We start from the raw sequence: 57,671 nt of genomic DNA, 5'->3' as shown, positions 1-57,671 counted from the left end.
GGGTGGTTGCAAAGCCTTTTGCATCGACGACCAGTACGGGTAGGTCACCCAAATGGCCATCTTCCGGTGTGCCATGATGCGGCGCATTATTTGGATTTAAATGACTTCCAGCCGCGAGTGCCGCACCCATTTTGCCATCTTTCATTGCCGCTTCACACGAGCCATTTTCATGGATGTGGAAACCATGTTCACCTGGAGAAAGCTTGCCGAGAGCTGGCGTGATTAACAGGCCTTTTGGGGTTTCCTGAAAAGCCACTGTACCAATTGAAGAGCCAACACCTTTGGCATCGACCTGATAGACTTGTACCAGTTGTTTTTGTTCTTGCGTGGTGGATTGGGTCTGGATTTTAGATGCATTGTGATCTAAATCAGCAGAGGAACAGGCAGCAATACTTAAGCCTAGACAGCTCAGTAAAGAGAGTTTTTGAATCGTAGAAGTCATTGCGAAGATATCCTTATAAATTATCTTTATTTGACGATTCAAACAAAGTCAGGGATATCCCGCAAGTAACATTAATCAATTAATGACAAAAAGTTAAACAAAACAAACCTATTTGTTCTCAGGCGGCACATCCAGTGTGGCAACTGGTTCTTCGACATTTTCATGCAACCATTCACGCCAGATCGCTAGCAGAATCGCCAGAATCACAGGGCCAATGAATAAACCGACTAAACCAAAGCTGGCAATCCCGCCCAGTACACCAAACATGATCAGGATAAATGGAATCTGGGTGGCACCTGAAATGACCAATGGACGAATTACATTATCCGAACTGCTGACAATCAATACGCCCCACAGAACCACCCCAATTGCTTCCATGGTCTGGCCTTGTGCAAATAGCCACAGACCGACACCCAGATAGGAAACTGGCGTACCAAAAGGTATCAGGGCAAGGATAAAAGTCACCATAGTGAGCAGCATTGGGTTCGGCACACCCGCCACAAAGTAGCTCAGACCAGCCAATAAGGCTTGCGCCACTGCTGTTAAACCGACGCCATAGACTACCGCGCGGGTTGTTTCTGAAATAGTGTCGAGATAATGATGCACACGTGGCCCAATCACCATTTCCAAGGCACGGCTAACCTGAGACAGGATCATTTGTCCATCACGGTAGAAGAAGAACAGGGTCATGATTGCAAAAGTGAGTTTAACCAGATTTCGGCTAATTTCACTGAGAACAAAACGTCCATAACTCAAGTGGCTTTGAATCCATTCCGCAATATTCTTGGTAATGCTATTGGGATCATTACTCAGTTCATTAATGGTGCGGCTGATGTCTTTACCAATAATCGGCAGGTTCTTAATAAAGTCAGGAATCTGGATATGACCTGAGAACAGTTGACGCTGTAAATTAAAATATAAATTGCGCCCTTCCAACTGCAACATAAAGATGGCAAAGATGAACGGAATCCCGATCACTAAAATCACCAGTGTGATCATCAGTGTGGCATTTAAGGTTGGACGGTTTTCACCAAAGAAACGACGCTGTACCCATAAATACACAGGCCAGGTCATATAAGCAATAATGGCAGCCCAAAGCACAGGGACAATAAAGTATTTGAGAATACTGAATCCCAAAAAGAGCAGGACAAAGAACAGTCCAAATAGCAAAACGCGTTGTAATATGGGAGCGTATTGTTGCACAAGCGTCCGTCTCTAATCGTAAAAGTTGAATAAAATCATATTAACTGAAAAATGGGCACAGTAAAATTTCATTCGGTAATTTCACGTTTAAATCTTTTAGGGCAATAAAAGCCTAGAGTTTAAAATGTCATCCCTATACTTTTTTAGCTATTGAATAAGCTGAAAAGAACCAGACATATTTAGAAAAATTATTACGTCATATATGCATAAAATACATGAATTCACCTTAGCAACATTTGCTATCGAGTTTAATACAGGAGTCGGCAAAGAGTTACAAAGCATATTGTTAAATTAAATCCATCACGCATCCATAAATGAATTTTAAGGAGTAGTACGATGGCTTATTCAAATAATCAGAATCAATCACCTGAAAAAGCAGATCCGCATAATCAAGCAGAAGTGAATCCTAATGAGGCTTCCCAGCCCAATGACAAGGTCGCGAAGCTATTGAGTAACGATAAAGTCAGTTATCAAGAGGTTGAAGGGCTGACAGATACGGATCAATTACAACAGACCTTAGATCAGAGTGTTGCTTCTCAAAACCCTGAAGGTAGTCACGGTAATGAAAATATTCGTAAAGCGGTTGAAAACCTAGATCGCGATGAAATGAAGCATAACTTGAAAGATGAAAGTGCTGAAAAAGATGAGCCTAGCCCTAATCCAGCCCCTTTCATCACACCCAAATAAAAATCAATTTACTCTGAATAGATGAAGATTGAGAACCAAGTTTTTTACTTGTTCCATCCAGTCAGGATGGAACAAGTCATTTTAGAACCATTCGCTTGGATCATCGACTAACTGGTTTAACACGGGTTGCCACTGGCTTTGGATACTGACAAAGTTTTTCTGGGTTTTATCAAAAATACTCAGGCCTTGCATGGCTAAGCTGCCATAGGCAGTACGTTCTGAAATCCATGCCACAGGTTCCTGTTCAATCTTGTTAAAGAAGTCTTGAATGTCTTTAGAGCTGGAACTGTTCGGTTTAACCCGATTGGCAATCAGCAGGATTTGTACCTTACCTTTACGAATACGCTTAATGTCTTGTAAATGTTTAAGGAAACGACGAGTACTATCAATATCAAAGAACGAAGGTTGCAGCGGTGTCACGATTGCATGTGCTTCACTGACCAGTTGTTCTGCATGCTCACCTGACAGGGCGCCGGGCGCATCAATAATTAAATAATCCAGATTTTTTGGTGCTTCACCAATTGATTTTTCATGTCGCCAATCCAGACTTTGAATGCCTGTCACGGTATCTGGACGCTGCTTTAACCATTGCAAAGATGATTTCTGATTATCGGCATCGGCCAACGCGACCTTATAGCCTTTTTGTGATAATGCAGCAGCGAGCGTGATCGCTGTCATGGTCTTACCACAGCCACCTTTTTGATTTGCGATTAATATTGTCTTCATGAAATTAGATTTATTTAACTAGGCTCTCGTATTCAACTATACCTTAGCATCTTTTTGCGTCGAGTGTGTTACACATGACAAAAGTTTAATGTTGCAGTTAAATAGCTGCATTCAGAAAAAGGAATGTGTTATGTCGGTTTGGCTTGCAATGTTGATTGGTGGTTGTATAGGGGTTGTGATCACCACCATTATTCTGTCGAGTACCCGCAACGGTCGTGTGCAGGCAGAGTATGAAAAATATATTGCCGAGCTGGAGCTAGAACATAAACAGGCTTTGCTGGATGCGCAGAAGCGAAGTGTCAATACCAGTCGTGCGGTCTTAAAAGGAAAAATGGCGGAACAATTTGCGCCGATCTTGCCCGAGTTCCAGTATTTGCCAAGTGATGCCAAATTCCTCGGTGATCCAGTCGATTATGTGGTGTTTGATGGTTATACCGATTTCCGGGATGGTGATGGCACTGCCGAAGATATCGAAGTTATTCTGCTGGATATTAAAAGTGGCGGTGCACGCTTAAGCAAGGGACAGCAGGCCATTGCTCAAGCGGTACGTGAAGGGCGGATTCGTTTTGAAACCCTTAGAATCGATTTTGAAGACTAAAGCGGAATTTCTAATTTCTGTACTCGCGCCAATAACATCTTCTGTGCAATTGCAGGGATGCCTTCCGCATCAAAATATTGTTTTTCTATAAATTTAAATTTGGCTTGTAATAGATGTCGTTCAATATCGCGATTGAGGTGGCAACCATCTGCAATACGTTTCTGGATAGGGGTGAGTAAAGTCTGCAAGGACTGTATTTTCGCAGAGTCTAGATGTTTGACATGCTCAACCAGATGGAAGGTTCCCGTCGGTTTAAGCACACGATAGATTTCTGCAAGTGCCTGATCGAGCTGCGCAATACTACACAAAGTCCAGGTTGAGACCACATGATCCAGAGATGCATCTGCAAAGGGGAGTTTCTCTGCGCTAGATTGCACATGTTTGATAAAGAACGGCGCATGTTGAACCCGTTCAACCGCAAGCAGATAAATATCTGGATTGGGCTCCAAGGCATAGAGCGTATCGACATTGCCATAGAAAGGAATATTCAGACCTGTACCAAAACCAATTTCGAGTATGTCTCCTTCAATCGGTAACAATAATTCACGACGTCGATCCATCAGACTCGCAGTTTGCATGACCTGATTAAGTAAGTGAGGAAATATATGACGCTGGTAAAATTGGTAAATCATGGAAATCCATTCGTTGATTCAAAATAAAAATAGGGTGACTGCACCACAAAAATATGACTAAAGTGAGTTTGATTGTTACTAAAAAAAGCACTTTTTTTCACCATCTAAGCATACTATGAAGAGAAGTGCTTTTCTAAGTTTTTCGTTATTTGAGGATGATTGAGCCATGAAAAAACGTCTGTTGATGAGTTTATGCATGGTTGTTGCAATTGGGCAGACACATGCATCGACCAGTGGGGAAGAATACAATATTGCCAATGGTTTAGCGCCCGTTGTGAAATATCAATCGATTTCGGTACTGAAGCCTTTTGATGGGAACTTCCGTATTCTCGGCTCAAAAGTCTATCATGACGATGAGCAAGCCAAATTTTCTCCGATTGATTATGCAGTCAGTTTAGGACTTTTTGCTGACCCTCAGATTGCGCGGACGATTGATGTTCAACAGTATGACCGCTACCTGAACTGGAAAATGAAAACATTACCTGTTCCACCCGATCAGGCCATCAAAATGGTATCGAATATGCACATTATTCCTGCCAATCCAGAAATTGCCAAACAGATTAAACAAGTGAAGCGTGGTGATCTGGTGCAGTTAAAAGGTGAATTGGTCGAAATTCGTGACAAAGATCTGGTGTGGAAATCATCGCTTACCCCAGGTGGTGTTGGCGATGGTGCGTGTGAACTGTTCCGTGTCAGTTCAATTCAGTGGATTGAGAAACAGAATATTTAACTTGATGCGGTATTTAAAAAAAGAGGGTGCGAAATCCCTCTTTTTTTATGCATGTAAATTATTCTTCCTGTGCTTTGGTTTCAGCAGTCTGTGTGCTTCTCCAGTGATGTAACTGGCTTTGTGCATGTAGATATTCATTGAGCTGATTGACTTGCTGCTTGCTATCCGCTGTTGAAGTATTGGCCTGTTCTAAAACTTTAGCCTGCTGTTCCCAATAATCATAAAGCAAGCCTTGAATGTAACGGCCTTGCTCGGTTTTTAGTTCCAGATCTTTCAACATAGACAGGGCAGATTTGACATTGTCCTTCTGGCGTTGTTGTTCAAATTCTGGCGTTAATGTATTGGCTTCTTTCATCTTCGCCAATTCCATTTCCATGCTATCGCTCATGTCGGTAAAACGACGGTCATAGTCATCCAGTATTGCAATATCGTGACCATCATCTGCGGTCGCAGGGAACTGTTTGATTGGTGTCTGGTTTAATTGACCAATCGCATCATTGGCTGAATTGCTTTGCTGCTCTTGTTGAGCAGTCGGTTGTTTATCTTTATTACATGCGCTCAAGAGCAGGGCTGAACTGAGCATACATGTCAGGGCAAATGTGGTTTTAATACTAGGCATGGATCAACTCGATAAATATTTAGTTTGCAGCTTTCTGGAAATGATAAGCAAAAGTGGTATAGGGGAAATCAATCTGATCTTGCGCAGTTAAGCCTGTAAAATCAAATACAATTTGTTCGAACTTTGCTTTTAACTGTTGTTGTTCTGCGACAGGCATGGCGGCAATAAAGCTGGTCGACAACAGACGCTTACTCACCACTTGCTCAACCGTGCCATGATGTTTTTGCTGAAAGGTCTGCAGTTCAACAAAGTTAAACATTTGCTGATGCTCAAACACCTGTTTCCATAACTCACTGTGATAACGTGGCGTATCACCTTCTAAAGGTGCAATTTCATCTGCCAGAGCTTTGACCCAATCAACCGTTGTGTCGCGTTGATTCCAGATCAGCCCTAGATGGCCCGATGGGGCCAGTACCCGATGCATTTCAGTTAATGTTTCAATATTCGCAAACCAGTGGAATGACTGGGCACACAAAATGGCATCAATTGAAGCATCTGCCAGCGGCAATTGATCACTGGAAGCCTGAATACATTTCACCTGTGGATGGTTGTGCTGAAGCTGTTGTAACATTTCAGCGACAGGCTCAACTGCAATCACTTTTGCCTTGCTCTGTAACAGGTAGGGTAAGAATTTGCCAGTCCCCGAACCAAGGTCGATAACAGTGGAATTTTCACCTATTTGGAGGCGATCTTGCAGCCAAATGGCAATATCTTGCGGGTAACTGGGACGAACTTGCTGGTACAGTTCGGCACCTAAACTAAAGCCTTTTTGAGCGGCTGGGTGTAAGGATTGTGTCATCTTTTGCGCTTTTTAATCTGTCTTATCTCTATAAAATAAGATACTCCGCAATTATGGTTTGGCAAAGCCACCATTTGGTGACTTTTTGCTACAGACCTTGGATCAATTTTTCAGTGTGAGCATGGATAAGCAAATCGTATTTGAAGACGAACATATTCGCGTTATTTTTCTAAAAGGTTCAAGTAACACTTTAGTGGTTTCGTTCGGCGATTTAATTAGTCGCGCCAAAGGAATGTCCATTAATGCTGAAAAATCATTAATAAAATATCAATACAATGTCCTTGGCATTATGCCAAAACAAAAATCATGGTTTCCTAAAAGCAGCATGCTTCAGATGCAGCAACAGATTTTGCCAATTTTGCAGCAATTCAAAGAAATTGTGGGCTATGGCGGGTCAATGGGTGGCTATGCTGCGATTAAATATTCCAACCTGTTGAATATGCAAAAAGTGGTGGCTTTTGTCCCACAATATTCAATTGATCCAGATGTCGTTCAAGATCGCCGTTATGCAGAGTTTTTTGATGCAAGTATTCATCAAGACATGCAGATTCAGGCCGATGAAGTGGATGCATCACGTGAATACATTATTGTTTATGATCCTTACTTTGCCGAAGATAAAGAGCATTTCTTAAAGATTCAGCCTTTATTACCGAATATGCATGTCATTCATTTGCCATTTACTGGCCATGAGGCACTTTCGGTTCTGGCAAGTTCGCAATTGCTCAATGATTTTGTCGAAAAACCTTTTGAAATTACTTATTTCTACAAGCGTGTTCGGGAAGTTAAAAAGCAAAGTAAATTCTATTATCGTCATGTGCTGGATGCCTTGTTGGCAAGACATCATCATGCCTTATTAAAGATTTTAGAAAATAATGAGTTTGAACTGGATGAACGCTATTTTGATGCGATCATGAAGCAAAAGCTGGTTCAGCAATTATTTAATCTTAAGCAGGGCACAGAACAGAACCTGCATAAGCTCGGGATTCAGCCGCATTTCGTGCAACAGGCAGGTAGCTCAAAGCCAACCGTCATGACGGCTCAGGAGACCTGTCTGGTCTTTAATCTGGTGAGCTTAAAGCTAGAGAGTTATCGTCCAGATACGCTTGCAGCCAATCTGAACTATCTTGTTCCGTTAAAAGTCACAGCCAATGCATTGGTGGAACTTGAACTGAATAATGAAAATTATTTATTGACCATGAATGACCGTGGTATTCACAAGCTGGTAAAAGTCGGTGAAGCCTTGGCTTTAGACCAGTCACCACTGGTGTTTAAACGCTATGCAGAGTTTTGTAGCATCAGCTATAAGCAACTGACATTAAGCTGTGATGAACAGGGATTCAGTCATTTTGTTGAAAATAATGTGGATGAGCAGACCAAGCTACAGCTATGTAACTAGATCTTTTCCATAAAAAAGCCCTTTGCATTGCAAAGGGCTTTTTTTTAGAACGGACTTAAAGGATTAGTTTGCACCAATTTTTGCGTTGGTATTTACATTGGCATTCACGCCTAGAACTTTAACACCGACATTTGCACCTGTTTGAAGGCCTTTCTTATCTGCATTCAAGCCAGTTTGGGCATTCACACCAGAGGTTTTACCATTCACTTGCGCTTGTGCATTGGTTTGCGCACCTAAATTTAACGATTTAGGTTGGTTAGATGCTTTTTTGTCTTCAATACGTTTTTTGACATTTGCAGTGGTATCGGCTGCAAACTCTTTACCATCAACGGCTTTGTCTACCGCATAATCTTTTGTATTTTTAACTGCTTCACCAGTTTTGTTCACGACATGTGAACCGATATGGGTCGCTGTTCCAACAGTTTTTTGAGTTGCTGTTACGCCTGTATTTACAGCGGCATGTCCTACATTATGTGCAGTATGACCTACGCCTTGTGCCACGTGACCTACACCTTGAGCAGTATTTTTTACTGCGCCAGTCACACCCTTAAGCAAGCCACCAGATTGAACATTGACTTGAGCTGAGCCATTCGCGTTCACCTCAGCGCTCTGTGCAAAAACAGAAGCAGAAGCGAGGATACTTGTTGTCACGATAGCTGTTTTGATCATTTTTTTCATTGCGATTTCCTTAGCGATGTACCGTAAAGTGGTACTTCATTAACGCCATTGCATCATAGCGAGCTAAAAAGTAGAAATGTGTGATTTTCATCAAAAATTACAACCAGATTACAGGTCAAACACACTTTAGATAGAAATTGTGAAGATTGATTACGGGAATAAAAACATGAAAAATATAGTTTTTATATGAATTTAAATAATTGTAAATATTGGTGTTTATTTAATTTTTAAAATAAGAATTTAGCACGTTATGAACAGTTATTTTAAATTTATTCTATAGTTTAGAATAATAAATATACAAATTAAGGATATCTAAATAATATAAAAAAGATTAAAAAATGAGAAGAAGCACGACTCATTCATGTCTGAATATGCTTCGTCGGCATAATAATTTTTATCTTTAAGGAGCTTTATTTTTTATCCTTCATCTGTTGATGGAGGGCATCTGTTGTTTTTATTTGAAGACTAAAAAGGGAGTGGCAGTCAGTTTCTAAAGAATAATTGTATTAAATAGAAGAAGTAAAATCCAAATCTTGGCGAGTATGAGGCGCTGGAGAACAGAATGAAAAAGATGGCAGCATTTTTACTGGTTTTAATTGGACTAGGTATGGTGGCGATGTATCTACAGCCAACCAAGTCAATGGTGAATACAACGGTTTATCAAGAGCGTCCGAGTCATTCGGAAACAACCCAAATACAAGAAGTGGAGGTAAAAACCAAGCAAGCAACCAATTCAACGCTAGACAACCTATCGGATACTTCTCAACAAGAACCAGAATTTTATGACACGAAAAGTGATCCTTCGCTACAGCCGATTGATCCAGCGACTGATCCTGCAAACGAAATTAAACAGCTTTAAATCATCAGGGTTTCTTTTTAAGAAACCAGACAATAAAACCATTCTTAATTTGAGAATGATGGAGATGAAAAGTGAACAATAAAATTTTAATATTTATCGGTTTATCTGTTTTTTGTATAACGACAACCTCTGCTGCAACACTCAACTCGGCTCAGCTTAAACAGCGATTCAGCGCTGCTGCTGTCAACAAAATTACCCAAGGAAAAATTGATATTAATGCATTGGTGAGCAATGAATCGAATGACTTAATTATTGAATATGATCTAAATACTGAAAATACGCTGTCAGATCCAGCACAGCGAGATTTTATTGCAGATAGTAAAAATAGATTTAAAAATAGATGGATTAGATCAGCAGGTTTTCAGACGTTGCGAGAATTTAATGGTTTGCCTTTGGGTTTATACCGGATTCAAAATCGTGAAACTCTAGCCCAAATTTTAAATGACCCTATGGTAAAAGGGGTGTATCCCAACCGTAGAAATACGACCACCACGATTGAAAGTTTAGCTTTAATTAACCAGCCGCAAGCGGCAAACAATGGTTTTACAGGTGCGGGAACCAGCGTGGCAGTGATTGATACAGGTGTGAATTATAAACATGCTGACTTTGGCTGTACTACGATTAATACACCTGCTTCAAGCTGTCGGGTTGTTTATAGTTTTGATAGCGCCCCCAATGATAACCAGCTCGACAATAATGGGCATGGCAGTAATGTTTCAGGTATTGTGGCAAAAGTAGCACCTCAAACCAAGATCATTGGTATTGATGCGTTTCGAACAGTAGTGACCAATGGGCAGCAACAGAATATTGCCTATGACAGTGATATTCTGGCTGGATTGAATTGGACGGTCAATAATGCAAGAACTTATAACATTAAAGCGGTTAACCTGAGTTTAAGTGTTCCTGGACGTAAATATACGTCTGAATGCCGCAATAGTAGTTATAGTACCGCTTTTTCCAGAGCGCGGAATGCGGGTGTCGTTCCTGTGGTTGCTGCGGGGAATGATGCCTATGCTGATGGTATTGCTTCGCCTGCATGCGTGACTGGTGCAGTACGGGTCGGTGCAGTTTATGATTCGAATCTAGGAGCTGTCAAGGCAACCGTATGCAATGATGCAACCACTCAGGCTGACCAAATTGCTTGCTTTAGTAATGGTGGCTCTCTGGTCACACTTGTTGCGCCGGGCGCGATGATTACAGCAGGTGGTTATCGGATGGGAGGAACATCACAAGCCACCCCTCATGTCGCGGGCGCAATTGCTGTATTGCGGGCAAATAATGTAAGACCATCAGAAACCATTAACCAGAGCATTAACCGTTTAAAGGCAACAGGTAAAACAGTCAGGGATGCACGAACAGGCTTAATTTTTCCACGTATCGATTTACTCGCGGCAACCAGTGGACTCAGTCTGAATTAAACTTATTTTATAAGTTAAAGATTGATCCAAAGCATCGTTTAAAAGCCATCACTCGTTACAGCTCGTAGTCATCGATGTAACGAGTTTTTTATGGAATTAATGACATTGTGCCAGATTATTCGCACTGAAATTACTTTGCAGTTTCTTGAAATTTGCTTGTACAGCAGGATCATCAATGTCAAAAGCTGTTGAGGTATTGGCTGAAACAAGCGTGGTATGTTGGGTCGATGAACTCGCTGAAATTAATCCTGAATGGTTAAAGGTCCAGTGCTCGACCGCTTGCCCACCATCGAAATATCCAGTGAATTCAATAACGCAATTTTTGTCCTGTTTCATCAGTTTCGCAATATTGCCTTCTGTTGTTGGAGAAGCACCAATATTTTTAACCTGTTCGAGACTTTGCGCTGAACTCGGATTCGGAGTCTGAAAAGTGGAGCAAGCTGTGAAACTCATTCCACTAAATATCGAAATAAAAATAATTTTAAATGGGCGACGCATCATGGGAAAAATTCCAGTCCTATGAAATTATCATTTTAGTGTGTGGCTAAGGTGGGTGAAGTTCAAGGCACGTTTTGAGATAACACTGTAAATTTTAAGCTTATTTTTTTAAATAAATCCAATAGAAATGCTACTTAGCAAATTGTGTCAGAAATGACCAGATAAAAGACCTGTCTTGATAATGAACATGCGGAGGGTTAATGCCATAGTGTTGTCGATATAAAAAGAGGGAAAAGAGCGCATGAATATGAAATCGAAGGCTATACCGTTTCATCGGGTCATCGTCATTGGTGGTGGTTTTGCGGGATTAGGAGCCGCGATCAAACTGAAAGAAGCAGGCATTCATGATTTTATCTTGCTTGAGAAAGCGGATGAGCTGGGTGGCGTATGGCGTGAAAATACCTATCCCGGTTGTGCCTGTGATGTGCCTTCGGCGTTGTATTCCTATTCTTTTGAACCGAATCCTTCGTGGAGTCGAGTGTTCGCTGGACAGGTTGAAATCAAACAATATTTGCAAAATACCGCACAGAAATATCAGGTACTGCCGCATGTCTATTTTCAGCATGAGGCATTGGCTGCAAGCTGGTCAGATCAACAACAATGCTGGATTGTGCGTACCAATCAAGGCGAGTTTCATGCGCAGTTTGCGATTATGGCGTGTGGCCCGATGCATGAGCCTGTCATTCCTGATGTGAATGGATTAAAAGATTTTAAAGGGGAAATTTTCCATTCTTCGCGTTGGCGGCATGATCTGGATTTAACTGGAAAACGCGTGGCTGTGATAGGCACGGGCGCATCTGCCATTCAGTTTATTCCCCAGATTCAACCTTTGGTAAAGCAACTGACCGTCTTTCAACGAACACCACACTGGGTTTTGCCGAAGTCGGATATGCCTTTGCCTCGTCCGATCCAGATAGTTTTTAAATATCTACCTGTGGCTCAATCGCTTATGCGCGGTTCGGTATACGGCATTTTTGAGACGCTGAATGGCGGTTTACAAAGTAATGCAGCGATGCAGCAAGTACAACGTATTGCTGAATTTCACATTAAACAGGGAATTAAAGATGCTGAATTACGCCGTAAAGTCACGCCGAATTATGTGATTGGCTGTAAGCGTATTCTCCAGTCCAATGAATGGTATCCTGCTTTGGCACAACAGAATGTTGAGGTGGTGGCTGCTGGCCTAAGTGAAGTTAAAGGCAATCGATTATTTGCCAGTGATGGTCGCAGCGTAGAGGCAGATGTCATTATTCTCGGGACAGGTTTTGAAGTGGCTGAACCACCAATTGCCCAAAGAGTCTTTAACCGTCATGGTCAAAGCATGTCAGAGGTTTGGCAGGGCAGTCCAGAAGGCTATATGGGAACGATGGTGGCTGACTGTCCAAATGGATTTTTGATGTTTGGGCCAAATATTGCGGTGAGTTCTTCGGCATTTATTATTATCGAAGCGCAACTCGCCTATATTATTGATGCGCTCAAACAGGCGATTCAGCAAAATATTCAAACCATTGAACCTGATCCTGTGCGGATGGCCCAGTTCAATCAACGTGTGCAAGACGCTTTAAAAACCACGGTCTGGAATAAAGGCGGTTGTCAGAGTTATTTCATTGATCGTAATGGACGCAACAGTACGGTATGGCCGTGGACAACGTTTAAGATGCGCCAACAACTCAGTCATTTTAATTTAAATGAATACCTGATTGATCGTCAGGTCGAACCACAGACCGAGCCTGTTTAAGCTAAAGTGAGATAGAAAAAACCTCTAGTATTTAGCTAGAGGTTTTTTTGATTAATTCGATGAAGGTTGACTGAGTCCAGCACGCTCAATTGGAACATTTCCTTCATTGGTTCCGACGACTGCATCTTTGGTGTCTTGCCATTTTTTAGCCGTAAATTGTTTGGCTTTCTCTGCTTGTGTTTGAACAACTTCAGATTGTTCCTCTGTATATTTCTTGGTGTCTTGCCATCTTTCACTGATCTTTTGAGATGTGTTTTCAGATGCACCCTGAATTGAGTTGCCTAAGTTCTGCATGCCTTTACCTGTTTTATAAAGTAATACACGACCGATACTTGGGTTGTCGCCATAAGGCATCGCTTTTTCAGGTTCTGCATTCGAAGCAGTTGTTGTGGTGTTTGCTGTATCTGCTGCCCAGAGAGAAGACGAGGCCGCGAGAGCAGTGGTTAAACATAATAGTTGTACTTTATTCATCATCTTTTCTGTCCTTTCAGCGATAGCTTCGCAATCGAGATTTTATATCTTATCGTTCGGTAGAAGAAAAGAGTGGGGATGATATGAAATTGATACAGTTATGTATAAAGGATGAATTTCTAGCGAGAAAGAATAAAGGGATCTATAAAAGATCCCTTTATTGAAGATGAGCTGAGAGCTTAACCCTGCAACACACTTACATCCGCAATTGCCGTGAATAAATCACGCAACTGAGCCAATAAACGTAAGCGGTTAGCTTTTAACTCTGCATCATCTGCCATAACCATTACACCTTCAAAGAAGGCATCGATTGGTGCACGAAGCGCAGCGAGCTTAGACAAGGCTTCTGTATAGTTACGTGCAGCAAGCAATGGCTGAACCACAGGCGTCAATGCTTGAAGTTCTGCATAAAGTGCTTTTTCAGCAGCTTCTACCAGATTCGCTTCAACTACAGCACCTTCAGGTGTCGCTTCTTTAGCAAGAATATTGGCAACACGTTTATTTGCCGCAGCTAATGCAGCCGCTTCTGGCAAGGTACGGAAATGATTGACCGCATTCACACGCTTGTCAAAATCAAGTGGAGATTTTGGCGCAAGCGCTTGAACCGCCTGAATCACATCAACTGCAACGCCTTGATCTTCATACTTGGCACGGTAACGACCTTCAAGGAAAGCAACTGCATCGGTACGTGTCTTGTCATGATCTTTGATGATGTCGCCATAACCTTGCAATGCAAAGTTCACTAACTCTTCAATGGTAATGTCTAATTCATTTTCAATGATTAAACGCAAGATACCAATGGCAGAACGACGTAATGCAAATGGGTCTTTCGAACCTGTTGGTGCTTGACCGATACCGAAAATACCAACCAATGTATCTAAACGGTCCGCAAGGGCAATGGTTGTACCGGTTTTGGTTTGCGGCAATACATCACCTGCAAACTTAGGTAAATACTGCTCACCTAAAGCTTCAGCAACTTCATGATTCTCACCTTCAAGGCGAGCATAGTAAGTGCCTGCGATCCCTTGAAGTTCTGGGAATTCACCCACAAGCTCAGAAGTTAAGTCGCATTTAGCCAATAATGCTGCTTTCTCTGCATCGGCAGCATTTGCACCTGTAATTGGCGACAATGCCACAGCCAGTTTCGCAATACGTTCAGATTTATTCCAAAGCGTACCCAATTGCGCTTGGAACACCATGTTGGCTAATTTTTCTTTACGAGACGCAAGCGGTTGCTTTTGGTCTTGTAAGAAGAAGAATTCGGCATCAGACAAACGAGGGCGAACAACTTTCTCATTCCCTTCAATAATTTGAGTCGGATCTTTAGACTCAATATTTGAAACGGTAATGAAGTAAGGCTGTAATTTACCTTCGGCATTGATTAAACAGAAATACTTCTGGTTATCCTGCATGGTGGTAATCAAGGCTTCTTGCGGAACAGCCAAATAACGTTCTTCGAAAGTTGCACGTAAAGCCACAGGCCATTCTACAAGGCTAGTCACTTCATCAAGCAAGTCTGCTGGCACAATTGCAGTCGCATTGACTTCATCTGCCAATGTTTTCACTTGGGCTTGAATCGTGGTTTGACGCTTTTCAAAATCTGCAACGACATACGCTTTTTCTAACGTTACCAAGTAGTCATTTGCATGCGCCAAAGTCACAGCTTCAGGTGCATGGAAACGGTGACCATATGTCACATTACCTGTTTTATGATCTTGAATGGTTGCATCAATGACTTGAGCATCTTTTAGTAACACGACCCATTTTACTGGACGCACGAATTCAGTACGGCTTGCCGCTGAACGCATACGTTTTGCGATTGGCAAGTTATCCAATGCAGTCTGTAAAATTTGCGGTAGTAAAACATCAAGGCTTTGACCTTTGACATCTTTCAGGAAGCATACTTTTTCAACTTTACCTGCTTGGAAAGTTGAAAGCTGATCAACTGTAATGCCTTGACCGCGCATAAAGCCTTCAAGTGCTTTTGTCGGTTTGCCTTCAGCATCATAAGCAGCTTGTACAGCAGGGCCGTCAAAACGTTTTTGTGTATCTGCTTGAGCCGCATCGATATCAACAATTTTCAATGCTAAACGACGTGGTGCAGCATAGGCTTCGATAGAGGTGAAATTTAAGCCTGCATCTTTTAAGCCTTTTTCAGTTTCTGCTTTGAGTGCATCACGTAAGGTTTTTAAGCTTTTCGGTGGAAGTTCTTCACAGCCAAGTTCGAATAAAACTGTATGCTTCGTCATTATTTATTCTCCTTCGCTTTTTCAGCTTGGGCTGCTTCTGCCTCAACTTGTGCTTTGAGCTGAGCCAATACTTCATCACGCAAATGTGGTTCTGCCATTGGGAAACCAAGCTTGGCACGGGCAGCCACATAACTTTGTGCAATTGAACGCGCCAAAGTACGAACACGTAAAATATAACGTTGACGTTCAGTCACAGAAATTGCACCACGTGCATCGAGCAAGTTAAAGCAATGTGATGCTTTGATCACCTGTTCATATGCTGGAAGTGGCAATTCCGCTTCGATTAAACGAGACGCTTCGGCTTCATAGAAGTCGAATAATTCAAACATTTTATCGACTGGTGCATATTCGAAGTTATAGGTTGATTGCTCAACTTCGTTTTGATGGAATACATCACCATAGGTAACTGTACCGAATTGACCTTTGGTCCAAACCAGATCATAAACTGAGTCTACACCTTGCAGGTACATTGCCAGACGTTCTAAGCCGTAAGTGATCTCACCTGTGACTGGGTAACATTCAATACCACCCACTTGCTGGAAGTAAGTGAACTGAGTCACTTCCATACCATTTAACCAGACTTCCCAACCTAAGCCCCAAGCGCCAAGTGTTGGAGATTCCCAGTTATCTTCCACGAAACGAATGTCGTGAGTTAGGGTATCAATGCCGATTGCTTTTAATGAATCGAGATAAAGCTGCTGGATATTATCCGGGTTTGGCTTAAGCACCACTTGGAACTGATAGTAGTGTTGTAAACGGTTTGGGTTCTCACCATAACGACCGTCTTTGGGACGACGTGAAGGTTGAACATAAGCCGCGTTCCAGGTTTCTGGCCCTAAAGCACGTAAGAAGGTTGCAGTGTGGAATGTCCCTGCGCCCATTTCCATATCATATGGTTGTAATACGACGCAGCCTTGCTCCGCCCAATAGTTTTGTAGGGCAAGAATCAAGCCCTGAAATGTGTCAATATGCGATATAGCACGACTCATGGTGCATCCACTGGAATCAAACAAAAATTGTGGTTAAGTATAAGGATTTTGGTGGTGAGTGGCAAAGGCTTCTAACAGTTCGCCCGCAAGTTCTGATCAGAAATAAAAAATAGATCGATTCTTCTTAATTATATTTATAGATCGATTAAATGACGTTGAAATGAGTCGGCTGGATTTACAGTGAAAATCCACACGTCACCTCATGACGTATTACATCTTTTGGATACTTAATTTCACAACTTTGAAATGCTAATTTTTAAACGATATTTTCTGTTTCTTCAGGTCGTTTGAAATGTCTGATCGCATTCGTGAAAAACTCCAGATTCTTGCGGACGCTGCCAAATATGACGTGTCCTGTTCCTCCAGCGGCAGTGACCGTAAAAATAAAGATAAGGGGCTAGGGAATGCCAGTCATTCGGGGATTTGTCATAGCTATACCGAAGACGGACGCTGTGTATCTTTGCTGAAAATCCTGTTCAGTAATGTCTGTATTTTTGATTGCGCTTATTGCGTATCACGCCGTTCTAATGATGTGAAACGTGCGGCCTTTACGGTGCAGGAAGTGGTTGACCTGACCATTAATTTTTATCGTCGTAATTATATTGAAGGGCTATTTCTCAGTTCAGGTATTTTCAAGTCCGCAGATTACACCATGGAGCGCATGCTACAGGTCGTTAAAAAACTGCGTCTTGAAGAAAACTTTAATGGTTATATTCACCTCAAAACCATTCCAGGGGCTTCACCAGAACTGATTCATGAAGCTGGATTGTATGCTGACCGAATGAGCATCAATCTGGAAATGCCGACAGAAGTCGGATTGAAAACTTTTGCCCCTGAAAAGTCGCATCAGGAAGTACAAAAAGATTTGGGTTTAGTTCGAGATCGCCTGATTCAGTTGAAAGATGAACGTCAGGTGATCAAACACGTCCCCAAATATGTACCAGCGGGGCAAACCACACAAATGGTGGTGGGTGCACATCAGGAAACCGATCAGGATGTGTTGTTAATGGCGGATCGGCACTATAAAGAATTTAAACTCAAACGGGTGTATTTCTCAGGCTATATTCCGATCAATACCGAGAATCATTATTTGCCCGCAGTGGGTTCTGCACCGCCGTTATTACGTGAAAATCGGCTTTATCAAAGTGACTGGTTGATGCGTTTCTATGGCTTTCAGGTCAATGAAATTGTGGATGAACGCTTTCCGCATCTGGATTTGGATATTGATCCGAAGCTGAGCTGGGCTTTACGTCATCCTGAGCAATTCCCCGTAGATTTAAATCATGCCGATTATCAGATGGTGTTGCGTGTGCCTGGCATCGGGGTGAAATCAGCCAAGAAAATTGTACAGGCCCGTCGTTTTGGCAAGATCCATATTGATTTATTGAAACAGCTTGGTGTGGCCTATTCGCGGGCGAAATTTTTTATTCGTTGTGAAGATAGTCCGCGTTTTCAGAAAGAACTGTCTCCAAATTACATTCGCCAGCAAATCTTGAAGCAAGGTTCATCAAAGTACGTGCAACAATTATCACCGCAACTTAGTTTGGGATTTTAGCCGTGTTGAATGCACCAGTGGCGTATTGCTTTGATAGCTCAATGGCAGGGTTGCTGAGTTGTGTTTTTCGAGCCTTTCAGTTCAAAGAATTTGAGGTACAACTGTGTCTGGAAAATCAAACACAGCATGGCTTATTTGCCAGTCTTATTGAGGTGCCGACGCATGAGCAGCATGCGCAACGAGTCTGGTCAGGCCTGCAACAAAAGCTGTCGCAATCGGCATTAAGGCAATTTTATTTTACGTCTTTATCTGAATCGCTTGAGGCATATCAGCATTTATTTAATTACTGTATTTATGTGTTCCAGCAGCAGCTTTCTGTGGAAAAGGACTATTTACATCCAAGTGTGTTAGCGATTTCGCAATGGACTAAAAAAGTCGGACGTGAAAAACATCGGATGGAGGCGTTTATTCGCTTTAAGAAAACGACAGACGGGCTATTTCTCAGTCTGGTACGGCCTGATTTTAATGTGTTGCCTTTGATCCAACCGCATTTTAAACGCCGTTATCAGGACCAGCGCTGGCTGATTTACGATGAGAAACGTCAATATGGACTGTATTATGACTTGCATGAAATTCATGAAGTCTCAATGGATGTGAAGGAGGTGGACCGTAATATCGAAACGGGTTTTAGTCAAAGCTTCCAGTTGGGGCTGGATGAGCAGGAGGCGTTATACGATCAATTATGGAAGGATTATTTCAATAGTATCAATATTAAAGAACGACAAAATATCAAATTACATGTGCAATATTTGCCGAAACGTTATTGGCGTTATCTCAATGAAAAATATGTTTAAGTGCATTACTGTATTTTGAACATGGATTTGTTCGAGGCACACTTGCACTGATAACCTAATCTGAGTAGATAATAATCTTGTCCTTACTTTTTGATAATGACTTTAAAAATGATTAAAACAAAGAGCCGAAAAATGACCAAATTAAATTTAAAAGTATTCTTGCTTGCGATGAGTTTTTTGAGCATGTACGCCTTTGCTGAGACAGAAAGCAAATCAACGGATGCTTATAGCGTATGTGTTGACGAAACCATTCAGGAACTCGGGCTAGGGAATATCAATAATGCAGTGGTGGACATCTGTAGTCATAACATCAAAACACTGTATGCAAAGCAGATTGTCCAAGTACTCGATCAAATTAAAAAACAGAGTCAAGAATATCAACAGCCTGAGCGCTATAGCGATATTATGAAATCACAACAATTGTGGAAAAGCTTTGTTGAGCAAGAGTGCCGTAATGCTGGTGCGTATATCGGCTCACCGATGTATGAGTATTGTCCAATGCAAAAATATGGCGAACGACTCGAGCAGCTTCAGGAGTATCTGAACTGATAAATTTTATTTTCAACAACTTTACTCATAATCTAAAACTATAATTTAAATACATCTTAAGCTCGAGTAGGCGTATACTTCTGCCTCGAATAAAACAACACTATTCCAGCAAGGTGCATTGTGAGCTCTACCCAATCAGACTGGCTAAATTTTCTCAAACCTAACTATAAAGTCCTGCCTTTGAGGGAGAGGATGCTTTCAGGTGTCGGTGCTTTATGTGGCTTGGCGATTTCTTCACTCATTAGCTGGTATGTCTTGGGTGGTATGAATGCGTGGTACATTGCACCCATGGGCGCTTCTTCGGTACTGCTATTTGCCGTGCCCAATAGCCCCTTAGCGCAACCGTGGAATGTGGTGGTTGGTAATACATTAGCGGGTTTAATCGGCGTTGCTTGCACTCAATTTTTGCCTGACCTAACGAGCGCTTTTAGTGTAGCTGTCGGATTCGCAATTTTTATGATGATGACCACAGACTCGCTCCATCCGCCAAGTGGCGCAGTGGCGATTACGGCCGTGTTAGGCGGAGAAGCGGTACATCGGCTGGGCTTCCATTTCGTGTTATACCCCGTGCTTCTGAACTCGATTTTATTATTAGTTTTCGCGGTGGTATTTAACCGTTTGATTGGACGTCATTATCCTTTAACTGCACATGTGAATGAGCGATCTAAAGATCCAACACCGACACAGAAAGTTTCGATCCAGCCGAAAGATATTGAATATGCTTTAGAGCATCACACCGAGCTATTGGACATTAGCCAATATGATCTGGAAAAAATCATTTTAGAAGCACAAGAGCATGCCAATGAGCGTTTGGTTAATTCATTTGTCTGTCAGGATATTATGAGTCGGGATGTCATTAAACTGCATGAAAATGATGATATTCATCAGGCACTGGATAAATTCAAAGCGGTTAATCTGATGAGTTTACCTGTGGTCAATGCAGAAGAAAATCTGGTGGGAACACTGGCTTTATACGAAGTGGTGGAATGGTTTAAGGGCGCGACTGATCCACGTAATTCATGGCAGCATTTTGTGCGGCAGATTATGAGTCGGAGAGTGGTGACAGTTGATCCGTTACAGCCAATTCAGGATTTAGTGCCGTACTTTGTAGAGAAGTCTTTTAACTATATTCCTGTAGTGGAAAATCAGCGTTTGGTGGGAATTATCAGTCGTGCAGATATGATCGCTGCCTTACAACAGCAGCTTAACCGGAAATTGGTTTAAATAAAAAAAGCTACGGTTGGATTAGGGGTAATTTCAACCGTAGCGACCAAAAAGGTAAAAGTGGAATTAACGTTTTATGCCTTGGTCTTCATAAACTGTTTTCACAGGCTGGTTGTAGCCTTGAACATGGTCAACACGAGCTTGTTGCTGTTTTGGAATGACCAACCACAAAATGAGGTACACCAAAATACCTGGAAAGGCGGCACTCATAATCGAGATCACAACAAAGATCAGGCGTAATAAATTTGCATTCCAACCAAATCGTTCCGCAATACCGCCCATTACACCAGCGATCATGCTTTGTTGGTTTGAGCGATATAAACCAGAGTTGGTCATCGAGTTTGTCTCCTTAAATTCATGAAACGGCAGCAAAAAGTAAAATATTCATTGAATGGCTGCTGTTACTTAAGAAATAGGGGCAATTGATTTTTTTTAAAGTTTAAACAGATGAGAGATTAGTTAAGTTGTGTAAATGGTTGCTGGAAAAAACAACAGTATCGCCTAAAATGCACCGACTTAAAGCACACTGCTTTTTAATTTGCTATTTCCATCTTGTTGCGGCCGTTTTGATTACCTTTCTAGGCAACGAACGAGCACTCAATTGAACCCTATATTTTATTGTGCAAAATTTTAGGGAATGTAGTGAAAAGTACGCGATAGCGATGTTGATGTTAGAGATTTATAGATATGCAGTTCAGGTTATTCTTACAGCATGTTAGTGTAGGAGTCTTATTGAGTTTAGGTTTGATTGCTTGTGATGGCCGTCATCCAGAACCTGTAAGACAACAACCCCAGACGCAATCGGATCGTGAGGCGAGCTATGTGCTCGCAGATGAACAAGAGCACGCTTCTTCTGATACGGAAGCGATGTCACTCAATCAGGTTGCTGGACAAGCAACTTTGCCACACCCAGTGGTACGTCAACAGAACCATAGTCAGCCTTCAGAAGCCGATCTGATTTATGTCGGTCGTTATCATGCCCGCATTCCCTGTACAGATCCTTTCGCTGGCTGTGTAAATAATGAAAAAGAAGCTGAATATATTCTGAATTTATTAAGTGATGGTTCTGTGTACTGGACCAATACCAGTTTTGGGCGTCTCGGTTCCGATCCAACACGTAGCGTTGCCAAGATTGAGCAAACCTGTAAGCAGGTGCACTGGCACGTCCATAAAGAACTGAATGAAATCATGGTGCGTTGTGATGCGGCAGATTTAAGTCTTTATTATCAGATTAATCAAAATCAGGATCTGGTTTTTAATCTGGAAAAGATGTGGAATGAAGGGAACGGCAATAACCGTAAGTTCTTTAAAGAATATCCTTTTCCACAACAGGCTTATGTTTTCAAAAGAGTGGAATAAACGACCATCTTTTGCAAAACAAAAAAGAGCGCATAAAGCGCTCTTTTTTTACAGCCTTGATTAGTAATCGAAGCTGAAGTGTTCTGGTGCAAGTGAAGTCAAGGTACGAGACGTTGTTACCATTGACTCGGCATGGCCTTGAGCGCGTGGTAATAAACGGTCGAAGTAGAAATCAGCAACCTTGATTTTTGCTTTATAGAATTCAGGGGTTTCGATACCGTTTCCTGCTTCTAATTTCTCAGAGGCAATAACGGCTTGTTGTGCCCAGAAGTAAGCCATCATCACATAACCAGAGAACATCAAGAAATCAACCGATGCTGAAGAAACGATGTCACGGTCTTTACGTGCAGCAAGCATGATACGAACTGTTAATGTGTTCCATTGTGCGCAAAGCTTGGTTAAATCCCATGCGAAACGACGTAGGTATTTATTACGTGCGTGTGCTGCACAGAACTTCAAGATTTCAGCCGTGTAATCACGAACCACTTTACCTTTCGAGCTTAATAGCACTTTACGACCAATCAAGTCGAGTGCCTGAATGCCTGTTGTCCCTTCATATAACGTTGAGATACGGGCATCACGTGCGATTTGTTCCATACCCCATTCACGGATATAGCCATGACCGCCGTAAACCTGCATACCGTGGTTGGCTGCTTCTAAACCAAGCTCAGTCAAGAAACCTTTTAAGATCGGTGTATAGAAACCAAGCTTGTCATCATAAGCTTCATAAGCTGCCTGATCACCACTGACCAATGCATCTGTCATTTTGTCCGCAAGTTTTGCCGCATGGTAGATCATTGAACGACCACCTTCAGCAATCGCTTTTTGTGTCAATAACATACGACGAACATCAGCATGGTGAATAATCGCATCACCTACACGTTCAGGTTCTTTCTTGCCAGAAAGGGCACGCATTGACATGCGGTCTTTGGCATAAGGTAAAGCACCTTGGAAAGACAGTTCAGCGTGTGCAATACCTTGAACTGCGGTACCAATACGAGCCGTGTTCATAAAGGTAAACATCGCATGTAAACCTTTGTTGATCTCACCGATTAGGTAGCCTGTTGCATTGTCAAAGTTAAGCACGGCAGTTGCAGAAGCCTTGATACCCATTTTGTGTTCGATAGAACCACAAGACACCGCATTACGCTCGCCCACGCCACCATCCGCAGTTGGGATGAATTTAGGCACGATGAATAGAGAGATACCACGTGTACCAGCAGGCGCATCTGGAAGGCGAGCCAATACGATATGAATAATATTTTCTGTTAAATCATGTTCACCCGCAGAGATGAAGATTTTAGTACCAGAAATTTTATAGGTACCGTCTTCATTTGGTTCTGCTTTGGTTTTTACCTGACCTAAATCTGTACCACATTGAGGCTCAGTTAAGCACATTGTGCCTGACCAAGTGCCTTCAACCAGTTTAGGCATATAAGTATTTTTTTGCTCGTCTGTACCAAACTGCATGATGGTGTTCATACAACCTGTACTTAAACCTGGATACATGGTGAATGACCAGTTGGCAGTCCCCATCATTTCAGATTTGATCAGGTTTAAAGACATTGGCAAGCCTTGGCCACCAAATTCTTCTGGATAAGAAAGACCTTGCCAGCCACCCATCACAAACTGGTCATACGCTTCTTTAAAGCCTTTTGGTGTCGTCACTTCACCATTGTTGAACGTACATCCTTCTTCATCACCTGACTGGTTAAGCGGAGAAAGTACGTTTTCGCAATAATCTGCCGCACCTTCAAGAATCATATCAACCGTATCAGCATCCGCATTTTGACCACTTGTCAAAGTTTGGTAATGTGCTGGATAATCTAACATTTCGTTCATTAAGAAACGAATATCACGGAGCGGGGCTTTATAAGCTGGCATAATCTTAATCCTGTATTTGAATCATTTTGGATTATCTGTTTCGATACTTTGATTATTCACAATGGTGATAAAAATACATTGATAATCACTGGGGAAAAGAATGTCAGAAAAGCGAATCGTCTAGATTCGATGGAGATGGAAAAATCACTTTTCTGTTGGTGTCTAAACTAATATTAAACGTGAAAAATACTTAATTCTATACTTGAAAATATAATGATATAAAGGTGTTTGGTAAAGCTATGCGTCTAAAATATTTAACTTTATGTTTAATGGGTCTCAGTCTTTCTGCATGTTCTCAACATGTCATTAAAACCAATCCAGCTTCGGCGAACCTTGAGCAGAAGGCGGTAAATAGCCTCAATGCCATCTATGAATATCCAAGCTATGATTATCGTGGGAAATTCAATATTCATGTGGATCAGGAGCAGAGTAAAAATAATGCAAAAGCTGAACCTGCATCTTTAGAGCCAGCGCTTAAGCAAAAAGTTGACCAATACTTACGAGAGCAGAAGGTCAATTTAAACAATAAACAGAAGCAGGCCTTGTATACGGCACTAGCGCAAGAACAGAAAATCTCTGGTCGTTCCAAGGCCGACAAATTTACTCAGGTCATGACCAATATTCTGAATGAAATGCAGTTTGAATATGATGGTTCAGTGCATTATCGCCAGAAAATGGGATCATTTAACCTGACCGCGCGTTATGAAAAGCCGACGCTGCTGGTACAGGCCAAAGTGCCGATGGTGCTGGATCTGAATAATTATAAATTTTACATCAACTACTTTGCCTTGATGCCTTATCTGGTCAATAAAGAAAACCAGAACAATCTGGCCTATCTGGATTTTTCAAAATATCAGGATGCTTTCAAGCAAGTGGATTACAAGAAATTTGCTGAATATGTCAAAGCATCGAGCGCGGTTTACTATCGTCTTGCGGATCAAAATAATATTCAGGCCTTATCTGTTTCCTCTGCGGATCAGGCGGCTGGAGTCGTAGAAAAAATTCGTTTAAAAACCTCGGTTGAAGAACTGATTTTACAAGCGAACTTATATAGCAAGGTCAATGAAAAATATTTGATGCAAAGCGTTTTAAATCTGAAAGCGCAGAATTTAGAAAAACTGGTTGCAGATGAAGTTGCCAATGCCGAGGAGTCAAAATCTAAAGCATCATTACTGGAAGCAAAAGATTCGGCAGATGATGCAAACTTAGTTAGCCAACAGTTATATCGTCTAGTGAATCAGCACTTTGGGGTTGAGGATGTCGAAGAAGATTATGCTGATGAAAGTGCAGATACGGCGGAAGCAGCGGCGGCACGTGCAGTTGCAGCAGCGGCTGACGATTCCAAAGTATCTGAATATCCTGAAGGATCTGATGATCTGGAAGCATCTGAAGATGAACAGGCGGGTTTATCTGAGCAAGAATGTACAGCCCTGCAAACAGCGCCTAAAACCACCTATGGCGATGTACAGTATTGTCAAAGTGTATATGGCATTGATGTCTTCTCGGATCAGCCAGTTGAACCTGGTTTCTTGACTTATATCCAGAAGTTACAAGCTGTTGAAAAAGAATTCGCTGTTTATGATCAAAACCAGTTTGTTGATGATCAGGCATTTAAAACACTTTGGCTTAAACATCAGGCGGATATTGAGAAAGCTTTACCGCCTGTTGATAAACGTAACCCATTTATTATGGATGTCGGATTGGATGCCAAAGGGCGTGCTGTGAAGATTGACTATGATTTAAATTATGGTCTGCCTGAGTTGAAATCACGCTTTAATGTCAAGGCAGATATGCTGATTTCCAATTATGGTAAAGGCACGCCGATTGATCAGGCTCAGTTGAAACAGGCGAAAACATGGGCAGAAGCCAGCAAAGGCTCAATGCTAGAGCAGGCAGTGAACAGCTTCTCTGAAAAGTTAGGGCAGACCGGTATTCAGGAGCGTTCAGCGGAGCCGTATACGCTATCTTTAGATGATCAGCTCAATGTGATTGCGGAACAGCGTTATGATGCAACACGTGCTTATGAGCCAACTTATAAAGCAGTGTTCATTGCTAAATTAACAGAAAGCGCGCCACACATCGTGCAGCGTTACTCAAGCCAAGAGTTGCAGGAAATTGCCAGTGTATATGCTTATTGGTATGCCGATGAGGATGTTTATAATCCCGAAGGAAAAGCACTGCAAAAGATTGAAGCTTTGCAAAAGAAACATCATCTGGAATATGAAGACCAGTTTGATGATCGTTTAGGACGTTCGGTTCATCATATCGTCAGTGATGCAATGCAGGGTGATCAACAGCGTCAGGCATGGAAAAAGCTACAGGCGCAGTATAAGCAGCCGCAGCAGTTATTTGCCAAGCAATATCAAATCCAGTTCGAACAAGAGAATGGCGCGTCAGGTGAAGAAAAACGCTGGCTCGAACAAACGGCAAATATCTTGGGGCAGGTATATGTCGATGCGCGTAAAAATAAGTTGTCTGAGCAATCGATCAAAGCCTTAAAGATTGAACATAATGAATTTATTGATTATGGCATCTTTAAAGAGGTCTATCAGAAGATGTTAAATCTTAAGTAATCCACCACAGAAAAAGAGCCTGTAATATACAGGCTCTTTTTCTGTCTAATGTTTAATCGATTATAAAAAATCTTTCAGTTCAGGTTTAACCCCATTCCAGATGGAGAATGCTTCAATTGCTTGACCCACTAACATGCCAAAACCATCCGTAGCAGGCACTTGGCGTTGTTGGGCTTGATCCAGAAAACTAGAAGGTTTGCCATAGGCCATTTCATAAGCATGATGGAAAATTAAGCTTTCAGGTAACTGTAAAGCATCTCCCGTTAAACTTGCTGAAGTTGCATTAATCACAAAATCAAACTCACCTGAAAGTTGCTCTAGGCGAATCGCTTTAAGCTCAGTTTGTGGCACAGCATCTTTTAAATCTTCAACCAGTTGTTCCGCGCGGGCGAGGGTACGATTCGCAATCACAATCTGTTTTGCTCCTGCCTGTACTAATGGATAGATTACGCCACGCGTTGCACCACCAGCTCCTAAAATCAGAATACGGCTATCTTTAAGTTCCCAGCCTAGTGCTTGAATCGCTGCAACCAGACCCTGACCATCAGTATTGTCGCCATAGAGCTTGCCATCTTCCATCCACAGCGTATTCACAGCTTTGGCAATCTTGGCACGTTCAGTCAGTTGATCACATAACGCAAAGGCTTGTTCTTTAAAGGGTACGGTGACATTCATCCCCACACCATTCTGGGCAAAAAATGCTTTGGCTGTATTTTCAAAACCATCCAGTGGTGCAAGAATTTTTTTATAGTTTAAGTCGACCCCAGTTTTTGCTGCGAATGCATGGTGTAACTCTGGCGAGCGTGATTGTTCAATCGGATTTCCAATTACAGCAAATTGTTTGGTCATGAGGGAATCATTCTTATAAGGTCGTTAAAGTTTATAAAGTTGAGGGGGATGCTGCAATATTGATTTACACCTGAACATTCAAACAGGGCATGATTTCAGGACAAGAACATGCTTTGATATTTTTAGAGTTGCAAATGTTGGATCTGGTTTTAAAGATGAGTATTTATTTAATTCGGCATGCGCAGAGTGAAGCCAACATCAATGGGCGAACTAGATCGCATGCTGCAATTGCACTGAGTGAGCAGGGTAAGCAGCAGGCAGAACAACTTTGCGAAGCATTGCCCTCTATTGATCACGTCATTATTTCTAAATACCAAAGAACGTATCAAACTGCACAGCCGATTTTACACAAATATCAGATCACAGCAGAAGTCGATCACAGCTTGCATGAGTTTAGTTATCTCTCGGAAAGGAAATGTGCTAACACCAATCTGGATGATCGCAAGCAATGGGTTAATGCGTATTGGGAGCGAATGGATTATGACTATCGGGATGCCGATGATGCGGAATCTTTTGCTGACTTATATGTGCGAGTGCAATGTGTTCATGAAAAATTAAGACAATTGGCACAGGAATATGTACATCAAAACTTAGCTATATTTACGCATGGGCAGTTCTTACAATTATTGCTCACGCTAAAACATACACCGCAGCCATTGAGTCGGGAACTGATGCAAAATTTTAGATCAGACTTAATCCAGCGCCCCATCCCCAATACCGCAATATTTTTATTTTAAGATTCCCAAAAAGATTTCATCCCTGAACTATATGTCAGGGATGAATCATTTCTTTTATTTATTTAAACCCAGCCAGTCTCGTGGTTTTAAATAATAATCAGTGAGACGTTTCTCAGCCGAATCTGCATCCCATTCAGGGCGATATGACCAGCCCGCCAGATTAGGCAAGCTCACTAAAATCGATTCAATACGCCCGCCAGTCTGTAGGCCGAACAAGGTACCACGGTCATATACCAAGTTATATTCAACATAGCGGCCACGACGATATAACTGGAACTCACGTTGAGCTTCGGTATAAGGCTGCTCACGATGCTTTTCAAAAATTGGTAAAATTGCTTCTAAATAACCATTTCCGACCGCCTGCATATATTTAAAGCAGGTTTCGAAATCCCACTGGTTCAAATCATCAAAGAATAAACCGCCTACACCACGCTGTTCATCACGATGTTTTAAATAGAAATAATCATCACACCATTGTTTATGTTCGGCATAAACATGCTCACCAAAAGGCTGGCACAAGTCATGAGCTTTTTGATGCCAATTCAGCACATCCTCATCATCTGGATAGAATGGGGTTAAGTCGAAACCACCGCCAAACCACCACACTGGATCTTGGCCTTCAGGCTCAGCCACAAATAGGCGGACATTGGCATGAGAGGTCGGGATATTCGGATTTTTCGGGTGAATCACCAACGATACGCCTAGTGCTTGTGCCTTTGCACCCGCAATTTGTGGATGACGTTCAGTCGCTGAAGCGGGGAGTTTACTGATATTAATGTGGGAGAACATGACCCCACCTTTTTCAATCACTTCACCATTTTGCAAAACACGAGAGCGACCGCCACCGCCTTCGGTTCGTTGCCAATCATCAATGATAAACTCAGCGGTTCCACCGCCTGCACGTTCCTGTTGCTCTAGTCCTGCACAAATGCGTGCCTGTAGATCGAGTAAAAACTCGCGAACACGTTGAATATCAGCTGAAGTTGGATGCTGCATGATGATCCTCTTGATAAGATCTAGGAATTACTGATATCAAAACATAAATCCATAAAAAAAGTAAGGGATTTATGGTTGATCTCTTAAATTTAAGGACAGAAAGTATTTGATTGAAGTTGTTGGAGTCAAAAATATTCATTCCATCGTAAGATAGTGGAAATATCCTATGAAAATAGGATCATTCTGTATTGGTCGTTTTATTTTAAGCGGATCATATTTAAAGTCATATTGAGCAATAATCCATCTACCATGATCAATACCTTTCAATCGAGAATAATGCATAAAATGATCTACAAATGTATCAGAATATGATAAGTCTTTGATTAAAAAATCTATTGGAACTAATCCAAAATCTAGATGGTTTATTTCTTGATTATTAAGTTCATAATACCCTACACCACATAGATTTTGTAATACATCTATATCCATATCAGTTTTGTCATTAGAAAGACCAATCCAAATTGATACAAAACCTTTATGCTCAAAGCCTTGATCATAAAAGTCATCATCATCCGAATAATCAATTTTATTCATAGACTCGCCAAAGATATCTTAATTAAATTGGTCTTTTAACTAGATCAGAAGTCATCTTTTTTATAAAGATGATCCATACGTTCACGTTTGGTCTTTAAATATTGTTCATTGAATGGGTTGCGACCGACAGTCAGCGGTACACGCTCCACCACATTAATACCCAGATCAGTCAATGCTTTTAATTTAAGTGGATTATTTGTGACCAGTTTCACTTCTTTAACTTGAAGATGATCGAGCATGATGCTGCACATATCGTAGCGACGCGCATCAGCAGGTAAGTTCAATAACAGGTTCGCATCAACGGTATCATGACCTTGATCTTGCAAGGCATAAGCACGGATTTTATTGGTTAAACCAATACCACGCCCTTCTTGACGCAAATATAAAATTACGCCTTGGCCTGCATCATTAATCAGGCGTTGGGTGGCTTGTAACTGTGGGCCGCAATCACATTTAAGTGAAGCGAAAGCATCACCAGTCAAGCATTCTGAATGGATACGCACAAGTACAGGCTTATTGGGAGCAGTTTCTAACCCTTTAGAAAGCGCCACATGTTCCTCACCCGTTTCCGGATCTTGAAACACGGAAATATTGAAGTCACCAAAGGCAGTCGGCAGCTTTGATGTTGCAATAAATTCAATCGGCACAGAGAACTCACTATGATCATAAAAACAATCTGAGTATAGCTTAATGTGTGAAGATTGCGCGAACTGGAATTTCTGATTTTTTATATAAGTTTTTCTTTTTCATACAAAGCACACAATAATGGTTGATAAACAGTGACATAATTCAGGATAATCTACGGGTCATTCTTTAAAAATTGCATAAGAATGTTCAGCACTACATCATTCGCACGTGTGGCTGATTGAAGGCAGATCATATTTAATTGTATGATTGCCCCCATTTAACCCAGCTTCGGACTTGCCAGGCTTAAAAAGGCTTTGCCACATTATGTTGTATACCGAAATTCCAACTCAACGCCCTGTTACGCCATTGTTAGATGGAATTGATCATCCACAACAATTACGTCAGCTCGAGCAAAGCCAACTCGTTCAAGTGGCGGATGAGTTACGTCAATATATTTTGTATGCAGCTGGGCAGAGTGGCGGACACTTTGGTGCAAATTTAGGAGTGGTCGAACTGACTGTGGCCTTGCACTATAGCTTTAATACGCCAGATGATCGTTTGGTTTGGGATGTGGGCCATCAGGCTTATCCGCATAAAGTGCTGACAGGTCGTCGTGATCGCATCGCTACCATTCGTAGTAAAAATGGTTTGGCTGCGTTCCCTGCACGTGATGAATCTGAATTTGATACCTTTGGTGTAGGTCATTCCTCAACTGCCATTTCAGCAGGTTTGGGTATGGCACTGGCTCGCCGTTATCAAAAAGATCCATGTGATGTTGTTGCAATCGTGGGTGATGGTGCAATGACGGCAGGTATGGCATTTGAAGCCATGAATGATGCGGTTGCGCATGATGCGGACTTAATCGTAGTCTTAAATGATAACGATATGTCGATCTCTTGTAGTACGGGTGGTTTTGCCAAACATCTGGCAGCCATTTGGGAAACAGGGCAATTGATCAATGTGAATGAACAGGGTGAAGCCTATGTTCAACCTCATCCAAAGTGGACCTATAATTCACGTTTGCATCAATCTGCGACAGATGCTGCTGATAATTTATTTAAAGCAATTGGTTTTGATTATTTCGGGCCATTTGACGGACATGATGTGGAACAACTGGTACAGGTTTTCCATGCACTTAAAAAACGTAAAGGTCCACGTCTAGTTCATATTTATACCAAAAAAGGTAAAGGTTTCGCACCAGCGGAAGCAGATCCGATTACCTATCATGCGATTACTAAAATTGCGCCAACCGCAGCAGCACCCGTAAAAAAATCACCTCCTAAATACTCAGATGTATTTGGGCAATGGCTATGTGATGAAGCAGCTCAAGATGAACGTCTGCTCGCCATTACACCTGCGATGTGTGAAGGCTCGGGTATGGTGAAATTTGCACAGCAATACCCTGAGCGTTTCTTTGATGTCGCAATTGCTGAACAACATGCGGTGACTTTAGCCGCTGGTATGGCATGTGAAGGGTTAAAACCGGTTGTCGCGATTTATTCAACTTTCTTGCAACGTGGTTACGACCAGTTGATTCACGATGTTGCCTTGCAGAATCTGGATGTCACTTTTGGTATCGATCGTGCAGGTTTAGTGGGTGAAGACGGCCCAACGCATGCAGGTGCATACGATTATGCTTATATGCGTACGGTGCCTAACATGGTCATTATGGCGCCGAAAGACGAAAATGAATGTCGTCAGATGCTACATACAGCCTACCTCTACGAAGGACCAACCGCGGTACGTTATCCGCGTGGCGCGGGTACGGGTGTTGAAATTCAACAGCAAATGACAGCTTTGGAAATTGGCAAGTCTGAAATCGTTGCTGAATTTAATGTTGATGCTGGACAGCACATCAGCATTCTGGCTTTTGGTAGCCGCGTTGCGCCATCGGTTGAAGCTGCAGAACAGTTTGCAAATCAGCATGCTATTGGTGTACGTGTTGTGAATATGCGTTTTGTAAAGCCATTGGACGAACAAATGATTCGTGACTTGGCAGAAAGCACACAACTGTTTGTCACTGTTGAAGAGCATGCCGTAATGGCAGGAGCAGGTAGTGCTGTCAATGAATTCATGGCTCAAGCAAAAATTGTAAAACCAATCCTGAATCTTGGTTTGCCAGATACATTCTTACATCAAGCAACACATCAGCAAATGTTGCAAGATTGTGGTTTGGATGCTCAGGGAATTTTAGCTTCAATTGAGCAAGCTTGGTTCTAACTTATAAGTTGATGTAAACGCGAAAATAATTTTTCGCAACATTTTTCCCCTAAAAGCGCTTATATTTGCTAGAATATACGCGCTTTTATGCATTATTCTTTGTCAAAATCTTCAAATTTGTAGTGGGTGTTCAATGGAACCTATGGTGGTTATGGCTGCGCGTGCGGCTCAAACAGTTGGTCAAGAGCTTTTAAAGGCACATCAAAATCGTCATAAACTCGATTTACAAGTTGAAGAAAAAGGCATTGATGGTCCAGTAACACGTGTTGATCGTTACTTGGAACAACTTACAATTGATACACTTCGCAAAAGCTATAAAAACCACAGCTTCCTTGGTGAAGAGTTTGGTATGCAAGAAGGTAAAGGTCACGATGCAGATTGGTGCTGGGTGATTGATCCTTTAGACGGTACACAAAACTTTATCAACGGTTTTCCACATTTCTGTATTTCTATCGCAGTTCAACATAAAGGTGTGACTCAACACGGTGTGATCTATGATCCAGTACGTGATGAGTTGTTCTCTGCAAGCCGCGGTCGTGGTGCAGTGATGAACCAACGCCGTATCCGTGTAAATGTAAAAGAAAACCTTGAAAATACGTTCCTTGCAGTAGGCCATCCGTACCGTGCAAAGCGTAATGGTGAAATTGTTTCTTATGCAGAACAACATTTTGCATCATTATTGGCAGTGACTAAATCTGGCGCGCAAATTCGTCGTGGCGGCTCAGCTGCATTAGATTTGGCTTATGTTGCTGCAGGTCGTTTTGATGGTTTCTTTGAGCTTGGTTTAAAACCTTGGGATATCGCTGCGGGCGAATTAATCGTGAAAGAAGCGGGCGGTGTTGTTGTTGATGCACGCGGTGGTAATGAATCATTTGACAATGGTCAGGTGCTTGCATGTTCACTTAAGATGTTAAAGCCATTGATGCAAAACGTTGTTCCAGCTTGGGGCGAAGCTGCAAAATAATTTGTAAATATAGAAAAAACCCTCAATATGTTGAGGGTTTTTTTATGCGTTTAGAAAATAGGGAAACGAAATTCTGATCTATTTGATTGCTTTGAGGTCGATGAGGAAATAATAATTTATTTAAATAATGAGATAGAAAAAGAGAAATTTAAAACTTATTCACGCTTTAATCTTTATGTGGATTTAAAATGTCATGTTGAATGAACAGCGCAGGTGCCTTATGTGGGTAGGGTTAGGATGTAAGCTCCGTTAAATTGGCATACTCCTCTCAGTTTTTGTAAAAATAAATATTATTTTTCTGTTTGTAATTGCGCGAGCTTCATAAAAAAAGCACTTTTTATTATTTTTAACTTGCTGATATTTCGCTGTATATCTTTTAATCTTCTGTTTAATTTTAGAGCGGTTCAAAGCTGAAAGCCCTGATAATAAATGTGATGTAATAGAAAAACCAATTAAAAAAGGTGACTTTTAAAATTATTCTGCTATAATCCGCCCACGCACTTAAATTCCAGTTCATTACCTGAACATTCAGTTCTATTCATATTAGCGCACGCTGTCCATAGAGAGGACCACATCTTGCGCCCAAATCGCTTAGCGATTCTTCAGGTTGAGGCAGTAATCAAGCGTGCGTTTAGTCCACATCGTCGTTATTCGGATCGCCGCTGAATTTCATATATTTTCAGCTTGAGTCGCTTTGCCGCTTGTTGCCGATGTCTATTTTTTGTATTTATTAAAATGGAGCACCCACAAGGGTGAAACTCTCTATGAGCAAAACTTTTGCCGAATTTTCTTTGCACGAAACCTTACAACAAGCCCTAGAAGGTTTAGGTTTTACGACACCAACTCCTGTGCAAGAACAAGCGATTCCAGCTGCATTAGAAGGTAAAGATTTATTAGTTTCAAGCCAGACTGGTTCTGGTAAAACAGCAGCATTTTTACTTCCTACATTAAACGCTTTAGCGGGTGAAGATACTTTTGTGCCATTTAAAGAGCGCATGAAAGCAGTCACTCAGCCAACGATTTTAGTTATTTCTCCTACGCGTGAATTGGCTCAACAGGTAAGTCAAGACGCGATTGCATTTGTACGTCACATGAAAGGTGTTCGTATTGCTGCAATTATGGGTGGTATGCCTTTCGGTAAGCAAATTCAACAGCTTAAAGGTGCACAAGTTGTCGTTGCGACTCCTGGTCGTTTACTTGACCTTGTAAACCGTCGTCAAATTAAACTTGATAAAGTTGAATCATTAATTGTTGATGAAGCTGACCGTATGCTTGATCTTGGCTTCTCTGAAGACTTGGAAGCAATTGGTGAATTAGCTGCAAACCGTAATCAAACATTGATGTTCTCTGCAACATTTGCTGATCGTATTATCCGTCTTGCTGAACGCATGATGAATGATCCGCAACGTATTGCAATTGAAACTGGTCACAGTACTAACACTGATGTAACTCAAACATTACATTGGACTGATGGCTTTGAACACAAGAAAAAATTATTAACTCACTGGTTATCTGATGAGTCTGTAGATCAAGCTGTTGTATTCGCAAGCACGCAAGAAGATACAGATATGCTTGCTGAAGAATTAGCTGAAGCGGGTCACTCTGTTGTTGCATTGCATGGTGCGATGCCACAAACCGTTCGTAACCGTCGTTTACGTAGCATCCGTGAAGGTCGTGCAAAAATCCTGGTTGCAACTGATGTTGCAGCGCGTGGTTTGGACGTACCAACGATTTCACACGTAATTAACTTCGGTTTACCGATGAAAAATGAAGACTATGTACACCGTATTGGTCGTACAGGTCGTGCGGGTCGTACAGGTCAAGCTGTGACTTTGGCAACTTACCGTGAGCGTGGCAAAATCCGTGCTTTAGAAGATTATTTAGATGCACGTTTAAATGTATCTGAAATCGAAGGTTTAGAGCCATCTCCACCTCCTGCACGTTCAGGTCGTGATGGCGGTGGTCGTGGTCGCGGTGGTCGTGATGGCGGCGGTCGTGGTCGTGGTGGTTTTGGCGGTGGTCGTCGTTTTGAGGGTGAAGGTAACTTCAAACGTCGTGAAGGCGGTGATGATCGCCCACGTCGTAGCTTCGATGACAAGCCACGTGGTGAGCGTCCATCTTTTGGTGGCGAAGATCGTCCACGTCGTGAATTCAACTCTGACCGTCCACGTCGCGAGTTCAATTCAGATCGTCCACGCCGTGAAGGTGGTTTTGAAGACCGTCCACGTCGCGAATTTAATTCAGATCGTCCACGTCGTGAAGGCGGTTTTGATGATCGTCCAAAACGTAGTTTTGGTGGTGAAGACCGTCCACGTCGCGAGTTCAATTCTGATCGCCCACGTCGTGAAGGTGGTTTCAACGATAAACCGCGCTTTGACTCGAATGATGACAACCGTGGTAACCGTGTAGACTATAAACCACGTCGTGAAGGTAGCTTCGGTGACCGTCCAAAACGTGATTTCGGTGATCGTCCACAACGTGAAGGCGGTTTCGGCGATCGTCCAAAGCGTAGCTTCGGTGATGACCGTCCAAAACGCAGCTTCGGTGGTGATGACCGTCCAAAGCGTAAGTTTGGTAACGATGAGCGTCCAGTACGCGGTTCACGTGAAGAAACTTTCGGTGGCGACCGTCGTCGCAAAAACGATTTTTAATCGTTAAAAACCGATAGAATGAAGAAGCCAGTTGAAAAACTGGCTTTTTTATTTCGGTTTAGTCATGTAAAATTATAAAAATGTGTACTAATTCAAATTTTATATAAGAAATGAATAAGGTTAAGCAAAATAAAAGCCTTTTGAGTCAAGCTTGGTCTTTCATGTGTAGTGAAGGACTGCCGTGCCTATTCGTCATTTTAATGCTCTGTAACGGTTTATTTTTTGCTTATGCGTTGTTTGATACGATTAACGCTGAGTCATTTAATGTTAATTCTCATCATACAACCAGCCAGATTATTCCCAAGAATAACTACATAAATTAAATACTCTTGATACATCCCTTATCAAAATGGAAACAAGCGTTTAATGTTTCAGTGTATAGTATGCGTGCATAAAAAGTGCAGGAATGAATGCCATTATGAATAACAAATCTCCTCTCGATGCAGAAGCCTTAATTGAAGTTAAAAACTTAAGCTTTAATCGAGGAGAACGCGTCATTTATGACGATATCAGTCTCAAAATTCGACGTGGTCAAATTACTGCAATTATGGGACCATCCGGCACAGGTAAAACCACCTTGTTGCGTTTGATTGGTGGGCAGTTGAGCCCAGATCATGGCGAGGTGTTGCTGGATGGCAAAAATATTGCGGCAATGTCGCGTCATGAATTATTCGCTGCACGTGCACGTATGGGAATGTTATTCCAGAGTGGTGCATTATTCACAGACATGTCGGTTTATGAAAATGTGGCATTCCCAATCCGTGCACATACTAAATTGCCAGAACATATTATTGCAGAGTTGGTGGCTTTAAAACTTGAATCAGTCGGATTACGTGGTGCTGAGCAGTTAATGCCAACCGAGCTTTCAGGCGGTATGAACCGTCGTGTTGCTTTGGCACGTGCAATTGCGCTGGATCCTGAGCTGATCATGTATGATGAGCCGTTTGCTGGACAGGATCCGATTGTAATGGGTGTATTAACCCGTCTCATCCGTTCGCTACGAGATGCTTTAGATCTAACGACTATTATTGTGTCGCATGACGTGGCAGAAACCTTGTCGATTGCAGATTATATTTATGTGGTCGCAGAAGGTAAAATTCAGGGTGAAGGTTCTCCAGAAGAATTAAAAAATCATGCTTCACCTTTTGTCCGTCAGTTTTTAACAGGTTCAGCTGAGGGGCCTGTGGAATATCAATTTACTCATCAAGCATATTTAGATAACGAGGTTCGTCCATGAATGCGATTGCCTGGCTAGGTAGACTCGTTATTGAGCGAATAAAAGGAATCGGTGCTGCCGCGCTGATGCTCCTGCAAGTTTTATTTTCCATGCCATCGAAAGGTGGTTTTCAGCGCTTTGTTTATCAGATGTATCGTGTCGGGGTGATGTCCCTGCTGATTATTGCTGTTTCAGGCCTATTCATTGGTGCCGTACTGGGTTTGCAGATGTATAGCATTCTGGTGACTTTTGGCAGTGAAGCAATGCTAGGTACTGCAATTTCACTGACGTTGCTACGAGAACTTGCTTCTGTTGTCGCTGCATTATTATTTGCAGGACGTGCCGGTTCAGCCTTGACTGCTGAAATTGGTTCCATGAAACAAAGTGAACAACTTGCCAGTATGGAAATGATTGGTGTTGATCCACTGCGTCAGATTGTTGCTCCTCGTCTATGGGCGGGTATTGTGAGTTTACCGATGCTTACGGTGATCTTTGCAACGATTGGTATTATTGGCGGCAAGCTGGTAGGTGTTGATTTTTTAGGTGCGGATGAAGGTTCATTCTGGAGTGGTATGCAAAGTAGCGTACAGTTCTGGCATGACATTTTTAATGGCACCATTATCAAAAGCATTGTCTTTGCTTTGATTTGTACATGGGTGGCGGTGTATCAGGGTTATGCTTGTGAACCAACCCCAGAAGGTATCGCGACTTCAATGACCAGAACGGTCGTATATTCTTCACTTTGTGTATTAGGTTTTGATTTCGTGTTGACTGCGGTCATGTTCGGAGGGATTTAATGAAATCACGTACTAGTGAGCTGGCCGTAGGTATTTTTGTCATTATCTTCGGTGTCGCTCTATTTTTTCTTGCGATGAAAGTGAGTGGGTTGGTAGGTACTAATCTACGTGATAGCTATAGCATGACAGCACAGTTTGACAACGTAAATGGTTTAAAGCCACGTGCCAAAGTGACCATGAGTGGTGTGACCATCGGTCGTGTTGAATCGATTACGCTTGATCCTGTTTCTCGTCTGGCGACAGTCAAATTTGATCTGGATGGTAAGCTCACCAGCTTTAACCCGGAACAACTTAAAGAGGTGCAGAAGAATGCACTGGAAGAGCTGCACTATAGTTCTGACTATGAGCAAGCGAATGCTGCGAAACAAAAAGAAATGGAACAGCAACTTACCAGTAACATGACCTCCATCACCACGCTCGATGAAGATGCTTATATAATGGTAGCAACCAATGGTCTATTGGGTGAGAAATATTTGAAAGTTGTCCCAGGTGGCGGTGTGAATTACCTTAAACGTGGTGACGTGGTTTCAAATACCCAAGGCACAATGGATTTAGAAGATTTGATCAGTAAGTTTATTACTGGTGCTGCTGGTAAAGCCACATCAAGCTCAACAGCGACAGAGAGTCAAGCTTCACAGCCAGCTGCTGAAGTAGAACCTTCTTTTGTTGAGTAATTCAGGTTAGGAGATTGAAGTGAATACATTATTGAAACAAACGCTAACCGCAAGCGTATTATCGACAATGCTTGCAAGTGCGGCATTTGCAGCACCAACAGAAACCCCACCTGATTTTGTTAAACGTGTGGCTGATGGCTTAATTACGCGTCTAAAAGCGGATCATGCCAAGTTGCAAAATAATCCGACACTGGTGAAAAGCATTATTCGTCAAAACCTTGACCCGTATGTGGATTCTCAAGCGTTTACGCGTATTGTGTTGGGTACTTATGCGAATAACCAATATACCAATGCTGCACAACGTGCACAGTTCGAAAAGAACTTCCGTGAAGTGATTATTGAGAACTATGGTGGTGCTTTCGCAAAATATACCAATGAAAGCTATACCATGCGTCCGTTTAAATCGACCAACAGCAAAACACCTGTTGTGACTTTAGACTTCTTGCACAATGGCGAGAAAATCCCTGTGTCGTTCCAGTTAACGGACAAGGGCGACCAGTGGAAAGTACGTAACATTAATGTATCTGGTATCGACTTGGGCTTACAGTTCCGTAACCAGTTCGCTGCAACTGTTCAACGTAACGGTGGCGATATTAATAAAGCGATTGCAACGTTTAAACCAGATGCAGATGCTGCAGTTAGCAAAAAATAAGTAGGTGACGGGTGATTCAGTATATTGATCAGCAACTTGTCGTTTCAAAAACGATTAATTTTGCAAATGCAGAGCAGATCTACCAAACAGGCTTAAAGCATATTCAACAGCATAAGAATTTTCCTTTAGTTGTTGATTTGGGCCAGCTTGAACAGGGCAATACTTTATCTTTGGCGGTACTGGTGCAATGGTTGCGTCAAACGCCAGAAAATAAAGGCCTGCATTTTAAGAATGTGTCTGAAAAAATGCTGAAAATCATCCAAGCCTGTCATTTACAAGATGATCTGAAATTGATTTGATATTACTTATTCATCGAGAAAAGAGAGTTACCTAACTCTCTTTTTTTGTTTTGGGGTAGAAATGGGATATGTATCTGATATGGAAAGAATACGTTCAACAATAGTCAATACGGTAATCAATAATGATCTATTTTGCGATGACTGTAATCTTTATTATTTTGAAAAGGCGGATGGGACAAAAAGACATCAAGCCGTAAGCACATTGCGTGATGATGTAAATTTACATGTTATTTTTTCAATACCTACGAATACACATAATATTTATATTACGGTTTCTGATGGTGATGCTAATTTAATCAGGCAGCTATTTGCAACACTTGAAGATCTTGAAGGGCATGAGCAAATAGGTATTGGTTGTGTTCAGCTGTTTGATGACACTCGCCTTATAGAAAATGATGTAAGAGGAATAATCTTATTGCCAATTATTACATCGAATATTTTAAATTTTTTACCCAATCAATTCGAAATTAATGAGGTAAATTATAATTTTATTCTTGTTGTTTTCTTAAGCACAAAAGAATATCAACAATGGAAAACAAAAGGGCATGATGCCTTAATCGATTATTTTATTGAGAATGAAAAAGACCTTATTGCATTTAATTTATCATAAGGGGAAAGAATATTTTGACCTTGGCCAAAATATCCTAGTGATAAAAATATTAAATCCATTTCTTCCAACGGAAGTAAAGTGTCGGGCCAATCAGGAAAGTTAATACCAGCGTAATCACGATCCAGAAGCTGGTAGTGCCATGAGAAAAAGGCAAAACCTCTGTGTTCATACCATAAATACTGGCAACCAGCATTGGAGGAGCAAGCATACTTGGGAGAATAGAGAAGCGTTTGAAGGTCTCATTCATCTCGGTATTGGCAAAACCAGTGGTAATATCCAGTAAGAATTTTAGTTTTTGAAACAGGAAGGTGTTGTGCTCAAGTAGAGAGCGTACATCTTCACTCATTTCTCGAATATCAGGATCGTAAATATGACTGCCTAGAGCACGCGGTCGGGAAAGAAAAGACAGGACTCGGCGTAAGTCGGTCAGACAGAGCTGAGCTTTTCCTAACATATCTTCCTGATGCGCGAGCCGTGTGATCATATCATCCAGATCAAGGATCTGTTCACGATGGTGGTCGTTTAAAACCTCGGCTGAATATTCTTCTAAATACTTATGCGTGTCTTCCAGAATATCTGAAAGTTCATCCAGTTTAGATTCAAGTAGACCTAATAAAATCCATACCGGATCTTTATAGTCGATGCTGTAATCATTGCGTCTTGCACGAGCGCGAAAGGCCCGAAAGGCAACCAGTTTCTCGCCACGTAGCGTGATTAGTTGCGTTTTATCAAGTAGAAAAGCAACCGTGTGGACGGTCGCTGCGAGTGTATTCTCGAGGTCTTCTTGTTCACGATCAGATTGAAAATTTTTATTCTTTGTTAAAAAATAGGTACTGATATGCAAAATTCCGTCATCATCACGGTAGAATCGTGCCGATGAGGAAATATCTTCAAGTGACTTTAAGGTAGGTAGGTTTCGCTCATACGCATCCAGAATCCATTGTTGTTCTTCTTGGGATGGGGCGATGAGATCGATCCAGACCAGTTCAGGATGAAGGTCGAAACTGCCATTGATTGTTGCATCTTCTAGACTACCGCGCTCAGTGGCATAAAAGGCTTCAAGCATGTCTTTTTTCCTTGCGCAGTCGATGTAAAGTTTCCGGTCTTTTACCGAAAAGCAGCGTGTATTTTAGACAAGGATGAAGCGAAAAACACTTGCCTAAACGTTATTTTTTCAAAAATCTTGTTACATAGCCTACTTTATCAGCATGACAGTTCTATAAAACGGTTTTAATTGTATGAATTCTATATGTGTTTTCTGTGGTTCCTCTCTCGGGAATGATCCTGTTTTCAAGCAAATGGCTCAGTTGACAGGGCAGATGATTGCAGCGCAAGGCAAAACGCTGGTCTATGGTGGTGGACGTTCGGGTCTGATGGGTGTGGTGGCCGATAGTGCGCTACAGGCTGGCGGTCGGGTAATTGGTGTGATTCCCCATGCCTTGGTGGATCGAGAGCTTGCCCATACGGGTTTAACCGAATTGTATCGGGTTAACAATATGCATGAGCGCAAGACCAAAATGGCTGAGCTATCTGATGCATTTGTGGCTTTGCCGGGCGGTGCGGGAACACTAGAAGAAATCTTTGAGCAATGGACTTGGAGTCAGTTGGGAATCCATCAAAAGCCTTGTGCTTTTTTAAATGTAAATGGTTTCTATACCGATCTGCTGAAAATGCTTCAAGCCTCAGTTGACAGTGGCTTTACCCAAGCACGTTTTGTGGACAAGTTAATTGTGGCAGAACAGATTGAAGAAGTTCTAGAGGCATTTGCTGCTTATCAGCCTGCGACCCCAAAGTGGCTATCCACCACTGAAATTCAGGCTTGAGGATAAAATTGTGAAAACTATTACTGTTGCTGCCGCCATTATTTTGAATAAGCAAAATCAATTACTGTTGGTCCGTAAGCAAAATACGCATGCCTTTATGCAGGTCGGTGGTAAGCTTGAGCTAGATGAGGCACCTGAAGTGACGATTCAGCGTGAAATTCTGGAAGAAATTGGCTGCGAATGTGAGTTAAAAGAATTTGTCGGTGAATTTAGAACAGCGGCAGCCAATGAACCGGATCATGCTTTAATTAGCTATGTATATGCGGTTGAGTTAAAGCAGGCACCACAAATTGCAGCCGAGATTGCTGAGATGAAGTGGATTGATCTGGATGACCAAGCGACGGTATTGGCGCCTTTAACTAAAGAAGTTGTAATTCCGTGGTGTCAGCAGCATGGTTTGAATTAATTTCTTGATCCTGTGCGGCTGCCAGACACAGACTATAAACCTGTTGGCAGCCGAGTTGTTCAAGCACTTGTGATAAAGCCGTAATTGAACTGCCTGTTGTGACCACATCATCAACAATCAGAACTTTGCGATAACGAATCTGGTTGGGTGCCTTAGCAACAAATTGCTGTTCAATATTTTCTAGCCGTTCCAGACGGGATAAGCCTTTTTGAGAATGTTGGGCCAAACGTTGTACTGGCTGCCAGACAGGGATATTTAAATGCTGACTTAGAGATTGTGCCAATAAAAGTGTCTGGTTAAAACCACGCTCGACCAGACGATCTGTGGAAATAGGCATAGGCACAATCGCATGAACTTTAGGAAGTCTGACTTGTAATAACAGGCCATTCAATAAACGTTGATGGTGTAGTTTCTGTTCATATTTAAACTGTTGAATGATGCGGTCAATCGGATACTGATAATGACAGGCCACCAGAATTTGCTGTTGATTCCGTTCAATGCTTTGTTTGAACCACGGTAATTGTTGCCAGCAACTCTGACAAACACCAAAGTGCCGTTTCATACCAATATCACACAGGTTACACGGGGTAAAATAATCAAATAGCTGATGTGCGGACTTCCCCAATAATTTAAACATAGGCATATCTTGGGGCTTCAGGTAACCAGCGTTTGAGCAGGCCTTCTGCATGTTGTGGATAGTCTTTCAGGATTTGCTCTGCCACATAATGCGCTTGGGTGAGCAGATGGTCATCTCGTTCTAGGCGAGCCACACGAAAGCCCATATCGCCCGTTTGTTTGGTCCCTAACAGTTCACCGGGACCGCGAATTTCCAGATCTTTTTCTGCAATCACAAAACCATCATTACTTTCTCGTAAAATCGAAAGTCGTTCTTGCCCATTTTGTGATAGCGGCGTTTTATAGAGTAGGGCGCAGAAGCTGGCTGTAGCACCACGACCTACACGACCTCGTAGCTGGTGTAATTGAGATAGCCCTAAACGCTCAGCATTCTCAATCACCATAATCGAAGCATTGGGCACATCGACACCTACTTCAATCACCGTGGTGGCAATCAACAGTTGTGATTGATTGTCTTTAAAGGCTTGCATGACCGCTTGCTTTTCATCGGCTTTCATCTTGCCGTGTACCAGCCCAATATTGATATCTGGGAAGCGTTCTTTAATCTCTTGGTAGGTTGCTTCCGCGGCTTGGGCATCCAGCGTTTCGGATTGCTCGACTAAAGTACACACCCAATAAGCCTGTTTACCTTCACGACAATTGGTTGCTATGCGCTGTAATACCTGTTCCCGACGTTCGAGTGGAATGGTGACGGTCTGAATCGGAGTACGACCTGGCGGCAGCTCATCAATAATCGAGGTATCTAGATCTCCATAGGCACTCATGGCTAAGGTGCGGGGAATTGGTGTTGCTGTCATCACCAATTGATGGGGGGTGAACTGATCAGCGCCTTTATTGCGCAGGGCAAGGCGTTGATCAACCCCGAAACGGTGCTGCTCATCAATAATGACCAAACCTAATTTAGAGAAGCCCACTGTATCTTGAAACAGGGCATGCGTGCCTACGATCAGTTGGGCATGACCTTCTTTAATTTGTTGCTCTGCCTGTGTTCTAGCCTTGCCTTTTTGTTTGCCTGATAGCCAAGCCACCTGAATGCCTAAAGGCTCAAACCAGCGTTTAAAGTTTAAATAATGCTGTTCGGCCAAAATCTCGGTCGGCGCCATAAGTGCCACTTGCCAATCTGCTTCCAGCGCATGACAGGCTGCGACTGCGGCGACTAAGGTTTTGCCAGCGCCTACATCACCTTGTACCAGACGTAACATCGGTTGATCTTGCTTAAGATCCTGCAAGATTTCCTTAGAAACGCGTTTTTGCGCATTGGTCATCTGAAAAGGAAGGCCTTCTAATAATTTCTTGGCCAATACTTTGCTGCTACTAAAACGTGGCGCTGAAATCTGACGGATATAAGCTCGACGTGTAAGTAAACTGATTTGATGCGCCACCAGTTCTTCAAAAATCAGACGCTGTTGTGCAGGATGTGAACCTTGATTGAGCTGCAACATGTTGGCATCGGTTGGCGGCTCATGGATGTAATGCAACGCCTCTTTCAGTTCGTAGCCATTGCTATATTTGCTCGGCAATAATTCGGGCAGATCATCACTGTGATGAGTGAGTGCCTGACGCACGTACTCACGTAATTTGGGTTGGGTCAGGCCTTCGGTACTTGGATAAATCGCAGTAAGCTGGGTTTTAGGCAGGGCAGTATGTTGCTGGATCACTTGAATTTCAGGATGATACAGTTCCATACCGCGTGCACCAACGCGCACCTCACCAAAAATGCGCAGGCGTTGCCCCATTTTGATGCGATCCGTTAAGCCTTTATAGATATGATAGAAGCGTAAGGTGACCTTTCCGAAATCATCTTGGACCAGTGCAGCAAGGGATTTCTTTTTTCCGGGTGGGAAGTCCACAGAGCGAACCTCACCTTCAAGCAAATAACTTCGTCCAACGACCAGCTGATTCATTGGAATAATAGTGCTACGATCTTCATAGTCACGGGGAAGATGGAACAACAAATCATCCGTACTAAAAATATGAAGCTTTTCTAAGAGGGTCGCTGCGGCAGCACCAACGCCTTGTAATTGCTGAACTGATGTCATCTCTGGTCAAAGGTGTGTATGCATATTTTATTTATTGGTTATGGTAAAACATCTCGGCGTGTCGCTAAACACTTATTTGAGCAAGGTCACCACATTAGCACAATAAGTCGCAGTGCAAAAACAGATTGTTACGCGACCCATTACATTCAGGACATCCAGCAACTTGATTTGACCAAGCTTCCTCCTATACAGATGGTGTACGTACTGCTTGCACCTGCTCAAAGCGGTATCGAAGCCTATCAGCAGACCTATATCGACAGTGTTGAGCCTATTGCTCAGGCCTTAAAAGAGCACCCGGTACAGCGCATCGTGATTGTATCTTCAACCCGCGTCTATGGTGAAAATGCGGGGGAGCGCATTGATGATGAGAGTGAGATTCAACCTGCTGATCCGCAAGGACATCTGCTTCGACGCATGGAGCTGATGTGGCAGCAACATTATCCGCAACACAGCATTATTGTTCGTCCTACAGGAATATACGGCACTTCCATTGCCCGACTCCGAAAACTGGCGGAGCAAAGCTCGACTTATCCTACGGTTCATTTCAGTAATCGTATTCATATTGATGACTTGGCGAAGTTTTTAGCCTTATTGGTTAATTTGGCTCAAGTCGAAGCCAGCTATATTGTCACCAATAATTTACCTATTCCGATGCATGAAATTTTGTTGTGGTTTCAACAGCAATTAAATTTAGCACCTTTAAAATTACTTTCAGAACAACAGACTGGCAAGCAAATCTATGCCACACGATTGCCAAAAACCGGATTTAAATTTGACCATTTGATTTGCTTTAATGACTACGCTGCGGCTTTATCTGTCCATAGTAATGAAAAATAATTCGACTACACTGTAAAGAAAGCTTAAAGAGTTGGTATGGATTTTGAATCATAACTATCAACAGATTCCGGAAAGGAACTGCCTGAGTTGAGCACGAGGTTTGCTGTAGGGTGTAAAAGGGTGATCAATGAGAAAAATAATGTGCATGGGCCTGCTTGGATTAATAACAACAGCGAGTTGGGCGACTGAACAAAGCTGGTGTGTATTTGATCCATTGGGTACACAAGGAGACATAAGCCGCCGTTTACAGGATGTTCGTGCATACGCATTACAAAATCAGGTGCAGCTCAAGCTTAAAGTCTTTAAAAATGAAAAAAATGCGATACAGTCCTTTGAGCAAAAACAATGTTCTGGTTTGGTGGCTTCAAATTTTAATACGCATCGCTATAACCACTTTATGGCGACAACGGGAGGGATTGGACTGATTCCGAATAATCGTGTGGTGCGTGCCTTTTTACAACTGTTAACTCATCCCAATGTGGAAAAGCGGATGGTCGGTTCAGATTATGAAATGTTGGGGATGATTCCGATAGGAACCGCTTATATGATCATGAATACCCAGCAGATCAGTAAAGTGTCACAACTGAGGAATAAAACCATTGGTATTCTGGCCGATAATCCACCACAGTTGGCCTTGGTGCAAAGTGTAGGTTCGAAACCGATTTATGTCGATTTCTCTAATGCGGTTGATTCATTTAAACGTAAAAAGATTGATATTCTGGCGGCTCCTGCCTATGGCATATTGCCGTATAACTTAAAAAAAGAATTTGGTGAGTCGACACAGGTGGTGAATTTTCCTGTGGCCTACTTTGCCATGAATATTGTGATTCGACCTCAGGCTTATCCTGTTGATTTCGGTCATCAGATACGGACGTGGTTTGTCAATAATAGCAATGTCCTGGCTGCACAAGCGATCCAGTGGGAAAATCATTTACCGGCTTATTACTGGGCGGATATCTCGGGTTATGAAAAGCAGGGATATGATGCTTTGGTGGCCAAGATTAGTAAACGTTATGTCGATGCAGGCTATTACGATGCAGACTTTGTCGAGTTGATTAATCGGCTGCGTTGTCAGGATGATCCTAAATATCTGGGCTGTCGTCGTTAATAGCGAAAGAAAAAGGCAACCGAAGTTGCCTTTTTTATGCTTATGCTTTCTTACGTTTTAGGCGACGTTTGGCTTGTTGTGATGCCATTGCTTCCAATGCCTCAGCCAGTTCTTCATCACTAAAAGTGGTGATGTGCTGTAGCATTTGTAAAGTGGTTTCATCCAGCACTAGTTGTGCACCAGCCGCCATTTCACTGAAATTATCATCATACTCAATGAAGCCTTGCTCATTGTTACGAATGTAATTTTGCTGAGTCAGGACTTTAATAAAGCTTTGGAATAGTGCTTTATCGAAGAACTCTGGCGAGTTGAATTCATACAGCACAGACAGACGTTGACCCAGTAAATGGCTTAGTTCTTCCACTTGTTTGGTTGAGATATTGCCTGAACCACGTTGTGTAATCAGTGCCAGCGTCATGTAGTAACGTTCTAGGCTCTGTTTGACTGGCATTGCCAATGTAACCAGTTTCTGATGTTCTTCGCTGTTTGGCGTTGGGCTAAACAGATTGCCTTCGTTATCTTGGAAAATCAGACCAATCTTCACCAATGCGTCGATATAGCTGTCAATTTGCGGCTGTAATTCATTGGCCTGCCATTTCATAAACAGTTCAGCTTTCAAGAATGGATATAAGGTGCGAATCACGTTGCTTAAATCATTCTTGTGAATTTTTCCGTTGTGCTCAACCAGCGATGCGACCAGCGACGGTAATACAAAGGCATGCAGGATGTTATTACGGAAGTAAGTCAGCAACACAGCCTGATTGTCTTCAATCGCAATAATATCGCCTAATACATGTTGTACGCGTTTAATCAATTTCAGCTTGAGACCATAGGCAACAATTTCTTTACCTGATAATGAAGTCACTTGAGTGCGTTCATCATAAGGTTGCTGGGTTGCCAAATCACGATAGATGTCGAGTTGTTTTGCACAGATCTCTTCATCTAAAGTGTGTTTTGGTGTTGCAAGCAAGATTAAAGAAAGCAATGAAACAGGATTGATCACCACAGCACGGTTGATATTTTCCAGAATCAGATGCGCTGAGTCTGCAACGACCGTTGAAATCTCGGTAGAGCTTGGTACGTCAGTCGGGTTTTGCTCGATATTATTCTGCTTCAGGATGTCATTCAGGAACACAGGTTCGCCGAAGTTCACATGCACTTTACCGAAGATGCGTTCAATTTTGCGTAAGGTTCTTACAATACCAAAAATTGACTCGGCTTCTTTCGGCTTACCTTGCATTTCACCGACATAGGTTGAGCCTTCCATCAGACGCTCATAACCGATATAGGTGGGAACAAATACGATTGGTTTGGCAGGGCCACGTAAATGCCCTTGAATGGTCATCGCCAACATACCTGTTTTCGGCGGTAATAAACGCCCTGTACGTGAACGGCCACCTTCAATGAAGTATTCGATTGGGGTGTTACGCGATAAGATGCTGTATAAATATTCTTTAAATACAGATGTATAAAGTGCATTGCCACGGAAAGAGCGACGAATAAAGAATGCACCGCCACCACGTAATAACTGGCCTACAAATGGTAAGTTGAGGTTATCACCTGCTGCGATATACGGAATCATCAAGCCGCGTTTATAAATCACGTATGACAATAATAAATAGTCGATATGGCTACGGTGGCAAGGGGTGTAAACGATTTCGTAGTCTTTTGCCAGTTCACGAACCGTACTGAAGTTATGGACTTCAACGCCGTCATAGAGCTGTGTCCATAAACGGGTTAAGGCCATGTCGGCAAAACGGACTGCAGATGCCGAGTAATCAGAGACGATTTCATTGACATAGCCAATTGCACGACGTTCTGCTTCGAGCATACTGATTTTATGCTGAATGCTTTCACGACGAATCGCATCTTGCACTTCAGGTGACTTGATTACCGATTGCATCACATTACGGCGATCTGATAAATCGGGGCCGAGAACCACTTCACGCTGTTGATCGAGGTAAGTGTCTAGTGAGCTGGCAATATAGGTTGCTGGTGAAACATTTGGATGATTGGTCTTGGCGTAGTCAACCAGTTCACGTAGCGATTGTGGTTCATGAAACTCTAAATAAGATTGTCGGCCATGCAGACCAATATTCATCAACTGTTTGACTGTACCCGGGGTTGCCCATGTATCAGAGAATAAAAGTTTGAACCAGGAATCTTCTTTATCTGGCGAACGTCCCCAAAGTACTGTAACAGGCACCAGTTGAACATCAACATCAGGATGTTGTTCAAGTGCTTCAACAAGTTGTAAGAGGCGAGGAGGGAAGGTTTGCGTATTAAAGAAATTATTTTCGTTGTGATGTAAAAACAGGACTGAGTTTTTTTCTTGGTAAGATCCAAAACTCAACGGATCCAGTGCCGGTTTTAAATTGAGGCGACGGGTTTCACCATCGACCACCAATGCGTTACTACGCGAATAATTCTGTAAAACATAGCAAACTAACTTATTTGATTCTGTTGTATTTTGCTCTGCTGTGGTGGATTCTGTAGGAACTTCACCAAGAACATGTGGGGTTACCACCAGGTCAAGTAACTTACTCGAAAGTTGGCGATACATTTGACCAAATCCAGTCTTGGACATTACAAACTCCTAAATCATAATCCTGGCATCGATTCATGATGAACACGACATTCTGCGGTATTCTTACATAAAACGGTATGTTATTTTCTGACAAAATATAGCGTATTTGGTAGATTTTATCGTTAAAAATCGTATTTTTAGCAGTTATAAATACGATTAACGTGACGGATGAATCATTTTATCCTGACCATTGTCATTTGAATTTGTGGCACAATCAAAATTATCAACCCTGAAAGGATTGGTTGATCTCTCCCCATTGATGTTGGAAGAATATTACATGAATGCGTTAACTCAAGAATTGGTTGAACTTTTGACTCTGGAAAAGCTGGAACAGCATATTTTCCGAGGCAATAGCCGCAATTTGGTAGGCAAACGGGTATTCGGCGGACAGGTGCTTGGACAGGCTTTGAGAGCAGCGTCATATACAACGGATCGTCCAGCACACTCTTTACATGCCTATTTCCTGTACGGGGGCGATGTCAATGCACCGATTATTTACGAAGTCGATCCGCTTCGTGATGGCAAGAGTTTCGTTAGCCGGCAGGTTCGTGCCATTCAACATGGACGCACCATCTTTTCTGCGATGGTATCTTTTGCCAATCCAGAAGAAGGGCTGAACTATCAGCATAAAGAGCCGGAATATCCTGCACCTGAAACATTAAAGTCAGAAAATGAACTGAAAGAAAGCCTGATTAATTTCGTACCTGAAAATGTGCGTGCCAGCTTTATGCGGGAACGTCATGTCGAGATTCGTCCAACGCAGTTGATCAATCCGTTTCAGCCTCAGCCTGAAGCTCCATTTTATGCGCACTATATTCGTACCCATGGTACGATTGCAAAAGATCTGGATGAAGTCTCATTACATCAGGCGATTGTCGCGTTCTATTCGGACTTTACCTTGATGACTACAGCATTGCGTCCACACGGTTTATCTTGGATTTCTCCGAATCTGCAATGTGCCAGTATTGATCACACCATTTATTTCCATCGTCCGTTACGTGCTGATGAATGGATGCTCTACGATATGGAGGCAACGGTGAGTGCCAGCTCTCGCGGTCTGAACTTTGGGCGGATGTGGCAAAATGGTCAGTTGGTCTGTAGTACAGTTCAGGAGGGTTTGATTCGGCTCAGAGAAATCGAAACCCAATAAAAATAAGCTCATACTAAAGCCATCATTATGATGGCTTTTTTAGCATAAGGCTGACAAAAAATTGCTCGATTCTTCAACATGAGCATGCCATAGTAAGGTGAAGTTAAAGAGCTTTATCAATCACAATGAATTTAAATACACAGATTTTGATTGCAGCCGTGCTCGGTGTAGCATTTGGTTTTCTGCTGATTGCTTATCCGCAAACGGCATTTGTTGACTACAGTCTATATGGTCTTGGTGTCTTAAGTAGTATCTTTATTGGCTTGCTGAAAATGCTACTGATTCCATTGATCTTTAGTTCAATTGTGGTGGGTGTTTCCAATTTACAGGCAGGCGGTCAATTTGGTCGGGTCTGGAAAATTACAGCGTTGAGTTGTTTTACCACCACGACTTTGGCTTTGATTTTAGGGATCAGTTGTGCGCATTTGTTTGATGTGGGCAAAGGTGTCGATATCCAGCTGTTTCAGGCTGCCATGGATAATCACCAGACACCCGATACCTTAACGCCGTCCAGCTTTTTCACTACTTTTATTCAAAATACCTTAATTAATCCCTTCAAAGCTTTTAGCGAAGGCAATGTGCTTGCCGTGGTGGTGTTTGCTTTATTCCTTGGCGTGGCCTTGGTCAAGGGTGGGGAGCGTTTTGCTTTAGTCCGTAATATCAGCCAGCAATTTTTTGACATCATGATGATGCTGGTAGGCTGGGTAATGAAGCTTGCGCCGATTGGTATTTTTGCGTTATTGGCGAAGTTGATTGCGACTGAAGATTTGTCCGTGCTCAGTCGTCTGGTCGAGTTTGCTGCGGTGGTGACAGGGACAACTATTTTTCATGGAGTGGTGGTGTTACCTGCCTTGCTCTGGATCTTCGGACGTATGAATCCGATCACCTTTTTCAGAGGTGCGAGAACTGCATTGGTCACCGCATTTGCGACCAGCTCAAGTTCTGCGACCATGCCATTGAGTATGAAATGTGCTCAGGAAAATCTAGGAGTGCGACCACAAACCGCAGGTTTCGTGATTCCACTGGGTACGCAGTTAAATATGGATGGTACGGCACTCTATGAGGCAGCCGCAGCTTTATTTATTGCGAATCTGATGGGACTGGATCTAAGTTTGACTCAGCAAGTTATCGTTTGTTTAACCGCGATGATTGCTTCATTAGGCGCACCAGGTATTCCAAGTGCAGGCATGGTCACCATGATCATGGTATTACAATCTGTGGGGTTACCCGCCGAAGCGATTGCGATTTTACTGCCGATCGACCGTGTCTTAGATACCGTGCGTACGGTGGTCAATGTACAGGGCGACATGATGATCAGTGTGGTGGTAGATCGTTATGCCAAACAGGCAGAGGCTGAAGCAAGTTAATCTGAATTGGAATAAAAAAAGCAGGAGATCACTCCTGCTTTTTTTGTCTTTAAAGTTTAAGCGGCTTGTTGTAAAGCGCGTTTTGCGGCTGGTGAATTGTTTAAGTAATTCACGGCATCTTGAGTATTACCTTCCTTAACAGGATCGTACCACGGCATTAAATAATCCAATTGCTGTGCCACTAACCATGCTGGACCCGGCAAAATTTTAGAATCTTTTAATGCAATCTTCGACCATTCAATCCATATCCATGGCTTGAACACACTTGGCTTCTTATCAGCGAAACGTGGATCCTGACTCATGATATGCGCTGCGCCGTCGACCCAGAGTCCTAAAACGCCCGCAATGACTGCAACACTGAGGTAATAACGTGCGATATAACTACCACCTAAATGACGGTAAAGATCAAAGGCAACGGTACGATGTTCAATTTCTTCCGATCCGTGCCATTTAATCAAATCAAGCATTTCAGGATCGGCGCCCAGTTCTTCCCAGCGTTTGTTGTAAAGCGCATATTTACCTAATACACAAGTCATGTGCTCAACGGTGGCAATCACTCCGAGACGGAATAAATCCCATTGATGATCAAGTGCTTTTGGAATTTCTTTACCGAAAGGCTTATCTGCCAAAGCTTTGGTGAATAAGAAATCCATGATGTCGAGATTGCGCTGAATATCGATATTGCGTTGGCTGAGATATTCTTTGTTGGCAGAGGTGTGCGCAACAGCATGCATGGCTTCTTGACGAATAAATGCCTGCACATCCTGTTTTAGTTTTTCATCGGTAATTTCAGGGAGGACTTTGTTATATAAACGGCAAAACCAAAACTCACCAGCAGGTAAAATATTGTTAATTTCATTAATAAAATAGCTGGCAAAAGGCTGGTTTGGAATCCAATCCACTGGTGTATTTTCCCAATCAAATTTAACTTTGCGCGGGAGGATTTTATAGTCAATCGAAGAACCAAGTTTGTTCTTCACAAATGATAGTAATTTCATTGTTGTTTAGTCCTAATCGATAGTGCAATGAACCAACACTAAGCAGTATATGTAAACTACCTAGTGTTTGTGTTTAGCAATTCGGGACAATTAAAAATTATTTAATGCATCAAGTTGCATAAAATGCATTTTTTATTCTTCTACGTCAGTTTCTGAGGCTTCAGGGATCTGATCGAGGTCAAATTCAGTCGGTTGATCGAGAGTAAAATTCAAGCGACCTGCCATCACACTGGCCAGTTCTTCTAAGCCGATTCGGTTCAATGACGAGAACAACTGAATTGAGAAATCAAGCTTCATCTTTTTCAACTGCTGTTTAACTTCTAACAGCACTTTGTTGGCAGGGCCACGGTTCAGTTTATCCGCTTTGGTCAACAGGATATGCACGAATAAATGACGTGAATGTGCCCATTCCAGCATCATCAAGTCAAAATGTTGCAATGGATGACGAATATCCATCAATAACACTAAACCTTGTAAGCTCTTACGGTGAATTAGGTAATTTTCCAATTCTTTTTGCCACACGATTTTCATGGCTTCTGGAACGGCCGCATAACCATAACCTGGTAAATCAACCAGACGCTGATCAGGGTTACCTAAACTAAAAAAGTTGATCATTTGAGTACGACCAGGTTTTTTAGAAGCACGTGCGAGTTGCTTTTGATTGGTTAAGGTGTTGATGGCACTGGATTTACCAGCATTAGAACGACCAGCAAATGCAATTTCATAGCCTGTATCTTCTACGCATAAAGACAGTTTTGGCGCACTCATCAAAAATTCAGCTTGGCGTAACCAGGTGAGAGACTGTACTGCATATTCAGTCACTGCAGGGTCAGCTTTTTTCTCATAACTGATTTTTTGTTTGGGAGCGAGTTTGGCTTTGGTGTCTTTGGATTTTTCACTGCGACGCATAGAAGCTTACTTTTGAATTGAAATAGCAACGACTATTATAAAGGATGTGACGGCTTCGTGCGAATCTTGATGTTGAAGTGCTTATTAAGCTTTCTGTGACAACTCTAAAAAGTTAATCTCTGAATGGATCGGAGAAGGAACAATACCGTGCTGAACCACTTCACCGAGCGTATATTGATTCAGACTTTGATAAAAGCTTTCTAGTGCCTGATCTAAAATACCTTTGAGGCCGCAATGGGAGCGTAATACGCAGGGTGGGGTATTGCACTCAACAATTTGATGGCTACCTTGCAAGGTTCGGACAATTTCACCTAACTTCAAGCTCTTGGCTTCAGGGTTTAGGCGAAGACCGCCTCCTTTGCCACGAATGGTCACAATCCATTGCTGTTTGCCCATGAAGTGAACCACTTTCACCAGATGATTTTGTGACACATGTAAGTCCTGCGCGATATCTGCAATCGTATACGGTACATCACTCGGGCGAGCGACATACATCAGGATTCTGAGTGCATAATCTGTAAACTTATTGAGTTGCATGTGGTTTCGCTCAATCTGGAGCAATAAATAGAAAAGGCTAGTCTATCACAGGCTAGCCTTATACAAAATGCGGTGTAAATTAGCTGAGCTTAACGCCACCTGTGCCAAAGGCTTCGCTGTGAATATTTTCAGCAGGGATGCCACGTGCTACCAGTGCCTTGTGTTGCTCTGCCATAAATGGCATCGGGCCGCATAAATAGTAATCGGCATTGACTGGTAATAGCGCTGCATCTAAGGTGCGGAGGTCTAAACGACCAGCGACATCATAATCTTCACCGAGCACATCTGCTGCATGTGGAAATTCATAAGCAGTGAATGTGCTCAAACGTGGAAACTTGCTTTTCAATTCATGAATATGCTTCTTCATGGCATGGACTTGGCTACTACGACATGCATGAATAAAGCTGACAGGCTGTGGCATATCTAAAGTCACCAATTGATTCAGCATCGCAATCATTGGAGTTAAGCCGACACCACCACTGATAAATACATTACGTTTGTTGCTGTCGATTAAATAGAAGTTTCCTGTCGGTGCAGACACTTCAATTTCTGAACCTTCAGCTAAACCATGTAATGTACTTGATACCCAGCCACCAGCAAGTTCACCTTTTTCATCTTCACGCTTCACTGAGATACGTAGGTAATCTGCCTGTGGGCTAGTTGAAAGTGTGTATTGGCGGGGTTGTCTTAAATTAAGCTCAGGTACGAACACACGAACTGAAATATATTGGCCTGCTTCATATTTTGGTAATTCACCACCATCAACAGGAGCAAGGTAGAAAGAGGTGATTTCGTCACTTTCTACGACTTTCTTGGCGATTTTGAAATTACGCCAGCCTAACCAGCTGCCTTTGGTTTGTTGATGTTGGTCATAAATTGCTTTTTCAGTACTGATAAATAAATCAGCCAATTGACCATAAGCCGCAGCCCATGCACCAATTAATGGATCTTCCATTGAAATATTCAGTACTTCACTAATGGAATGAAGTAGGTTTTCACCCACGATGCCGTAATCTGGTGACTGAATATTTAAGCTGACATGTTTATGCGCAATCAGTTCAACCACAGGTAAAAGCACAGAAGGATCTTCAATGTTCTCCGCATAAGCTAAAACTGCCCCCGCAAGCGCCTGTGCCTGTGCACCACTGCGCTGATGTCCCATGTTAAAGGTTTCTTTTAAATCAGGGTTGTTACCCAACATGCGGTTATAAAAGTATCCAGTCAGCGCTACGCCGTTTTCACGAAGAACTGGAACTGTTGCTTTAACAAGGTCAATTTGCTGCGGAGTCATAGGAGATCTCTCTTGGCTATCATTTATAAGATGTATTTAAAATATACCTTTAAAAATAGATTTGCAATGCTAAATTAAATAAAAGCCATAAAAAAATTAAGGGATAATAAATTATCCCTTAATTTTCAATTGAGTATTGTTTTATTTTTTACCGAAGAGGGAGCCGAGTAGACCACGCACAATTTTCTGTCCAGTACTGCCACCTAAACTACGCGCTGCACTTTTGGCAAATGTTCCCACGATATCCTGTGTCAGTTTTTCACGGTCACGCTGTGCTTTTTCAGCAGCTTTTTGCTGTTCACGGGCAAAACGTTCTTGCTCTCTGGTTTGTTGCTTGGCGAGCGCTTCCTGTTCTTTACTTTGTTGTTGTGCTAGATCATCGGCTTCTTTTTGCTGGGATTGTTGCAATACTTTCTTTTGCAGCATTTCATAGGCACTATCCCGATCCACCGCTTGATCGTAAACACCAGCGACAATGCTTTGTGAAATGATCACTTGGCGTTCTTCGGGACTAATCGGCGTAAATGATGAGTAGGGCGGCATTACCCAGCCACGCTCTACGATTTGTGGTGTGCCTTGTTCATCTAGACAGCTAATTAGTGCTTCACCAACTGCGAGTTCGGTAATGGCTTGATCAACTTTAAACTCTGGATTGGCGCGGAAGGTGTCTGCGGCAGTTTTGACGGCTTTCTGGTCTTTTGGGGTAAAAGCACGTAAAGCATGTTGTATACGATTTCCGAGTTGTCCTAAAACGCTTTCAGGTAGATCCAGCGGATTTTGAGTAATAAAGTAAATCCCAACACCTTTAGAACGGATCAGACGAACCACTTGTTCAATTTTTTGTTGTAAAGCTGGGCTGGCATTGTCAAATAACAGGTGAGCTTCATCAAAGAAGAACACCAGTTTTGGTTTATCCATATCGCCGACTTCTGGTAGTTGTTCGAACAGTTCCGACATCATCCAGAGTAAAAAAGTGGCGTACAGCTTCGGCGTATTCATTAGCTTGTCAGCAGCTAAGATATTGATATAGCCATGTCCATTGGTATCGGTCTGAATGAAGTCGAGGATATTTAGACTTGGTTCACCAAAGAACTGTTCTCCACCTTGATCGCCTAAGGCCAGTAAATTGCGTTGAATCGCGCCTAGACTGGCAGGAGAGAGATTGCCATATTCAGCTTTTAGTTCAGCAGCATTTTCACTGACGTAGGTCAGCATTGCTTTTAGATCTTTAAAATCGATCAGCAGTAAGCCCTGATCATCAGCAACACGGAACACGGCCGAAAGGACACCTTCCTGTGTATCGTTCAGATTAAGCATTTGCGCCAGTAGTAATGGGCCGATTTCTGAAATCGTGGTGCGGATCGGGTGGCCTTGTTGAGCAAATAAATCCCAGAAAATGACAGGGGAAGCGGCAAATGGAACGGGTTCAAGTTGTAAGGTTTTCAGTCGTTCATCAAATTTAGGATTACTCTCGCCAGCTTTGGCAA

At 42.3% G+C, this 57,671-nt stretch carries 55 protein-coding genes (2 of these 55 running past the window's edge); 29 read left to right on the top strand and 26 right to left on the bottom strand.

The window, feature by feature from the left end:
- Positions 1-442: the 5' portion of a superoxide dismutase family protein gene (gene sodC / locus IEV36_RS07380; protein ID WP_005259883.1), read on the bottom strand. The gene continues 140 nt to the left of window position 1, outside the view; 442 of the gene's 582 nt are visible here — the first part of the coding sequence; it begins with the start codon at positions 440-442; the stop codon falls past the left edge of the window.
- Between the two features lie 108 nt (positions 443-550).
- Positions 551-1,645, bottom strand: coding sequence for an AI-2E family transporter (locus IEV36_RS07375; protein WP_005259880.1), 1,095 nt, complete (start codon positions 1,643-1,645; stop codon positions 551-553).
- A 336-nt stretch (positions 1,646-1,981) separates the two neighbouring features.
- Between IEV36_RS07375 and IEV36_RS07370 the strand changes: the two genes are divergently transcribed.
- Positions 1,982-2,332 carry a hypothetical protein gene (locus IEV36_RS07370; protein WP_005259879.1) on the top strand — a complete coding sequence of 117 codons (351 nt, stop codon included), beginning with the start codon at positions 1,982-1,984 and terminating at the stop codon, positions 2,330-2,332.
- 81 nt (positions 2,333-2,413) lie between these two features.
- Here the strand turns inward: IEV36_RS07370 and IEV36_RS07365 are convergent, their stop codons facing one another.
- Positions 2,414-3,058, bottom strand: a complete 645-nt coding sequence (locus tag IEV36_RS07365; protein ID WP_004775966.1) for a ParA family protein — start codon at positions 3,056-3,058, stop codon at positions 2,414-2,416.
- A 130-nt stretch (positions 3,059-3,188) separates the two neighbouring features.
- On the opposite strand from IEV36_RS07365, the gene IEV36_RS07360 reads away from it, so the two are divergent.
- A complete protein-coding gene (locus IEV36_RS07360; RefSeq protein WP_004775965.1) occupies positions 3,189-3,656 on the top strand; it encodes a Holliday junction resolvase-like protein in 468 nt (155 codons plus the stop codon).
- Here the strand turns inward: IEV36_RS07360 and IEV36_RS07355 are convergent.
- Entirely contained in the window at positions 3,653-4,288 is a 636-nt protein-coding gene (locus IEV36_RS07355; RefSeq protein WP_005259878.1) for a class I SAM-dependent methyltransferase, read from the bottom strand. The genes IEV36_RS07360 and IEV36_RS07355 overlap by 4 nt on opposite strands.
- A 166-nt stretch (positions 4,289-4,454) precedes the next feature.
- On the opposite strand from IEV36_RS07355, the gene IEV36_RS07350 reads away from it, so the two are divergent.
- The gene (locus IEV36_RS07350; protein ID WP_004775961.1) at positions 4,455-5,018 is read left to right on the top strand and encodes a hypothetical protein; all 564 of its coding nucleotides are present in this window, start codon (positions 4,455-4,457) and stop codon (positions 5,016-5,018) included.
- Positions 5,019-5,076: 58 nt separating this feature from the next.
- Here the strand turns inward: IEV36_RS07350 and IEV36_RS07345 are convergent, their stop codons facing one another.
- Together IEV36_RS07345 and IEV36_RS07340 are read right to left on the bottom strand one after the other, a co-directional pair.
- Positions 5,077-5,637: a hypothetical protein gene (locus tag IEV36_RS07345; RefSeq protein ID WP_005259877.1), complete on the bottom strand. Its 561-nt coding sequence runs from the start codon at positions 5,635-5,637 to the stop codon at positions 5,077-5,079.
- Between the two features lie 19 nt (positions 5,638-5,656).
- Complete coding sequence (locus IEV36_RS07340; protein WP_005259876.1) at positions 5,657-6,436, bottom strand: class I SAM-dependent methyltransferase; 780 nt, start codon at positions 6,434-6,436, stop codon at positions 5,657-5,659.
- Positions 6,437-6,557: 121 nt separating this feature from the next.
- On the opposite strand from IEV36_RS07340, the gene IEV36_RS07335 reads away from it, so the two are divergent.
- Positions 6,558-7,832 (top strand): hypothetical protein, encoded by a 1,275-nt coding sequence (locus IEV36_RS07335; RefSeq protein WP_004775955.1) that lies wholly within the window; start codon positions 6,558-6,560, stop codon positions 7,830-7,832.
- Between the two features lie 63 nt (positions 7,833-7,895).
- On the opposite strand, the gene IEV36_RS07330 is transcribed toward IEV36_RS07335, so the two are convergent.
- On the bottom strand, positions 7,896-8,510 hold the full coding sequence (locus IEV36_RS07330) for a hypothetical protein (protein ID WP_005259875.1): 615 nt from the start codon (positions 8,508-8,510) through the stop codon (positions 7,896-7,898).
- A gap of 562 nt (positions 8,511-9,072) precedes the next feature.
- On the opposite strand from IEV36_RS07330, the gene IEV36_RS07325 reads away from it, so the two are divergent.
- Positions 9,073-9,369: a hypothetical protein gene (locus tag IEV36_RS07325; protein ID WP_005259874.1), complete on the top strand. Its 297-nt coding sequence runs from the start codon at positions 9,073-9,075 to the stop codon at positions 9,367-9,369.
- A gap of 71 nt (positions 9,370-9,440) precedes the next feature.
- Positions 9,441-10,787: a S8 family peptidase gene (locus tag IEV36_RS07320; protein ID WP_005259873.1), complete on the top strand. Its 1,347-nt coding sequence runs from the start codon at positions 9,441-9,443 to the stop codon at positions 10,785-10,787.
- Between the two features lie 96 nt (positions 10,788-10,883).
- Here the strand turns inward: IEV36_RS07320 and IEV36_RS07315 are convergent, their stop codons facing one another.
- Positions 10,884-11,288, bottom strand: a complete 405-nt coding sequence (locus IEV36_RS07315) for a hypothetical protein (protein ID WP_005259870.1) — start codon at positions 11,286-11,288, stop codon at positions 10,884-10,886.
- A 238-nt stretch (positions 11,289-11,526) separates the two neighbouring features.
- Here IEV36_RS07315 and IEV36_RS07310 point away from each other — a divergent pair, with 238 nt between their 5' ends.
- A complete protein-coding gene (locus IEV36_RS07310) occupies positions 11,527-13,023 on the top strand; it encodes a flavin-containing monooxygenase (RefSeq protein ID WP_005259868.1) in 1,497 nt (498 codons plus the stop codon).
- Positions 13,024-13,074: 51 nt separating this feature from the next.
- Here IEV36_RS07310 and IEV36_RS07305 read toward each other — a convergent pair whose 3' ends face one another.
- From IEV36_RS07305 to glyQ, 3 genes are all read right to left on the bottom strand, one after another.
- Positions 13,075-13,497 (bottom strand): hypothetical protein, encoded by a 423-nt coding sequence (locus tag IEV36_RS07305; protein WP_005259866.1) that lies wholly within the window; start codon positions 13,495-13,497, stop codon positions 13,075-13,077.
- A gap of 176 nt (positions 13,498-13,673) precedes the next feature.
- Entirely contained in the window at positions 13,674-15,743 is a 2,070-nt protein-coding gene (gene glyS, locus IEV36_RS07300) for a glycine--tRNA ligase subunit beta (protein WP_005259864.1), read from the bottom strand.
- A complete protein-coding gene (gene glyQ / locus IEV36_RS07295; protein WP_004775941.1) occupies positions 15,743-16,732 on the bottom strand; it encodes a glycine--tRNA ligase subunit alpha in 990 nt (329 codons plus the stop codon). The genes glyS and glyQ overlap by 1 nt, the downstream gene beginning before the upstream one ends.
- A 292-nt stretch (positions 16,733-17,024) precedes the next feature.
- Between glyQ and IEV36_RS07290 the strand changes: the two genes are divergently transcribed.
- The 4 genes from IEV36_RS07290 (at position 17,025) to IEV36_RS07275 (ending at position 20,854) form a co-directional block, all read left to right on the top strand.
- On the top strand, positions 17,025-18,287 hold the full coding sequence (locus IEV36_RS07290) for a putative DNA modification/repair radical SAM protein (RefSeq protein ID WP_005259861.1): 1,263 nt from the start codon (positions 17,025-17,027) through the stop codon (positions 18,285-18,287).
- Between the two features lie 2 nt (positions 18,288-18,289).
- Positions 18,290-19,081 (top strand): TIGR03915 family putative DNA repair protein, encoded by a 792-nt coding sequence (locus IEV36_RS07285; protein WP_005259860.1) that lies wholly within the window; start codon positions 18,290-18,292, stop codon positions 19,079-19,081.
- A gap of 132 nt (positions 19,082-19,213) precedes the next feature.
- Complete coding sequence (locus tag IEV36_RS07280; RefSeq protein ID WP_005259859.1) at positions 19,214-19,630, top strand: lysozyme inhibitor LprI family protein; 417 nt, start codon at positions 19,214-19,216, stop codon at positions 19,628-19,630.
- 120 nt (positions 19,631-19,750) lie between these two features.
- The gene (locus tag IEV36_RS07275) at positions 19,751-20,854 is read left to right on the top strand and encodes an HPP family protein (RefSeq protein WP_032811132.1); all 1,104 of its coding nucleotides are present in this window, start codon (positions 19,751-19,753) and stop codon (positions 20,852-20,854) included.
- A 66-nt stretch (positions 20,855-20,920) separates the two neighbouring features.
- On the opposite strand, the gene IEV36_RS07270 is transcribed toward IEV36_RS07275, so the two are convergent.
- A complete protein-coding gene (locus IEV36_RS07270) occupies positions 20,921-21,190 on the bottom strand; it encodes a PspC domain-containing protein (protein ID WP_004775933.1) in 270 nt (89 codons plus the stop codon).
- Between the two features lie 351 nt (positions 21,191-21,541).
- On the opposite strand from IEV36_RS07270, the gene IEV36_RS07265 reads away from it, so the two are divergent.
- Positions 21,542-22,213, top strand: coding sequence for a hypothetical protein (locus tag IEV36_RS07265; RefSeq protein ID WP_005259858.1), 672 nt, complete (start codon positions 21,542-21,544; stop codon positions 22,211-22,213).
- Positions 22,214-22,273: 60 nt separating this feature from the next.
- Here IEV36_RS07265 and IEV36_RS07260 read toward each other — a convergent pair whose 3' ends face one another.
- Complete coding sequence (locus tag IEV36_RS07260) at positions 22,274-24,097, bottom strand: acyl-CoA dehydrogenase C-terminal domain-containing protein (RefSeq protein WP_004775931.1); 1,824 nt, start codon at positions 24,095-24,097, stop codon at positions 22,274-22,276.
- Positions 24,098-24,336: 239 nt separating this feature from the next.
- On the opposite strand from IEV36_RS07260, the gene IEV36_RS07255 reads away from it, so the two are divergent.
- Positions 24,337-26,670, top strand: coding sequence for a hypothetical protein (locus tag IEV36_RS07255; protein WP_005259857.1), 2,334 nt, complete (start codon positions 24,337-24,339; stop codon positions 26,668-26,670).
- Positions 26,671-26,730: 60 nt separating this feature from the next.
- Here the strand turns inward: IEV36_RS07255 and aroE are convergent, their stop codons facing one another.
- Positions 26,731-27,519: a shikimate dehydrogenase gene (aroE, locus tag IEV36_RS07250; RefSeq protein ID WP_005259856.1), complete on the bottom strand. Its 789-nt coding sequence runs from the start codon at positions 27,517-27,519 to the stop codon at positions 26,731-26,733.
- Positions 27,520-27,674: 155 nt separating this feature from the next.
- On the opposite strand from aroE, the gene IEV36_RS07245 reads away from it, so the two are divergent.
- The gene (locus IEV36_RS07245; protein WP_032864119.1) at positions 27,675-28,256 is read left to right on the top strand and encodes a histidine phosphatase family protein; all 582 of its coding nucleotides are present in this window, start codon (positions 27,675-27,677) and stop codon (positions 28,254-28,256) included.
- 54 nt (positions 28,257-28,310) lie between these two features.
- On the opposite strand, the gene hemF is transcribed toward IEV36_RS07245, so the two are convergent.
- The 3 genes from hemF to ribA form a co-directional block, all read right to left on the bottom strand.
- On the bottom strand, positions 28,311-29,252 hold the full coding sequence (gene hemF / locus IEV36_RS07240) for an oxygen-dependent coproporphyrinogen oxidase (RefSeq protein WP_004775925.1): 942 nt from the start codon (positions 29,250-29,252) through the stop codon (positions 28,311-28,313).
- Between the two features lie 135 nt (positions 29,253-29,387).
- Positions 29,388-29,786, bottom strand: coding sequence for a hypothetical protein (locus IEV36_RS07235; RefSeq protein ID WP_005259852.1), 399 nt, complete (start codon positions 29,784-29,786; stop codon positions 29,388-29,390).
- Positions 29,787-29,830: 44 nt separating this feature from the next.
- Positions 29,831-30,433 carry a GTP cyclohydrolase II gene (ribA, locus tag IEV36_RS07230; protein ID WP_004775924.1) on the bottom strand — a complete coding sequence of 201 codons (603 nt, stop codon included), beginning with the start codon at positions 30,431-30,433 and terminating at the stop codon, positions 29,831-29,833.
- A gap of 304 nt (positions 30,434-30,737) precedes the next feature.
- On the opposite strand from ribA, the gene dxs reads away from it, so the two are divergent.
- The 9 genes from dxs (at position 30,738) to IEV36_RS07185 (ending at position 40,496) form a co-directional block, all read left to right on the top strand.
- A complete protein-coding gene (gene dxs, locus IEV36_RS07225) occupies positions 30,738-32,633 on the top strand; it encodes a 1-deoxy-D-xylulose-5-phosphate synthase (protein WP_005259848.1) in 1,896 nt (631 codons plus the stop codon).
- Between the two features lie 133 nt (positions 32,634-32,766).
- On the top strand, positions 32,767-33,597 hold the full coding sequence (locus IEV36_RS07220) for an inositol monophosphatase family protein (RefSeq protein ID WP_004775922.1): 831 nt from the start codon (positions 32,767-32,769) through the stop codon (positions 33,595-33,597).
- A gap of 764 nt (positions 33,598-34,361) precedes the next feature.
- The gene (locus IEV36_RS07215; protein ID WP_005259847.1) at positions 34,362-36,248 is read left to right on the top strand and encodes a DEAD/DEAH box helicase; all 1,887 of its coding nucleotides are present in this window, start codon (positions 34,362-34,364) and stop codon (positions 36,246-36,248) included.
- 418 nt (positions 36,249-36,666) lie between these two features.
- Complete coding sequence (locus IEV36_RS07210) at positions 36,667-37,485, top strand: ABC transporter ATP-binding protein (protein WP_004775920.1); 819 nt, start codon at positions 36,667-36,669, stop codon at positions 37,483-37,485.
- Positions 37,482-38,261: a lipid asymmetry maintenance ABC transporter permease subunit MlaE gene (mlaE, locus tag IEV36_RS07205; RefSeq protein WP_004775919.1), complete on the top strand. Its 780-nt coding sequence runs from the start codon at positions 37,482-37,484 to the stop codon at positions 38,259-38,261. Before IEV36_RS07210 ends, mlaE begins: the two co-directional genes overlap by 4 nt.
- Positions 38,261-38,935, top strand: a complete 675-nt coding sequence (gene mlaD, locus IEV36_RS07200) for an outer membrane lipid asymmetry maintenance protein MlaD (protein WP_005259846.1) — start codon at positions 38,261-38,263, stop codon at positions 38,933-38,935. The genes mlaE and mlaD overlap by 1 nt, the downstream gene beginning before the upstream one ends.
- Positions 38,936-38,954: 19 nt before the next feature.
- A complete protein-coding gene (locus IEV36_RS07195) occupies positions 38,955-39,587 on the top strand; it encodes an MlaC/ttg2D family ABC transporter substrate-binding protein (RefSeq protein WP_004775917.1) in 633 nt (210 codons plus the stop codon).
- Between the two features lie 11 nt (positions 39,588-39,598).
- A complete protein-coding gene (locus IEV36_RS07190; RefSeq protein WP_005259845.1) occupies positions 39,599-39,886 on the top strand; it encodes an STAS domain-containing protein in 288 nt (95 codons plus the stop codon).
- Positions 39,887-39,947: 61 nt separating this feature from the next.
- Positions 39,948-40,496, top strand: a complete 549-nt coding sequence (locus tag IEV36_RS07185) for a hypothetical protein (RefSeq protein ID WP_005259844.1) — start codon at positions 39,948-39,950, stop codon at positions 40,494-40,496.
- A gap of 49 nt (positions 40,497-40,545) precedes the next feature.
- On the opposite strand, the gene IEV36_RS07180 is transcribed toward IEV36_RS07185, so the two are convergent.
- Positions 40,546-41,562, bottom strand: coding sequence for a CorA family divalent cation transporter (locus tag IEV36_RS07180; protein ID WP_004775913.1), 1,017 nt, complete (start codon positions 41,560-41,562; stop codon positions 40,546-40,548).
- Positions 41,563-41,734: 172 nt separating this feature from the next.
- On the opposite strand from IEV36_RS07180, the gene IEV36_RS07175 reads away from it, so the two are divergent.
- Together IEV36_RS07175 and IEV36_RS07170 are read left to right on the top strand one after the other, a co-directional pair.
- Positions 41,735-42,319, top strand: coding sequence for an LOG family protein (locus IEV36_RS07175; protein ID WP_005259841.1), 585 nt, complete (start codon positions 41,735-41,737; stop codon positions 42,317-42,319).
- A gap of 10 nt (positions 42,320-42,329) precedes the next feature.
- Positions 42,330-42,725: an NUDIX hydrolase gene (locus tag IEV36_RS07170; protein ID WP_005259839.1), complete on the top strand. Its 396-nt coding sequence runs from the start codon at positions 42,330-42,332 to the stop codon at positions 42,723-42,725.
- Here the strand turns inward: IEV36_RS07170 and IEV36_RS07165 are convergent.
- Both IEV36_RS07165 and recG read right to left on the bottom strand, forming a co-directional pair.
- Positions 42,679-43,362 (bottom strand): ComF family protein, encoded by a 684-nt coding sequence (locus tag IEV36_RS07165; protein WP_005259838.1) that lies wholly within the window; start codon positions 43,360-43,362, stop codon positions 42,679-42,681. The genes IEV36_RS07170 and IEV36_RS07165 overlap by 47 nt on opposite strands.
- Positions 43,355-45,400, bottom strand: coding sequence for an ATP-dependent DNA helicase RecG (gene recG, locus IEV36_RS07160; protein WP_005259837.1), 2,046 nt, complete (start codon positions 45,398-45,400; stop codon positions 43,355-43,357). The genes IEV36_RS07165 and recG overlap by 8 nt, the downstream gene beginning before the upstream one ends.
- Positions 45,401-45,418: 18 nt before the next feature.
- Between recG and IEV36_RS07155 the strand changes: the two genes are divergently transcribed.
- Positions 45,419-46,237 carry an NAD-dependent epimerase/dehydratase family protein gene (locus IEV36_RS07155; protein ID WP_005259835.1) on the top strand — a complete coding sequence of 273 codons (819 nt, stop codon included), beginning with the start codon at positions 45,419-45,421 and terminating at the stop codon, positions 46,235-46,237.
- Positions 46,238-46,364: 127 nt separating this feature from the next.
- On the top strand, positions 46,365-47,345 hold the full coding sequence (locus tag IEV36_RS07150) for a putative solute-binding protein (RefSeq protein ID WP_032863986.1): 981 nt from the start codon (positions 46,365-46,367) through the stop codon (positions 47,343-47,345).
- 40 nt (positions 47,346-47,385) lie between these two features.
- Here IEV36_RS07150 and plsB read toward each other — a convergent pair whose 3' ends face one another.
- Positions 47,386-49,932 carry a glycerol-3-phosphate 1-O-acyltransferase PlsB gene (plsB, locus tag IEV36_RS07145; protein ID WP_005259832.1) on the bottom strand — a complete coding sequence of 849 codons (2,547 nt, stop codon included), beginning with the start codon at positions 49,930-49,932 and terminating at the stop codon, positions 47,386-47,388.
- Between the two features lie 277 nt (positions 49,933-50,209).
- On the opposite strand from plsB, the gene IEV36_RS07140 reads away from it, so the two are divergent.
- Both IEV36_RS07140 and IEV36_RS07135 read left to right on the top strand, forming a co-directional pair.
- On the top strand, positions 50,210-51,082 hold the full coding sequence (locus IEV36_RS07140) for an acyl-CoA thioesterase (protein ID WP_005259829.1): 873 nt from the start codon (positions 50,210-50,212) through the stop codon (positions 51,080-51,082).
- Positions 51,083-51,207: 125 nt separating this feature from the next.
- On the top strand, positions 51,208-52,449 hold the full coding sequence (locus IEV36_RS07135) for a dicarboxylate/amino acid:cation symporter (RefSeq protein WP_005259828.1): 1,242 nt from the start codon (positions 51,208-51,210) through the stop codon (positions 52,447-52,449).
- Positions 52,450-52,505: 56 nt separating this feature from the next.
- Here IEV36_RS07135 and IEV36_RS07130 read toward each other — a convergent pair whose 3' ends face one another.
- The 5 genes from IEV36_RS07130 to IEV36_RS07110 form a co-directional block, all read right to left on the bottom strand.
- Entirely contained in the window at positions 52,506-53,447 is a 942-nt protein-coding gene (locus IEV36_RS07130; RefSeq protein WP_004775895.1) for a metal-dependent hydrolase, read from the bottom strand.
- A 132-nt stretch (positions 53,448-53,579) separates the two neighbouring features.
- Positions 53,580-54,356 (bottom strand): ribosome biogenesis GTP-binding protein YihA/YsxC, encoded by a 777-nt coding sequence (gene yihA, locus IEV36_RS07125; RefSeq protein ID WP_004775894.1) that lies wholly within the window; start codon positions 54,354-54,356, stop codon positions 53,580-53,582.
- A gap of 84 nt (positions 54,357-54,440) precedes the next feature.
- Positions 54,441-54,893 (bottom strand): RrF2 family transcriptional regulator, encoded by a 453-nt coding sequence (locus IEV36_RS07120; protein ID WP_005259826.1) that lies wholly within the window; start codon positions 54,891-54,893, stop codon positions 54,441-54,443.
- Between the two features lie 79 nt (positions 54,894-54,972).
- Complete coding sequence (gene hmpA / locus IEV36_RS07115; protein ID WP_005259825.1) at positions 54,973-56,184, bottom strand: NO-inducible flavohemoprotein; 1,212 nt, start codon at positions 56,182-56,184, stop codon at positions 54,973-54,975.
- 141 nt (positions 56,185-56,325) lie between these two features.
- Positions 56,326-57,671 carry the 3' portion of a helicase HerA-like domain-containing protein gene (locus tag IEV36_RS07110; protein WP_005259823.1) on the bottom strand. It continues 205 nt past the right edge of the window, so the window shows 1,346 of its 1,551 coding nt (coding positions 206-1,551); the start codon falls outside the window, past its right edge — the gene reads right to left on this strand; its stop codon occupies positions 56,326-56,328.

Source organism: Acinetobacter vivianii, assembly GCF_014635885.1.
GTDB lineage: Bacteria > Pseudomonadota > Gammaproteobacteria > Pseudomonadales > Moraxellaceae > Acinetobacter > Acinetobacter vivianii.
The sequence above is the reverse complement of the archived record's forward strand: the minus strand, read 5'-3'. Positions and strand labels throughout refer to the sequence as shown.

Coding starts and splice junctions, on each gene's coding strand:
- IEV36_RS07370 (WP_005259879.1), top strand. CDS start 1,982: ATGGCTTATTCAAATAATCAGAATCAATCACCTGAAAAAGCAGATCCG.
- IEV36_RS07365 (WP_004775966.1), bottom strand. CDS start 3,058: ATGAAGACAATATTAATCGCAAATCAAAAAGGTGGCTGTGGTAAGACC.
- IEV36_RS07360 (WP_004775965.1), top strand. CDS start 3,189: ATGTCGGTTTGGCTTGCAATGTTGATTGGTGGTTGTATAGGGGTTGTG.
- IEV36_RS07355 (WP_005259878.1), bottom strand. CDS start 4,288: ATGATTTACCAATTTTACCAGCGTCATATATTTCCTCACTTACTTAAT.
- IEV36_RS07350 (WP_004775961.1), top strand. CDS start 4,455: ATGAAAAAACGTCTGTTGATGAGTTTATGCATGGTTGTTGCAATTGGG.
- IEV36_RS07345 (WP_005259877.1), bottom strand. CDS start 5,637: ATGCCTAGTATTAAAACCACATTTGCCCTGACATGTATGCTCAGTTCA.
- IEV36_RS07340 (WP_005259876.1), bottom strand. CDS start 6,436: ATGACACAATCCTTACACCCAGCCGCTCAAAAAGGCTTTAGTTTAGGT.
- IEV36_RS07335 (WP_004775955.1), top strand. CDS start 6,558: ATGGATAAGCAAATCGTATTTGAAGACGAACATATTCGCGTTATTTTT.
- IEV36_RS07330 (WP_005259875.1), bottom strand. CDS start 8,510: ATGAAAAAAATGATCAAAACAGCTATCGTGACAACAAGTATCCTCGCT.
- IEV36_RS07325 (WP_005259874.1), top strand. CDS start 9,073: ATGAAAAAGATGGCAGCATTTTTACTGGTTTTAATTGGACTAGGTATG.
- IEV36_RS07315 (WP_005259870.1), bottom strand. CDS start 11,288: ATGATGCGTCGCCCATTTAAAATTATTTTTATTTCGATATTTAGTGGA.
- IEV36_RS07310 (WP_005259868.1), top strand. CDS start 11,527: ATGAATATGAAATCGAAGGCTATACCGTTTCATCGGGTCATCGTCATT.
- IEV36_RS07305 (WP_005259866.1), bottom strand. CDS start 13,497: ATGATGAATAAAGTACAACTATTATGTTTAACCACTGCTCTCGCGGCC.
- glyS (WP_005259864.1), bottom strand. CDS start 15,743: ATGACGAAGCATACAGTTTTATTCGAACTTGGCTGTGAAGAACTTCCA.
- glyQ (WP_004775941.1), bottom strand. CDS start 16,732: ATGAGTCGTGCTATATCGCATATTGACACATTTCAGGGCTTGATTCTT.
- IEV36_RS07290 (WP_005259861.1), top strand. CDS start 17,025: ATGTCTGATCGCATTCGTGAAAAACTCCAGATTCTTGCGGACGCTGCC.
- IEV36_RS07280 (WP_005259859.1), top strand. CDS start 19,214: ATGACCAAATTAAATTTAAAAGTATTCTTGCTTGCGATGAGTTTTTTG.
- IEV36_RS07270 (WP_004775933.1), bottom strand. CDS start 21,190: ATGACCAACTCTGGTTTATATCGCTCAAACCAACAAAGCATGATCGCT.
- IEV36_RS07265 (WP_005259858.1), top strand. CDS start 21,542: ATGCAGTTCAGGTTATTCTTACAGCATGTTAGTGTAGGAGTCTTATTG.
- IEV36_RS07260 (WP_004775931.1), bottom strand. CDS start 24,097: ATGCCAGCTTATAAAGCCCCGCTCCGTGATATTCGTTTCTTAATGAAC.
- IEV36_RS07255 (WP_005259857.1), top strand. CDS start 24,337: ATGCGTCTAAAATATTTAACTTTATGTTTAATGGGTCTCAGTCTTTCT.
- aroE (WP_005259856.1), bottom strand. CDS start 27,519: ATGACCAAACAATTTGCTGTAATTGGAAATCCGATTGAACAATCACGC.
- IEV36_RS07245 (WP_032864119.1), top strand. CDS start 27,675: ATGAGTATTTATTTAATTCGGCATGCGCAGAGTGAAGCCAACATCAAT.
- hemF (WP_004775925.1), bottom strand. CDS start 29,252: ATGCAGCATCCAACTTCAGCTGATATTCAACGTGTTCGCGAGTTTTTA.
- IEV36_RS07235 (WP_005259852.1), bottom strand. CDS start 29,786: ATGAATAAAATTGATTATTCGGATGATGATGACTTTTATGATCAAGGC.
- dxs (WP_005259848.1), top strand. CDS start 30,738: ATGTTGTATACCGAAATTCCAACTCAACGCCCTGTTACGCCATTGTTA.
- IEV36_RS07220 (WP_004775922.1), top strand. CDS start 32,767: ATGGAACCTATGGTGGTTATGGCTGCGCGTGCGGCTCAAACAGTTGGT.
- IEV36_RS07215 (WP_005259847.1), top strand. CDS start 34,362: ATGAGCAAAACTTTTGCCGAATTTTCTTTGCACGAAACCTTACAACAA.
- IEV36_RS07210 (WP_004775920.1), top strand. CDS start 36,667: ATGAATAACAAATCTCCTCTCGATGCAGAAGCCTTAATTGAAGTTAAA.
- mlaE (WP_004775919.1), top strand. CDS start 37,482: ATGAATGCGATTGCCTGGCTAGGTAGACTCGTTATTGAGCGAATAAAA.
- mlaD (WP_005259846.1), top strand. CDS start 38,261: ATGAAATCACGTACTAGTGAGCTGGCCGTAGGTATTTTTGTCATTATC.
- IEV36_RS07185 (WP_005259844.1), top strand. CDS start 39,948: ATGGGATATGTATCTGATATGGAAAGAATACGTTCAACAATAGTCAAT.
- IEV36_RS07180 (WP_004775913.1), bottom strand. CDS start 41,562: ATGCTTGAAGCCTTTTATGCCACTGAGCGCGGTAGTCTAGAAGATGCA.
- IEV36_RS07175 (WP_005259841.1), top strand. CDS start 41,735: ATGAATTCTATATGTGTTTTCTGTGGTTCCTCTCTCGGGAATGATCCT.
- IEV36_RS07165 (WP_005259838.1), bottom strand. CDS start 43,362: ATGTTTAAATTATTGGGGAAGTCCGCACATCAGCTATTTGATTATTTT.
- recG (WP_005259837.1), bottom strand. CDS start 45,400: ATGACATCAGTTCAGCAATTACAAGGCGTTGGTGCTGCCGCAGCGACC.
- IEV36_RS07155 (WP_005259835.1), top strand. CDS start 45,419: ATGCATATTTTATTTATTGGTTATGGTAAAACATCTCGGCGTGTCGCT.
- IEV36_RS07150 (WP_032863986.1), top strand. CDS start 46,365: ATGAGAAAAATAATGTGCATGGGCCTGCTTGGATTAATAACAACAGCG.
- plsB (WP_005259832.1), bottom strand. CDS start 49,932: ATGTCCAAGACTGGATTTGGTCAAATGTATCGCCAACTTTCGAGTAAG.
- IEV36_RS07140 (WP_005259829.1), top strand. CDS start 50,210: ATGAATGCGTTAACTCAAGAATTGGTTGAACTTTTGACTCTGGAAAAG.
- IEV36_RS07135 (WP_005259828.1), top strand. CDS start 51,208: ATGAATTTAAATACACAGATTTTGATTGCAGCCGTGCTCGGTGTAGCA.
- IEV36_RS07130 (WP_004775895.1), bottom strand. CDS start 53,447: ATGAAATTACTATCATTTGTGAAGAACAAACTTGGTTCTTCGATTGAC.
- yihA (WP_004775894.1), bottom strand. CDS start 54,356: ATGCGTCGCAGTGAAAAATCCAAAGACACCAAAGCCAAACTCGCTCCC.
- IEV36_RS07120 (WP_005259826.1), bottom strand. CDS start 54,893: ATGCAACTCAATAAGTTTACAGATTATGCACTCAGAATCCTGATGTAT.
- hmpA (WP_005259825.1), bottom strand. CDS start 56,184: ATGACTCCGCAGCAAATTGACCTTGTTAAAGCAACAGTTCCAGTTCTT.